The sequence below is a fragment of the Dethiosulfatarculus sandiegensis genome, from assembly GCF_000931935.2.
Lineage (GTDB): Bacteria > Desulfobacterota > Desulfarculia > Desulfarculales > Desulfarculaceae > Dethiosulfatarculus > Dethiosulfatarculus sandiegensis.
This window is the reverse complement of sequence record NZ_AZAC01000056.1, coordinates 230,687-288,357: the sequence shown is the minus strand read 5'-3', so window position 1 is coordinate 288,357 and position 57,671 is coordinate 230,687. Positions and strand designations below refer to the sequence as shown.

Annotated in this window: 45 protein-coding genes and 2 tRNA genes (1 of these 47 cut by a window edge); 10 read left to right on the top strand and 37 right to left on the bottom strand. The window is 54.9% G+C overall.

Annotation, left to right across the window (positions count from 1 at the left end):
* The 10 genes from rimP to hisS all read right to left on the bottom strand — a co-directional run bounded on the left by rimP (window position 1) and on the right by hisS (window position 11,457).
* Window positions 1-486, bottom strand: coding sequence for a ribosome maturation factor RimP (gene rimP, locus X474_RS22295; protein ID WP_044352078.1), 486 nt, complete (start codon window positions 484-486; stop codon window positions 1-3).
* A 268-nt stretch (window positions 487-754) separates the two neighbouring features.
* Window positions 755-830, bottom strand: a tRNA-Gly gene (locus X474_RS22290).
* Window positions 831-1,104: 274 nt separating this feature from the next.
* Complete coding sequence (locus X474_RS22285) at window positions 1,105-1,494, bottom strand: cobalamin B12-binding domain-containing protein (RefSeq protein WP_044352077.1); 390 nt, start codon at window positions 1,492-1,494, stop codon at window positions 1,105-1,107.
* Between the two features lie 52 nt (window positions 1,495-1,546).
* Window positions 1,547-3,211: an acyl-CoA mutase large subunit family protein gene (locus X474_RS22280; protein ID WP_044352075.1), complete on the bottom strand. Its 1,665-nt coding sequence runs from the start codon at window positions 3,209-3,211 to the stop codon at window positions 1,547-1,549.
* An 11-nt stretch (window positions 3,212-3,222) separates the two neighbouring features.
* Window positions 3,223-4,788 (bottom strand): acyl-CoA carboxylase subunit beta, encoded by a 1,566-nt coding sequence (locus tag X474_RS22275; protein ID WP_044352073.1) that lies wholly within the window; start codon window positions 4,786-4,788, stop codon window positions 3,223-3,225.
* A gap of 340 nt (window positions 4,789-5,128) precedes the next feature.
* Entirely contained in the window at window positions 5,129-5,341 is a 213-nt protein-coding gene (locus tag X474_RS22270) for an acyl-CoA carboxylase biotin carboxyl carrier protein subunit (RefSeq protein WP_044352071.1), read from the bottom strand.
* 167 nt (window positions 5,342-5,508) lie between these two features.
* Window positions 5,509-7,347: a triose-phosphate isomerase gene (locus tag X474_RS22265; RefSeq protein ID WP_082464571.1), complete on the bottom strand. Its 1,839-nt coding sequence runs from the start codon at window positions 7,345-7,347 to the stop codon at window positions 5,509-5,511.
* Between the two features lie 239 nt (window positions 7,348-7,586).
* Window positions 7,587-8,039 carry a LysM peptidoglycan-binding domain-containing protein gene (locus X474_RS22260; protein WP_052515514.1) on the bottom strand — a complete coding sequence of 151 codons (453 nt, stop codon included), beginning with the start codon at window positions 8,037-8,039 and terminating at the stop codon, window positions 7,587-7,589.
* A gap of 184 nt (window positions 8,040-8,223) precedes the next feature.
* Window positions 8,224-10,014 (bottom strand): aspartate--tRNA ligase, encoded by a 1,791-nt coding sequence (gene aspS / locus X474_RS22255; protein ID WP_044352070.1) that lies wholly within the window; start codon window positions 10,012-10,014, stop codon window positions 8,224-8,226.
* Between the two features lie 204 nt (window positions 10,015-10,218).
* Window positions 10,219-11,457, bottom strand: a complete 1,239-nt coding sequence (hisS, locus tag X474_RS22250) for a histidine--tRNA ligase (RefSeq protein ID WP_082464570.1) — start codon at window positions 11,455-11,457, stop codon at window positions 10,219-10,221.
* Between the two features lie 535 nt (window positions 11,458-11,992).
* Between hisS and X474_RS22240 the strand changes: the two genes are divergently transcribed.
* Both X474_RS22240 and X474_RS22235 read left to right on the top strand, forming a co-directional pair.
* A complete protein-coding gene (locus X474_RS22240; RefSeq protein ID WP_156360887.1) occupies window positions 11,993-13,210 on the top strand; it encodes an ammonium transporter in 1,218 nt (405 codons plus the stop codon).
* 35 nt (window positions 13,211-13,245) lie between these two features.
* On the top strand, window positions 13,246-13,626 hold the full coding sequence (locus X474_RS22235; protein WP_044352066.1) for a P-II family nitrogen regulator: 381 nt from the start codon (window positions 13,246-13,248) through the stop codon (window positions 13,624-13,626).
* A 173-nt stretch (window positions 13,627-13,799) separates the two neighbouring features.
* Here the strand turns inward: X474_RS22235 and X474_RS22230 are convergent, their stop codons facing one another.
* Together X474_RS22230 and X474_RS22225 are read right to left on the bottom strand one after the other, a co-directional pair.
* Complete coding sequence (locus tag X474_RS22230; RefSeq protein ID WP_044352065.1) at window positions 13,800-15,497, bottom strand: hypothetical protein; 1,698 nt, start codon at window positions 15,495-15,497, stop codon at window positions 13,800-13,802.
* Window positions 15,498-15,594: 97 nt separating this feature from the next.
* On the bottom strand, window positions 15,595-16,425 hold the full coding sequence (locus X474_RS22225; RefSeq protein WP_156360886.1) for an NUDIX hydrolase: 831 nt from the start codon (window positions 16,423-16,425) through the stop codon (window positions 15,595-15,597).
* A gap of 478 nt (window positions 16,426-16,903) precedes the next feature.
* Between X474_RS22225 and X474_RS22220 the strand changes: the two genes are divergently transcribed.
* Window positions 16,904-17,278, top strand: a complete 375-nt coding sequence (locus tag X474_RS22220; RefSeq protein ID WP_044352061.1) for a NifB/NifX family molybdenum-iron cluster-binding protein — start codon at window positions 16,904-16,906, stop codon at window positions 17,276-17,278.
* Window positions 17,279-17,620: 342 nt separating this feature from the next.
* Here X474_RS22220 and X474_RS22215 read toward each other — a convergent pair whose 3' ends face one another.
* Both X474_RS22215 and X474_RS22210 read right to left on the bottom strand, forming a co-directional pair.
* On the bottom strand, window positions 17,621-18,217 hold the full coding sequence (locus X474_RS22215) for a response regulator (protein WP_044352059.1): 597 nt from the start codon (window positions 18,215-18,217) through the stop codon (window positions 17,621-17,623).
* A gap of 103 nt (window positions 18,218-18,320) precedes the next feature.
* Complete coding sequence (locus X474_RS22210; RefSeq protein ID WP_044352058.1) at window positions 18,321-19,673, bottom strand: sigma-54-dependent transcriptional regulator; 1,353 nt, start codon at window positions 19,671-19,673, stop codon at window positions 18,321-18,323.
* A 503-nt stretch (window positions 19,674-20,176) separates the two neighbouring features.
* Between X474_RS22210 and X474_RS22205 the strand changes: the two genes are divergently transcribed.
* Window positions 20,177-21,526: a nicotinate phosphoribosyltransferase gene (locus X474_RS22205; RefSeq protein WP_044352056.1), complete on the top strand. Its 1,350-nt coding sequence runs from the start codon at window positions 20,177-20,179 to the stop codon at window positions 21,524-21,526.
* Between the two features lie 181 nt (window positions 21,527-21,707).
* The gene (locus tag X474_RS22200; protein ID WP_044352055.1) at window positions 21,708-22,526 is read left to right on the top strand and encodes a cytidylate kinase family protein; all 819 of its coding nucleotides are present in this window, start codon (window positions 21,708-21,710) and stop codon (window positions 22,524-22,526) included.
* Between the two features lie 85 nt (window positions 22,527-22,611).
* Here X474_RS22200 and X474_RS22195 read toward each other — a convergent pair whose 3' ends face one another.
* Window positions 22,612-26,361, bottom strand: a complete 3,750-nt coding sequence (locus tag X474_RS22195; RefSeq protein ID WP_044352054.1) for a translocation/assembly module TamB domain-containing protein — start codon at window positions 26,359-26,361, stop codon at window positions 22,612-22,614.
* The gene (locus X474_RS22190) at window positions 26,361-28,190 is read right to left on the bottom strand and encodes an autotransporter assembly complex protein TamA (protein WP_197282227.1); all 1,830 of its coding nucleotides are present in this window, start codon (window positions 28,188-28,190) and stop codon (window positions 26,361-26,363) included. Before X474_RS22190 ends, X474_RS22195 begins: the two co-directional genes overlap by 1 nt.
* Window positions 28,191-28,355: 165 nt before the next feature.
* Between X474_RS22190 and X474_RS22185 the strand changes: the two genes are divergently transcribed.
* From X474_RS22185 to X474_RS22170, 4 genes are read left to right on the top strand one after another with little or no spacing between them, the layout of a single operon-like run.
* A complete protein-coding gene (locus X474_RS22185; RefSeq protein WP_044352051.1) occupies window positions 28,356-29,960 on the top strand; it encodes a bifunctional aminoglycoside phosphotransferase/ATP-binding protein in 1,605 nt (534 codons plus the stop codon).
* A complete protein-coding gene (locus tag X474_RS22180; RefSeq protein ID WP_044352050.1) occupies window positions 29,950-30,297 on the top strand; it encodes a hypothetical protein in 348 nt (115 codons plus the stop codon). Before X474_RS22185 ends, X474_RS22180 begins: the two co-directional genes overlap by 11 nt.
* A gap of 2 nt (window positions 30,298-30,299) precedes the next feature.
* Window positions 30,300-32,018, top strand: a complete 1,719-nt coding sequence (ade, locus tag X474_RS22175; protein ID WP_044352048.1) for an adenine deaminase — start codon at window positions 30,300-30,302, stop codon at window positions 32,016-32,018.
* A gap of 43 nt (window positions 32,019-32,061) precedes the next feature.
* Window positions 32,062-33,525 (top strand): YhjD/YihY/BrkB family envelope integrity protein, encoded by a 1,464-nt coding sequence (locus tag X474_RS22170; RefSeq protein ID WP_052515513.1) that lies wholly within the window; start codon window positions 32,062-32,064, stop codon window positions 33,523-33,525.
* 1 nt (window position 33,526) lies between these two features.
* On the opposite strand, the gene X474_RS22165 is transcribed toward X474_RS22170, so the two are convergent.
* From X474_RS22165 to mutL, 12 genes are all read right to left on the bottom strand, one after another.
* Window positions 33,527-34,003: a hypothetical protein gene (locus X474_RS22165; RefSeq protein ID WP_044352046.1), complete on the bottom strand. Its 477-nt coding sequence runs from the start codon at window positions 34,001-34,003 to the stop codon at window positions 33,527-33,529.
* A gap of 142 nt (window positions 34,004-34,145) precedes the next feature.
* The gene (locus tag X474_RS22160) at window positions 34,146-34,523 is read right to left on the bottom strand and encodes a MerR family transcriptional regulator (protein WP_044352045.1); all 378 of its coding nucleotides are present in this window, start codon (window positions 34,521-34,523) and stop codon (window positions 34,146-34,148) included.
* Window positions 34,520-36,943 carry a phenylalanine--tRNA ligase subunit beta gene (gene pheT, locus X474_RS22155; RefSeq protein WP_044352044.1) on the bottom strand — a complete coding sequence of 808 codons (2,424 nt, stop codon included), beginning with the start codon at window positions 36,941-36,943 and terminating at the stop codon, window positions 34,520-34,522. The genes X474_RS22160 and pheT overlap by 4 nt, the downstream gene beginning before the upstream one ends.
* A 60-nt stretch (window positions 36,944-37,003) precedes the next feature.
* Window positions 37,004-38,014: a phenylalanine--tRNA ligase subunit alpha gene (gene pheS, locus X474_RS22150; RefSeq protein WP_044352042.1), complete on the bottom strand. Its 1,011-nt coding sequence runs from the start codon at window positions 38,012-38,014 to the stop codon at window positions 37,004-37,006.
* A 486-nt stretch (window positions 38,015-38,500) separates the two neighbouring features.
* Window positions 38,501-38,851: a 50S ribosomal protein L20 gene (gene rplT / locus X474_RS22140; RefSeq protein WP_044352040.1), complete on the bottom strand. Its 351-nt coding sequence runs from the start codon at window positions 38,849-38,851 to the stop codon at window positions 38,501-38,503.
* Window positions 38,852-38,879: 28 nt separating this feature from the next.
* Window positions 38,880-39,077: a 50S ribosomal protein L35 gene (gene rpmI, locus X474_RS22135; protein ID WP_044352038.1), complete on the bottom strand. Its 198-nt coding sequence runs from the start codon at window positions 39,075-39,077 to the stop codon at window positions 38,880-38,882.
* Between the two features lie 183 nt (window positions 39,078-39,260).
* Window positions 39,261-39,773 carry a translation initiation factor IF-3 gene (infC, locus tag X474_RS22130; protein WP_044352036.1) on the bottom strand — a complete coding sequence of 171 codons (513 nt, stop codon included), beginning with the start codon at window positions 39,771-39,773 and terminating at the stop codon, window positions 39,261-39,263.
* Window positions 39,774-39,875: 102 nt separating this feature from the next.
* Window positions 39,876-41,789, bottom strand: coding sequence for a threonine--tRNA ligase (gene thrS, locus X474_RS22125; protein ID WP_044352201.1), 1,914 nt, complete (start codon window positions 41,787-41,789; stop codon window positions 39,876-39,878).
* A gap of 141 nt (window positions 41,790-41,930) precedes the next feature.
* A tRNA-Val gene (locus X474_RS22120) sits at window positions 41,931-42,005 on the bottom strand.
* A gap of 51 nt (window positions 42,006-42,056) precedes the next feature.
* Window positions 42,057-43,217 carry a hypothetical protein gene (locus X474_RS22115; protein WP_044352034.1) on the bottom strand — a complete coding sequence of 387 codons (1,161 nt, stop codon included), beginning with the start codon at window positions 43,215-43,217 and terminating at the stop codon, window positions 42,057-42,059.
* A gap of 230 nt (window positions 43,218-43,447) precedes the next feature.
* Window positions 43,448-44,377, bottom strand: coding sequence for a tRNA (adenosine(37)-N6)-dimethylallyltransferase MiaA (gene miaA / locus X474_RS22110; protein WP_044352033.1), 930 nt, complete (start codon window positions 44,375-44,377; stop codon window positions 43,448-43,450).
* A complete protein-coding gene (gene mutL, locus X474_RS22105; RefSeq protein WP_044352031.1) occupies window positions 44,370-46,277 on the bottom strand; it encodes a DNA mismatch repair endonuclease MutL in 1,908 nt (635 codons plus the stop codon). Before mutL ends, miaA begins: the two co-directional genes overlap by 8 nt.
* A 269-nt stretch (window positions 46,278-46,546) precedes the next feature.
* Between mutL and X474_RS22100 the strand changes: the two genes are divergently transcribed.
* Window positions 46,547-46,741 carry a hypothetical protein gene (locus X474_RS22100; RefSeq protein ID WP_044352030.1) on the top strand — a complete coding sequence of 65 codons (195 nt, stop codon included), beginning with the start codon at window positions 46,547-46,549 and terminating at the stop codon, window positions 46,739-46,741.
* A 42-nt stretch (window positions 46,742-46,783) separates the two neighbouring features.
* On the opposite strand, the gene X474_RS22095 is transcribed toward X474_RS22100, so the two are convergent.
* The 9 genes from X474_RS22095 to hemC all read right to left on the bottom strand — a co-directional run.
* Window positions 46,784-47,515: a sugar phosphate nucleotidyltransferase gene (locus tag X474_RS22095; RefSeq protein WP_044352029.1), complete on the bottom strand. Its 732-nt coding sequence runs from the start codon at window positions 47,513-47,515 to the stop codon at window positions 46,784-46,786.
* Between the two features lie 33 nt (window positions 47,516-47,548).
* The gene (gene truA, locus X474_RS22090) at window positions 47,549-48,388 is read right to left on the bottom strand and encodes a tRNA pseudouridine(38-40) synthase TruA (RefSeq protein WP_052515512.1); all 840 of its coding nucleotides are present in this window, start codon (window positions 48,386-48,388) and stop codon (window positions 47,549-47,551) included.
* A gap of 33 nt (window positions 48,389-48,421) precedes the next feature.
* Window positions 48,422-49,459 (bottom strand): N-acetyl-gamma-glutamyl-phosphate reductase, encoded by a 1,038-nt coding sequence (gene argC, locus X474_RS22085; protein WP_082464566.1) that lies wholly within the window; start codon window positions 49,457-49,459, stop codon window positions 48,422-48,424.
* Window positions 49,460-49,543: 84 nt separating this feature from the next.
* Window positions 49,544-49,936 carry a 30S ribosomal protein S9 gene (gene rpsI / locus X474_RS22080; RefSeq protein ID WP_044352026.1) on the bottom strand — a complete coding sequence of 131 codons (393 nt, stop codon included), beginning with the start codon at window positions 49,934-49,936 and terminating at the stop codon, window positions 49,544-49,546.
* A gap of 3 nt (window positions 49,937-49,939) precedes the next feature.
* Window positions 49,940-50,377 (bottom strand): 50S ribosomal protein L13, encoded by a 438-nt coding sequence (gene rplM / locus X474_RS22075; protein WP_044352024.1) that lies wholly within the window; start codon window positions 50,375-50,377, stop codon window positions 49,940-49,942.
* Between the two features lie 225 nt (window positions 50,378-50,602).
* A complete protein-coding gene (locus tag X474_RS22070; protein WP_044352023.1) occupies window positions 50,603-52,852 on the bottom strand; it encodes an LPS-assembly protein LptD in 2,250 nt (749 codons plus the stop codon).
* Window positions 52,853-52,990: 138 nt separating this feature from the next.
* Window positions 52,991-54,268, bottom strand: coding sequence for a bifunctional folylpolyglutamate synthase/dihydrofolate synthase (locus X474_RS22065; RefSeq protein WP_044352199.1), 1,278 nt, complete (start codon window positions 54,266-54,268; stop codon window positions 52,991-52,993).
* Window positions 54,269-54,500: 232 nt separating this feature from the next.
* A complete protein-coding gene (locus tag X474_RS22060) occupies window positions 54,501-56,639 on the bottom strand; it encodes an ATP-dependent helicase (RefSeq protein WP_044352022.1) in 2,139 nt (712 codons plus the stop codon).
* Window positions 56,636-57,671 carry the final stretch of a hydroxymethylbilane synthase gene (gene hemC / locus X474_RS26970; RefSeq protein WP_231688369.1) on the bottom strand. The gene runs 1,430 nt beyond the window's last position, so only the last 1,036 of its 2,466 coding nucleotides appear in the window; the start codon falls outside the window, past its right edge; the stop codon is at window positions 56,636-56,638. The genes X474_RS22060 and hemC overlap by 4 nt, the downstream gene beginning before the upstream one ends.

Genomic DNA, 57,671 nt, shown 5'->3' with positions numbered 1-57,671 from the left:
TTAACCATTCAGGTCCAATTTTGCCTTGGCCACTTGTTCAATGGAAAAAGCGCGAATCTTCCCCTGAACCTCTATCAATACATCGCCTTCCTGCATCCCTTTGAGCACGCCCTTTACGGTCTTGGTGCGACCGTCGTCATCTCTGACTGTCATTTTGGCTGCTCTACCGGCGAAGACCTGAAACTCAACAGGTGTTTTAAGGGCGCGGGTCAGCCCCGGCGAGCTGACCTCAAGGCTGTATTTGCCGACTATGGGGTCTTCCACATCAAGCAGGTCTGAAATCTGACGGCTCAACAAAGCGCATTCGTCAATCGTGACACCACCTTCGGGGCGGTCGACAAACAACCTCAGAATCTGACCTTTTCCATCTCCGGAAAAGGCTAATTCCACTAAAACCAACCCCTCGGAACGGACCACCGGCTCCAACAGCGTAGTCAAACGCTGCTTAAGTCCGCCGTTCTCAAGTGGATTATCTCCAAATGTCAATATCAAAACTCCATAATGGTTATGGTGCCGACAAACACGTTTAGGCCCTTGGCCATCCATAAGGGGGCCGTGGACCGTTTACTTCCTATCCCGCGCTGGTCAGCGGCTAAACCAAGCCAGTCAGATTAGATCGGTCCACTAATCAAAGCAAGCTGCCAAAAACCGGAGGATGGTTTTAGACAACCCCCTCAAAAAGGGACTTATCCCGGCCAGCCCTTCTTTATCATCAAGACGGGCAGCCCGGACGGATTCGGTCAACAAGGAAGTATGGAGCGGGCAACGGGGTTCGAACCCGCGACTTCAAGCTTGGGAAGCTCGTACTCTACCAGCTGAGTTATGCCCGCTCACTTTCTCTGATCCAGATACAATCAACCAAAGGCTACCTGGGAAAAGTATCTTTAACAAGCCCCCAAGCAACTAAAACCCGGCAGTCGTCTCCAAATCCGAGAAAACTCTCCACCGGAGAGTTCGGAGCTTAAGTATAGAGCAAACCCAGGCATTAGCAAGCAAAAATTCCCCACCCTGACAATGGGGCCTTGCTTATTCAATTCAACCATAAACCCGGGGCCGGATGAATATTCCGGCCCCGGGTTTATACTCAGCTGTAAGCCTTTGAGGTTACTTTACTTTTTCCTGAATATACTCAACAATTTTACTGGTTGAAGTTCCGGGCCCGAATACAGCGGCGATTCCGCAGTCCAGCAAGCCGGGAATATCTTCATCTGGAATAATGCCGCCGCCGATCACCAGCACGTCTTCCATATTCTTTTCCCGAACCAGGTCCATGACCCTGGGGAAAAGGTAATCATGGGCGCCTGAGAGCACACTTAAGGCAATAACATCCACATCTTCCTCAAGAGCCGCAGTGACGATTTGCTCCGGAGTCTGCCTCAGACCAGTGTAGATAACCTCCATCCCGGCGTCACGCAAGGCGGCCGCTATGACCTTTATGCCCCGATCGTGTCCGTCCAAACCGGGTTTGGCGGCAAGAACCCTTATCTTTCGCATATTTTTCTCCACTTACGTGGGTAAAACCCAAAAAACGCTTAAACCTTTAGATCTAGATGGTTTTAGGCGCCTGATATTCTCCGTAAACATCGCGCAGTGTGTTGCAGATTTCTCCCAAGGTGGCGTAGACCCTGACCGAATCCAGGATATACGGCATCAGGTTGGAAGTTCCCTTGGCCGCTTCCCTTAATTCGGCCAATCTCTGATCCACAGCCTGATTATCCCTTTCGGAACGAAGTTTGGCCAGGGCCATGGCCTGGGCTTCGCCCACTTTGGGATCAACCTTAAGCAAATCAGCCGGCGGGGCCTCGTCGGAGACAAACTTGTTCACACCAACCACCACACGCTCACCGCTTTCCACGGCTTTCTGATAGGCGTAGGCCGCATCCTGAATCTCGCGCTGCACATAACCGCGCTCGATCGCCTCAACGCTGCCGCCCATTTCGTCGATCTGCTCTATGTACTCAAGCGCCTTCTTTTCGATCTCGTCGGTCAAATGCTCCACATAGTAGGAACCGGCCAGGGGATCGACGGTGTTGGCCACACCGGTTTCATAGGCGATGACCTGTTGGGTGCGCAGGGCAATAGTCACACTCTCGGTGGTCGGCAGGCTCAAAGCCTCGTCCATGGAGTTGGTGTGCAGGCTCTGGGTTCCGCCTAGCACTGCGCTCAAGGCCTGGTAGGCAACCCGCATGATGTTGTTTTTGGGCTGCTGGGCAGTCAAGCTGCAACCAGCCGTCTGGGTGTGGAACCTTATCATCATGCTCTTTTTGTTTTTGGCGCCGAAACGCTCTTTCATCAACCTGGCCCAGACTCGCCTGGCCGCCCGATACTTGGCGACTTCCTCAAGGAAGTCGGAATGGGCGTTAAAGAAAAAGCTCAAACGCGGGGCAAACTGATCCACATCCAAACCGGCGTCAACCGCTGCCTTTACATAGGCAAGGCCGTTGCTCAAGGTAAAGGCAACTTCCTGGATAGCCGTGGAACCGGCCTCGCGGATGTGATAACCGCTGATGCTGATGGTGTTCCAGTTCGGCACATCCGAGGCGCAGTAGCCAAAAATATCCGTAATTATGCGCATGGAAGGCCTTGGCGGGAAAATATAGGTTCCCCGGCTGGAATACTCCTTAAGAATATCGTTTTGAATGGTGCCCCTGAGCTGAGCGGGCTTGACCCCTTGTTTCTCACCCACTGCGATATACATGGCCAAAAGCACCGAAGCCGGGGCATTGATGGTCATGGAGGTGGAAACCTTGTCCAGGGGGATTTGGTCAAAGAGGATCTCCATATCGGCCAGTGAGCTCACACTGACTCCGACCTTGCCCACCTCGCCCATGGCCAGGGCATCGTCGGCGTCATAGCCGATCTGAGTCGGCAGGTCGAAGGCCACACTCAAGCCGGTTTGCCCCTGGTCCAAAAGATAGCGGTAACGGGTGTTGCTCTCCTTGGCCGTGGCAAAACCGGCGTACTGGCGCATGGTCCAGAAACGCCCCCGGTACATGGTGGGCTGGACTCCCCTGGTGTAGGGATATTCACCGGGAAGACCCAACTTGTGCATATAGTTTTCATCAACTTCTTCAGGTAGATATACCCTCTCAAGGGGCTGCCCGCTGATAGTTGCGAAACTTACCTGTCGCTCCGGACGCTTGGCAAGCATCTGATCCACTTTGGCTTGCCAAGCCTCCAGACTCTTTTTGATCTCTGGACTGGAACTCATAGCAAACTGCCTCACATGGGAACATTTCCGTGGCGTCGCACGGGGCGGAAGGTTTTTTTATTCCGAATAGCCAAAAGCGCGCTTATGATCTTGGTCCTGGTATCTTCGGGCCTGATGATCTCGTCAATGTAACCAAGTTCCGCAGCCCGGTAGGGGCTGGCTATACGGGAGCGGTATTCCTGCACCAGGTCGTCGTAGGCGGCCTTTTTATCCTCGGCCTCGGCCAACTCCTTGCGGAAGACGATATTAACCGCCCCCTCGGGGCCCATAACCGCAATTTCAGCGGTGGGGAAGGCAAAGTTGACATCCGCGCCGTGGTGTTTGGAGCCCATCACGTCATAAGCTCCGCCATAGGCCTTTCTGGTGATCACGGTGATCAGGGGCACTGTGGCTTCGCAATAGGCGTAGATAACCTTGGAGCCGTGGCAGATGATGCCGCCGTATTCCTGTTGCACGCCGGGCAGGAAGCCGGGCACATCCACAAAGGTTATGACCGGAATATTAAAGGAATCGCAGAAGCGCACAAACCTGGCGCATTTGCGAGAAGCGTCAATATCCAGGCAACCGGCCATGAACATTGGGTTATTGGCTACAACACCCACACTCATCCCCCTGAGGCGGGCAAAACCGGTGAGCATGTTTTTGGCAAAGTGGGGCTGCACCTCGAAAAAGCTGTCGGTGTCGACCACGCTTTTAACCAGTTTTTTCATATTGTAGGGGGATTTGGGATTATCGGGAATAATGGTTTTAAGTTCTTCGCAGATACGGTCCGGAGAGTCGGTGGAATGACTTTCCGGCGGCTTTTCCTCCCAACTCTGCGGGAGATAGGAGAGCAGCTTACGAATGTCGTCTAGGCACTCCTGGTCTGTCTTGGCCATAAACTGGGCCACGCCGCTGATTTTGTTGTGCACCGAGGCGCCGCCAAGACTCTCGCTGGTGACTTCTTCACCGGTGACGGTCTTGATCACCTGGGGACCGGTTATATGCATATAGCTGGTCTGGTCCACCATGAAGATAAAGTCGGTAATGGCCGGAGAATAAACCGCACCGCCGGCGCAGGGTCCCATGATGGCGCTGATCTGGGGAACCACTCCGGACGATTGCACATTACGCTTAAATATCTCTCCATATGACCCCAAGGAAACCACTCCCTCCTGGATGCGGGCTCCGCCCGAGTCATTCAGCCCGATGATGGGAGCGCCGGCCTTGACCGCCAGGTCCATGACCTTGCAGATTTTACGGCCGTAAGCCCCGGAGAGAGAGCCGCCGAAGACAGTGAAATCCTGGCTGAAAACAAAGACCGTACGACCGTCTATGGTGCCGTGGCCGGTGACCACGCCGTCGCCTTTGATCTTTTGCTTGTCCATGCCGAATTCAGTGCAGTCGTGAACCACAAAACGATCCAGCTCCTGAAAGGAACCTTTGTCCAACAAGGCTAGGATACGCTCTCTGGCGGTCATTTTGCCTTTAGCGTGTTGTTTATCGATACGGTCCTGGCCGCCGCCGAGTTTGGCTTCTTCGTTTCTGCGGTCCAGTTCTTCAAGTTTTGCGCTGGTCTTAGATGGTTGTGGGGTCATTTGTCATCCTTAGATCATTTGCGTTGCTTTGATTGTCAAAGATTCGAATATCAGTATTATGGGGATTTTACCTGGGCATGTGCCAGTATAAAATAGAAAAGTTGAATACTGAGTCGGCCGGTATTGACCAAAGGTGATCATAACATAGCGAAAAACAGGTATTAATTATCATTATGGAACTAAAACAGGTAGTTTCCCAAGCAGCGATCTCTTTTAAAAAACCAGACGCCTTCCCCTTGAGAAAGGATCGGCATAAAAAACGGCTTGTCCGGCCCCCTTTTTAACGGGAACCGGACAAGCCGGTAACTTACATTAGCCTGTTTACGCCAGAGACAAGGAACTAATTGAGGACGACCAATACCTGCTCTGCTTCGACAGCCTGGCCGGCTTCAACTTTGATCTCGGCCACGGTGCCTTCATCTTCGGAGAGAATGGGCATTTCCATTTTCATGGCTTCGAGCACTGCCACTTCGTCGTCTTCGGCAATCTTTGCGCCAACTTCGACGGAAACTTTAATTACCTTGCCGCCCATGGGAGCTTTGATTTCTGCCAAAATATTCCTCCTGTTTACGCCTTCCCCATGATTTGCTCGGTGCCTGAAAAAGGAAGGCAAACCCGAGAGGGGGGAGTTAATTGTAGACAATACCCAGTTACTTAAAACCAATTCAGCTTCGGAAGGATAGAACGCCGGGACAAGGTTGTCAAGTCTCTTCACCGGTTTCAGGAGTTCCCTCCATTGGCCTCCTTGGCCTCCATTTTCAGAAGCTCCTCAAGTCGAATATCGGCCCCCAGAATCCCCACGATTCTGTCGTCCGTATTACGCACCGGCCCGCTCACCGTGATGCATAGGGCATTGGTGAAACGGCTGGTATAGAAATCAGATACATATACCTTACCGTCTTTCATCGGTTGGATAAACCAGTCCCGGTCACTATAGTCCACATCCAGGCTGGCACGGCCGTATTTAGCCCGGTCCGTTATGTGAGTGATGTTTTTGGTCACCATGTAGCCCTGGTCATTGACCATGTACATAAACTGAATAAAGGGGTTGGCTTCCAGGTAATCCTCCAGAAGGGGCTCGACCATGGCAGGGGCCATTGTCTTGAGTTCTTCACGTTCAATGAGGTCTTTACCAATTGAATGGGCCAGGGCGATGGCATGCTTCTTCAGGCGGTCAAACTCGCTGACAAACATCTGCGGAAGATGTTTCCGAGACACCACTTCCATCTCGGCGTTTCCTATGGTGGTCAACCTGCCGTCTTCATATTGCTGTTTGACCCAGTTGTAGATTCGTTGAACTCCCGGGTGGCGCTTGTCCACCTTGGCATCGTCTTTCAGCTTGAGGCGCTGATTCAGCCAGTGCACGACTCCGGCCAGGCCGGATTTATCGGTTATGGCTATGCTATAGGGCCTGTCCAACACTGCCTCGGTGTCAAAAATGTTATAAATCTCCGGGTTCTTCATTAACCCGTCCGCGTGGATCCCCGCAGAGGTGGAGTTGAAATCGCGGCCTACAAACGGCGTTGCCGGAGGAATATGATAACCTATTGCATTCGTGAAATAATCGGCTATCTCAGTGATCACCTTGGGGTCCATACCGTCGTCTTTGCCCTTAAGGCTTATATATTCCATGACCAGGGCTTCCAGAGGCGTATTGCCGGTGCGCTCGCCAAAGCCCAAAAGGGTTCCGTTGGCAGCTCCGCAGCCATAGAGCCAGGCTGTGGTGGCATTGATCAGCACCTTGTAGAAATCATTGTGCCCGTGCCATTCCATAAGCATGCCCGGGCAAGAGGCATCTTCGATAATGGCCCTGACCAATTTGGGGACGCTCCTGGGCAAGGCGCTTCCGGGATAAGTGACCCCATAACCCATGGTGTCGCAAAGGCGAATTTTGATATCCACCCCTGATTCTTCACGCAATTTGGCCAATTCCCGGCCAAACGGCACCACAAAGCCGTAGATATCCGCCCTGGTTATATCCTCAAAATGGCACCTTGGCCGAATGCCCATATCCAGGGCGTCTTTAACCACGCCCAGATATTTATCCAAAGCTTTTTTCCGGTCCAGGCCCAATTTGAGAAATATATGGTAGTCGCTTACTGAGGTGAGAATCCCGGTTTCCTTGAGATTCAACTCCTTTACGACCTTAAGTTCATCTTTGTTAGCCCTGACCCACCCGGTTATCTCGGGAAAACGGTGCCCCAATTCCTGACATTTACGCACCGCCTCACGGTCTTTTTCGCTGTAAAGGAAAAACTCCGACTGGCGGATTATGCCTTTGGGGCCGGACAGGCGATGCATGAGATCGTAGATGGCTACGATCTGCTCCGCCTTGTAGGGCGGCCTGGCCTGTTGACCGTCTCGGAAGGTGGTGTCGGTGATCAGCATCTCGTCCGGCGGGTCCAGCGGTTGCACCTTATAGTCGAAATCAATGCGGCATACATCGGTGTAGGGAAACACCTCTCGCATTAAATTTGGCTCTTTAGTTTCAGTTAACTGCGTGACATGCACTCCATGAGTGTGATCTAAAAGCCTTCTGCGTGCATTCCACTTGGCCATGTGGAACCTCCAAACGGTGCTAAAAAATGTTTAAATACACGTTTCCGTTGCAAGCTGTTTGCAACGGAATCCGCCTTTCCCCGAAAAGGGATTTGATGCGCTAAATGAAGTCGATATAAAACTTCCTTGCCAATAAAAAAAAAGCAAGAAGGAGGCACCATATGGTGCCCCCTTCTTGCTGGCTGTCTAAGATCCGCCAGCCCCCGCCAATGACCGGGGGCCGGATCAGGCGGTCTAAACTACTTCGGCGGGCAGTAGCGCTTGGCTCCTGCCGGCGGGATGTATTTCGGGAACTTCTTGGCGCGATCACGGGCATCTGCCTTGGCTTGATCATCTACACCACGTTGGATGGTCAAGACGGTTCCCTCTTTGATCTTGTTGGGATCCTGAATTTTATCCTTGTTGGCGTCCCACAGAAGCGGCCACAGCCAAGGATCGTTATAGATCTGGGGTTTGGCGGAGATAGTGTACAGGTCGTCGCACTTCTCCACGGTGTAGGTGGTCGGCAAAGCCGGCGGAGGAGCAGGCTTGTCGGTCACCGGTGCAGGTTTGGCCTTCCACTGCTTGGGAGGAGGCGGCGGCGCCGGTGCGGGTTTTTCCTCATCCACACCGCAAATGGCGGCACATCCGCTCAGCATCCCCAGCGCGACCACTACCGCGATCCAGGGAAACATCTTCACCAGTTTCCTCATTCCCAAAATCCTCCTTCCCTCGCATGAAGCTGGGTCAAGGTTGTTCTTTGTAATCGTACGTCGGTACGGTTTTCAATATGCAGAGGTGGTAGCATCATAAGGGCAAAAAAAACCCCTCATGATGAAGTTATTCTAAACGTGTAATGTACAGGCTGTCAACAAGTTTAGCCGTTACAAAACGATCTCATTTCACTGAGTCCAGACGAAGCCCCAATTCCAGAAGTTGAGTCATATCAACTTTTGAGGGAGCCTGGGTCAGCGGGCAACCGCCCTTTTGGGTCTTGGGAAAAGCTATGACCTCCCTGATGGATTCAGCCCCTGCCAGGATCGCTACCAGGCGGTCAAATCCAAGGGCCACACCGCCGTGAGGCGGGGCTCCGTAGGTCAGGGCATCCATGAGGAAACTGAATTTTTCCTGGGCTTCTTCTTCGCCAATGCCCAAGGCATTGAATACCTTGGACTGCATGGCCGGCGTATTGATTCTGATGGAACCGCCGCCTACCTCGCTGCCGTTAAGAACAATGTCGTAGGCCCTGGCCTTCACCTTGGCCGGGTCGCTCTCCAGAAGTTCTACATCCTCGGCCTGAGGCGCGGTAAAGGGGTGGTGCATGGCGGTGAAACGTTTTTCCTCGGGGTTGTATTCAACCAGGGGGAAATCCGTGACCCAGCAGAAACAAAGTTCGTTGGGGTCGGCCAGTTCGAACCGTCTGGCCAGCTCCAGCCTGAGCCTGCCCATATATTCGCAGGCAACCTCTGCGGAATCGGCTCCGAAGAAAAGCACGTCCCCTTCTGCGGCATCAAGGGTTTCCGCGATCTTTGCCTTTTCGCCGTCACTGAAGAATTTGGCGATGGGAGACTGCCATTCGCCGCCGGGCTTGACCTTCACCCAGGCCAGGCCCTTGGCGCCGAAGTCGGCCACAAAGCTGGTGAGATCATCCAAGTCTTTTCTGCTGAGCTTGGCCATGGCCTTGCCGTTGATGGCCTTGACCTTGCCGCCGCTTTCCGCCACCTGCCGGAAGACCTTGAAGTCAACCTCCTTCATGATCTCGGTCAAGTCATTTATTTCAAGGCCAAAACGCATATCCGGGGCATCTAAGCCAAAGCGCTCCATGGCATCGGCATAGGTGAGCCTAGGCACGGGGCGTTTCATGGTTTTACCGACGGCGGTCTTTACGATCTCGGCCACCAGGCCCTCGGTAAGCTCCATGACGTCTTTTTCGGCCACAAAGCTCATCTCAATATCCACCTGGGTGAACTCGGGCTGACGGTCAGCGCGCAGGTCTTCGTCCCTGAAGCAACGTACGATCTGGTAGTAGCGTTCAATCCCGGCCACCATCAAAAGCTGCTTAAAAAGCTGGGGAGACTGAGGAAGGGCATAGAAGGCCTGGGGGTTCAGCCTGCTGGGAACCAAAAAGTCCCTGGCGCCTTCGGGGGTGGATTTGGTGAGCACGGGAGTCTCCACCTCCAGGAAACCCTTTTCATTGAGGTATGCCCTGACAGCCTGGGCGGACAGGTGACGCATCTTGAGATTCCTGAACATCTCGGGGCGCCTTAAGTCCAGAAAACGATGCCGCAGCCGCACCGCCTCGGAGACGTCCACCCACTCTTCCAGTATAAAAGGAGGAGTCTTGCTGGGGTTCAATATCTCAAACTGGTCCACATAGACTTCTATACCGCCGGTTTTCAGCTTGTCGTTAAGCATGCCTTCGGGCCGGGGGCGCACCAGGCCCTTGATCGCCAGGCAGAACTCGGAGCGGATCTGATGCGCCTCGCTGTGAGCTCCACCGCTCACCTCAGGGTTGAAGACCACTTGGGTCAGTCCTTCCCTGTCGCGCAAGTCCACAAAAATCAATCCGCCATGGTCCCGGCGCCTCTGGGCCCAGCCCATGAGCACAACCGTCTTGCCTTCGTCGGCCAGGGTCAACTCACCGCAGCTATGGGTCCGTTTAAGATCTGTAATGAACTTCTCGGACAATTGCTTTCAACTCCCCTAACGCCCTTTGCCGCCCGGCAAACCGAAAAGCCGGTTGCTCAATGCGTCTAAAGGTCCTTAGATGCCGACTGTCGTGAACAACAGTCGGCGAAATAACTTTATTTTCCCCAGATCAAGGGCAAGGCGCTTTTTGTCTCGCCAGCGGCCTGGTTATATGTAATATTCCCGCCGGGCTGATATTTTTGATCAGCCGATGGCTTCTTCCACTTCGGAAAAGGGCAAATTCTCTTGACTGCCGTCCTGCATATTTTTCAGCACGGCCTCGCCCTTCTCAAGCTCATTCTCTCCCAGGATAAGCACCTTGGCCGAATCCAGCTTACCGGCCCTGCGCATCTGAGCCTTGAGGCTCTTGTCCTGGCTGGTCATTTCGGCCCAAATACCCTTGCGCCTTAAATTCTGAACCAGTTTAAAGGCCTCTTCCCGGGGTTTTTCACCCAATGCAGCCACAAACAGAGCCGGACCGGGTCTTTCGGCCGGTTCAGGGGCCAGGAGGGCCAGCCGCTCCAAACCCGCGGCAAAGCCGATACCGCCCTGGGGAGGTCCGCCCAGAACCTCGATCAGTCCGTCATAGCGGCCGCCGCCGGCCACTGCGTTTTGGGCCCCCAGGTCACCTGTGACCACCTCAAAGGTGGTGCGCACGTAGTAGTCCAGCCCCCTGACCATGCGGGGATCAAGCTGGTAAGAAACCCCTGCGCTGTCCAGGCCCTTGCGCACCTGACTGAAATGTTCCGCGCATTCGTCGCAGATGTGATCCAGAATAACAGGAGCGCCCTCAGCCTGTTCCTTACAGCCTTCCACCTTGCAGTCCAACACCCGTAAGGGGTTCGCATTCAGCCTGCGCAGACAGTCTTCGCAAAGATTCTGCTTTTTGGGCTCAAAAAAGTCTATAAGCGCCTGGCGGTATTTTGGACGGCACTTGGAGCACCCCAGGGAATTGATATGCAAATCCACGTTGGTGAGCCCCAGGCTCTCCACCATGTGGACCAGCATGACCATCAGTTCCGCATCTAAAAGCGGACTTTCGTCACCCAGGATTTCGGCGTCTATCTGGTTAAACTGGCGCAGCCTGCCTTTTTGGGGCCTTTCATGCCTGAACATGGGACCGATGGCAAACAGCTTGTGCGGCCCGGGCTGGGCGTGGATCTTATGCTCCACATAGGCGCGCAACACTCCTGCGGTGGCCTCGGGACGCATGGTAAGCGAGTCACCTGAGCGGTCGCTGAAGGTATACATCTCTTTTTCCACGATATCCGTGGTCTCGCCTATGGAACGGGCAAAAAGCTCTGTACGCTCCAAAACCGGAATTTTAATCTCGGAAAAACCAAATGCGCGAAAAATCTCCCGCACGGTCTTTTCCATATTCTGCCACTTAAATACTTCGGGTGGCAGCACATCTTTCATGCCGCGAACCGCCTGAATACTCACGCCTTAAACCTCCAGATCCACCTGATCCAGTCCGAGGCGGCTTAAAAAGCACCCCAGGCCGATATCGACGCCTTGGCGGAAAAATTCTTGACCGGAACCTATTGCCCGAGGGGGAAGCCCTGGGAGGAACCAAAGGCCCACTGAAAGATTAGATTTTATACCCGCCTGTCTGGCGAGCGTCAAGAAAAGACCTGTCCGCGCCCTTTGCTTCACTAAACAGTCAACCTACCAAAAGGTATGATTTTAAAAAAATGTTACGCTTTGGAACCTTTTCACCTTTGAGAGATTTCATACATATTTACAATATCTTAATTCAACCCCCCATTTTGTCCCTTTCAAAAAGCATCCGCCAGGTCTGCGAGAATTGACGTTACAAGACCTGACGCCTTTTGGAATCTTAGTATTTTTTAAACCTTATTTCAATTAGTTATCTTTAAAAAATACAAATGGCCCGACTTGTGCAGGAAATATTTCTTTTTAAAAAGAGGGTGATTCCGCATCTTTTTATACAACGCACCAGAAGGAGAAAGCCAACATGACCCCGGAAATCAATCCCGGAGACACCGCCTGGATCATGATCAGCACAGCCCTGGTCCTTTTAATGACCCCTGCCCTGGCTTTTTTCTATGGAGGCATGGTGCGCAAAAAAAACATCCTTTCCACCCTGAACCTGAGTTTCATCATGATGGCCCTTATCGGGGTGCAGTGGGTTGTGATTGGCTACAGTCTGAGTTTCGGCGCAGACCACGCAGGCATCATCGGCGGCCTCGATTTTGTCGGCTTCAACCTGGTGGGTAAAACTCCCGGCCCTTATGCCGAGACCATTCCCCATCTGGCCTTTGCCTCCTTTCAGATGATGTTTGCCGTCATCACTCCGGCCTTGATAACCGGGGCCTTTGTGGAGCGGGTCCGCTTCAGCGCCTTTTTACTTTTCAGCCTTTTGTGGACAACCCTGGTCTACGACCCGTTGTGTCATTGGGTCTGGGGCAAGGGAGGCTGGATGGGAGCCATGGGAGCCCTGGATTTTGCAGGGGGCAATGTGGTGCATATAGCCGCCGGTTTCAGCGCCCTGGCCTTTGCCCTGGCCATAGGGCCCAGAAAAGGTTTCACCATAACCACCATGGAGCCCCACAACATACCCTTCACGGTCCTGGGAGCGGGGCTTTTATGGGTGGGCTGGTTCGGTTTCAATGCGGGCAGTTCACTGGCCGCAGACGGTCTGGCGGCAAACGCTTTAGTCACCACCAACACTGCGGCCGCCTCGGCGGCACTGGTCTGGGGCGTGCTGAGCTGGCGGGAAAACCGCCCCAGTGTCATGGGGATAGCCACCGGAGCAGTAGTGGGACTGGTGGCCATCACCCCGGGTGCGGGTTTTGTATCCCCTTTGGGCGCCCTGGTGATCGGAGCCCTGGCCGCACCGGTCAGCTATTATTCCATCCAGTTCCGACAATCCAAAAACCTAGATGAATCCCTGGACGTCTGGGCCTGCCACGGCATGGCCGGAGTTTGGGGGGCCTTGGCCACAGGCATCTTTGCAGACCCGGCAATCAACCAGGCAGCGGGTTTATTCTACGGCAATCCCACCCAGCTTCTGATCCAGGCCGTTTCGGTTGTAGTAACGATCGCCTATGTATCCACGATGACATTCATACTCGCCAGGATAATCGATGCCTGGTTGGGGCTCAGGGTCAGTGGCCTGGCCGAAGAGATAGGGCTTGATCTCAGTGAACATGGTGAAAGGGCCTATTCCTGAGAAGGCCCCCTATTTAAAAAAAGAAAGGCAATCAAATGCTTACCAAGATAGAGGCGATAATCCGCGAGGACAAGCTTAACGAAGTTAAGTCCGCCCTGACGGAAATCGGCATCATTGGATTCAACATCTACGAAATCCGGGGTCAGGGAAGGCAGGGGGGCATAAGCCTGGTGGGGCGTTCGGGCTCCTACCAGGTGGACCTTTTGCCGAAAATCCAGATAAACATCATTTTGAGTGAACACAACCTGGACAAAACAGTGGAGGCCATAACCCAGGCCGCCCGCACCGGCCGGGCCGGAGACGGCATGATCTTTATCTACCCGGTGAGTGAAGCGGTGCGCATCCGTACAGGCGAAAGGGGGCGCGAAGCTGTCATGTATCCCGGAGATATTGATCAAAAAAGAGAAGAGGCCTGATACCCCCATGATTGCAGATAATGCCCGGAATTTATAAGATGCCGCCCGGCAAAACCTGGAGTTTTGCCGGGCGGCCTGAATTTTTCACCTTGTAAAGGCCGCAATCCGGCGGCATCTTCGGGTTTCCCCAAACAGCCTGTTCATTAAAGGCTAAATATCGTCCTGATATTCCGCTAAAGCCATCTGATCAGCACAAGGGTGATCAAGATCAGTATTGCCAGGCAAAGCATCAAAGCCATTACTTCACTGTGGGACCAGGCGGCCTTTCGAAGCCTTTCGGGGGGCGGCAGGTGATTCTTTCCCAAAACAAGCATCAGCAAAAGACACACGGCAAACCACAACCCGCCCCACGCCAAAAGACGCCAAGGATCAATAAACGGCAAGGGCAGCACTCCGGACAAACCCGGACCAAGCCGGGTATTCAAGGCGGCCAGAACCGGGCTGCTTAAATCCGGGCCAATCTCCCACAGGGCGGGGGACATGGTCTTGAGCCAGGAAAAAGCCAGGGTGACAAAAGCGGCCATGCCCAAAACCAGCCTGAGCCAGGGACGGTTGAAACCCTGAAAGAAAAAGACCAGGCCCAATCCCAAAAGAGGAAGGCTCATGAGAAGCAACATGGGGCCTCTGCTTACTGCGCTCGCCCCTTGATCAACAGCCAGCCAGAACAGGCCCAAAAGAGCGGGGGTCAAGGCGTCGAGTCCCGCCCGGGGGTAGCTGCGCAAGGCCTGGGGCAGTCCGGCCAGGGCAAGGAGGAAAACCGGGGCGCAGAGCAGATAAATCGGGGTGCTGTGTAAAACCCGGTTTAAGACCGAATCCGTTCCCTGGGGCAACGGATGGTAGCCGCCGGTAAATATCAACAGAACGGCCAGGCAGGCCAGAGAGGCGAGAAGCCCGGCCAAGGAAGACCAGAAACGATGGAGCATTCGTTGTCGGAAAACCAGGGCCAGGCAGATCAAAAACAGGCTCAGCGCCTCTGGAGCCGCCTGCTGACTGATCCGTAAAACCGGGACGCTGAAAAATAAAATTCCCAGAGCCACCGGTGTCTCGGAAAGATCCAGACCCAGCCCGCAAAGCCACTTCCACAACAGAGTCACGGCCAGTGCGGCCCAAAAAGCGGAGAACAAAACCCCGCTTAAGCGCCCGCCCAGATTGCCGGAAAGGGAGAGCGCCCAGCCATACACCCCCCGCTTGAGGACCGCTCCCTGAGCTTCAGGCGGAGCGGCCGGGAAATCGCCTGCCACACCCCCTGCCGCGGCCAGCCTTTGGGCTTCCAGTCCGCTCGGTGGAGAGACCTCCTGGGACCAGGCTGCGGCCAGGCTAAGGCAGATGAGAGCCACCATGAAAAAAACCAACATTCTGGCCCGGTGGCTTGCTCCCGGTTCGGGAGCTTGGGGGACTAAAAAACCTTGCCAGGCGCTCCAGGCCAATATAGCCGACTTCACCGCCAAAAGCCCCATAAAAGCCAGGGCCAGGGCCAGAAAACCGTTGCCCAACTGTCTCCAGACCAGAGGGGTGAGCACAATTAGCGGTAAAGCCAAATAGGTGGCCGCATCCAGGGAAAGGGCCCGATTTACGGTCCTCAGCCCCCTTTCAGGGTTTGGGGGCCAATGCCAGCTCATTAAAACCATGGCAAGAGAAGGCAGCCAGGCCAGGGCGCAGAGATAAAACCCCATGAAGCGGTTAAGGTCTCCCCTATGCGGCCAGGCGCCGGGCCAACTCCAATTTGGGGGCGCACCGGCCAAGCCCTGGTGATTCCAAAAAAGGCTTAACATCAATCCGGCGGCCAGGGAGGCAACAAGCCCCAAGCAGGCCAATAACAACAACCGCCCGGGGTTAAGCTCTGCGCCTTTTTTCTGAGCTTGCACTTCCAATTACGTATCTGCTCCTTTCAGGAGCCTTAGCCTGAAAAAGCGTTTTTGCAGAAGACTTACTTTTACCATGCCCCTGGCAAACAGGGGCCGGAGTTTGTCAGGCAACCATTCTCAGGGGCTGCCAGCGTCCCTTGCTATGCAAAAGCCTGGTGGCCTGATCAGCAGGGCAACCAAGGCCAAGCCGGTCAAGATCCCCCGGCCGGGCCTTTTCATAATCCGGGTCCCAAGGCAGCAGAATGACCCTGGTCGATCCATCTGTCCACAAAAAGGGTAAAACCGGCTCCAGTTTACTTTCAACCGCCGGGATGTCCAGTTCAGTCAGTTCCTTGAACACACTCAATTCACCCAGGATGCGCACCTGAGGCGGAGCCAGGCTCACCTCGCCGCTTTCATTTTGCCGTAAGGCCTCCAAAGGACTGATCCAGATTCCCTCAGTGGTCTCCAGGTGATCGGAAACCGCTTTTTGGCCCTGGGGCATTTGGGCGGTATAAAAAAAGGTGTCATAACGTTGTTTGCGAGCCACCGGGGTTATCCAGCGGGCATAAGGCGTAAGGAAGCCGACCCCCGGGGCAAGCCCCAGCCTGTTCAGGGCGTCATCCAGGCTCGCCCCCCCCTTTTGCAGGCCGGACCTGACTTCACCCAGTTCAGTATCGGAAAGGCTGGTTACAGCCACCGGGTCTTTGGCCAGAATCACTCCGGCTTCTTCCCATAGTTCCCGGATTGCGCAACATAACAGGGTTTTTTCCGAAAAGGGATCGTCTCCGTCGTGGGGTTCCACCCTGCCGCCGGGAAAGACAAAACAATTCGGCATAAAGCGGCTTTTCCCTCTTCTTTTTAATAAAAATATTTCAAAAAGAGCCTCACCGGCAGGATCAGGACGCCAAAGTATCACAGAGGCCGAGGCCAACGGTTCCATGGGATCAGGCATAACATCCTTCCAACAGGCCGTTTTTTTTAAAAAAGGCCCTGCTTTGTGGAAAACCCGCGGTTCAAATCCCCCATTAACCAGGGGAGCAAAACTTACTATCAGACTCAGACATTCTAACAAATGCCTCCCCCATGCCACCACTTTTGCATATTCACCTTGTTTTTAATACGGTGAATCAACCGCGCCCGCATTTTGGCCGCACCTGCTCACCATAGGCTTTATTAAGGCAGGGTCCCCGTAAAAAGAAATACTATTTCAAATAGTTGACCCAATATTTAGGCGGAAGCCCAAGGCATCACCATTTTTTTCACCCACCATAATTCGGCTTTCCCATGCCCATGTGAAAAAGAAAAACAGGCCGTTTCCTTAAAATCTTTTTTCCTATTGACAGACGGGGATCAGGGACATATGTTTTGTGCAGTTGCACAAAACATCAACGGGTATTACCCGCTGGTCAGACGAAAAAGGAGACAAACTCATGAAGGTAGCAGTTCCCAGCATGGCGCCCGGTGGTGTCGAAGCCCAGCTTTCAGCCCATTTTGGTCATTGCGATTTCTTTACCCTGGCCGATGTGGAAGACGGCGAGATCAAAAACGTGGATATCCTGGCCAATGAAGGTCACGTACAGGGCGGCTGCATGGCCCCTGTCATGTTCCTGAAACAGGCTGGAGCCGAGGCCCTGATCGCGGGCGGCATGGGCGCCAGGCCTCTGGCCGGTTTCCAGCAGGTGGGCATCCAGGTTTTCTTTAACGAAGGCGCACCCACTGTGGGCGAGGCCCTTCGTCTTTATATAGAAGGCCAGACCCGCGTCTTTGGCCCTGCCCAGACCTGCGGCGGCGGAGGAGGCATGTAACCAAGGTTACACGCTTACTTTGCATTAAGAAAGCCACCGGTCAAACCGGTGGCTTTTAGTTTGCCGACCAAGTCTTCCCGGACTTTGTCAGAGGCCATTTAGCAAAAACTTGAATTTTGCCAAATGGCTCGAATCACGCGCCTCGAGAAGGGGGCATAATTCGGCGGACAGTCATCCAGGGGTGCGTCCTTGGCCCGCACTCGGGCTGATGACAAAGCCCTCCCGCACTATCATGATTACGATGAGTGTGCCGACATATTGCCTGCCGGCTGTTATCACGGGCTGAAACCTGCAACCCGGAAAATCGAATCCGGCCCGTTACGCTTCTGAAACCCGCTGAGCTCACATCTGATCCAAAAGTTTAAGCATACCCTGGTTATCGTCCATGGCCTTGCGCAGAAGGGTTAAGGAAGCCGGATGACCGGTCAGGTGCTGTTCCAATTCCTTTAGGCGCTCCTGTACGGCCAGGCTCCGCCCTCTCAGCTGTACGGCCAGGGGTTTGATCAGGGTTTCATCGGAAAGGCGGCAGGCCTTTATCTTGCGCTCCAGGGCCAGGCAACAGCGTTCTTTGGCCCTTGCGGCCATATTGCGGAGTTCTTCAGGAGTGCAGGGTTTGGTCAAAAACTCGTGCGCTCCCTGGCGCAGGGCATCCAGGGCCAAAGTCACGGTGGCCCGATCGGTCATGGCCACAAAAATCGCCTCGGGCTGGATTGCGATCATCTCTTCCAAAACCACCATACCCGGCTTTTTCGGTAAGCGCAGATCTAAAAAAACAATGTCAAACTGGTTTTGTCCAGCCAGTTTCAAGGCGGCTTTTCCCCCATCGGCCAGGCGCACATGGTATCCTTCCTGCTCCAGAATCCGGACGCAGTTTTCCCCCGGGCCTTTTTGGGAATCAACCACCAACACACATAATTGTTCACTAGAAAAACCCTTCATAACGACCTCACTCACCTGCGGTCTGTCGGGGCGGGAAAATCCCACCCGCCTACTTCTAATTTTGCAGGAGTAAGATGAAAGGGGTCAAGGGCAGGTAAGCGGCTCAGGCGTCAAGCCCGTATTTCCGCATCTTCTGGCGCAGGGTTTTTCTGTCTATTCCAAGCGCCTTGGCCGTAAGGGTGCGCTGGCCGCTCATCTTGCGCAGGGCCTTTTGGATATACATGCGTTCTACATCCACCAGTCTCATGAGCTCGCCACGTTCTTCGTCTTTTATGGTGGGCATGGCAAAACGGATATCAGCCTCTTCAATCTGTCTGTCGTCAGCCAGAATCACCAGGCGCTGCACCGTATTTTCCATCTCGCGGACATTGCCGGGCCAGGTGTGATGGCTCAAAAGTTCCAGCGCACCCTTGGTAAAGGTCTTACGCCTTTCCCTTCCCAGAGCCAGTCCAGCGAACTTTTCCAAGAAGTATTCCGCCAAAACCGGGATGTCTTCGGGCCGCTCTCTAAGGGGAGGCAGATTAACGGGCATTACATTTAATCGATAATAAAGGTCTTCCCGGAAGGTGCCCGCTTCCACGGCCTTGGAAAGGCTCCTGTTGGTGGCCGCAACCAGCCGGGTGTCCACCCTGATCTCCCGGTTGCTGCCGACTTTGAAAACGGTTCTCTCCTCCACTGCCCGCAACAATTTTGCCTGAATCTCAAGCGAGATATTGCTCACCTCGTCCAGAAACAAGGTGCCGCCGTTGGAGAGCTCGAATTTACCTATTTTACTTTTGCCGGCACCGGTAAAAGAGCCCTTGGCATGACCAAAGAGTTCAGATTCAAACAAGGTGGGCACCAGTGTGGAGCAGTCCACCGCCACAAAGGGATGATCCCTTCTGGGGCTTAACTGATGAATGTACTTGGCCAGCAGCCCCTTGCCGGTGCCGCTTTCCCCGGTGATCAGAACCGTGGTGTCTGTGGGCGCCACCCGGGTGATCACATTAAGGATTTTCTTCATTAAAGGTGAGCGGCTTACAATATCGGAGCCTTCGTTTTTGCGCTTGAGCTCCTCTTTGAGGTAGGCATTCTCCAGAACCAGGTCCCGCTGCTGATGGGCTTTTTCCACCGCCGCCCGCAGTTCCGCCGGGGTGAAAGGCTTGGGTACAAAGTCAAAAGCCCCGTTTTTCATGGCCGCCACAGCCACGTCAACCGAGCCGTATCCGCTGATGATTATCACCTCTGTGCCGGGGTCCTGCTCCCTGATCTGGCGCAGAAGCCCCATGCCGTCCACATCCGGCAGCCTTAAGTCAAGGAGAATCACATCATAGGTCGAGCGGCCCAAAAGCTCCATGCCCTCGGCTCCGTTCTCCACCATTTCCACCTCATGTTCAGTTCGGGCAAAGGCGCGGCGGCAGGATTCCCTGACTCCGTAATCATCATCAATAACTAATATTCTTAAATATTTAGACAAATTGGAACAACTCCGGGGTAATTTGTACCTTTTTTAACATGCTCAAATCCAACTGTCAACCAATCCCCGGTATAGTTCAGGTTTTTATATTTTTCACCTTGATTGCCCCAAAAGGCGCATGAATACGGCCTTGATCTATACTACTGGTAAAAAACAAAATAACCAACAGAACCGTTATCAAAAAAATAACTACCAACGTATAAAGGTTTCATAGCCTAAGGCAATAACAAACAGAAAAATACTGCCTTTGCACACCTGTTGATTGTCAATACCGCTTGAGTTTGACGCCTCCGCCTGTATGCTGAACAAGCTTCCGGTTTCTTTTGATCAGGTCAGACTTGCGGCGGGGTTTGGTAATGAAAGACAAAAAGTGCTTTCATAATTTTTTACGATAGAATAGAAACTTTAATTTATATTTGCGCGGCTTTCCCCAAACTCAGGAAGTGAAGGCCATTACGATACAGGTCTGCATAATAATGCGGTCAGCTGCGGGTAAGGTGAATATGAACTACCAATCATTGGCTTTACATACCGACTTCTATCAAATAACCATGGCGGCCTGCTACCATGCCAATTCCATGAACAAAATGTCCGGATTCAGCCTGTTTGCCCACAATCTCCCCGAAAAAAGGGGATACATGGTGGCCGCCGGTCTGGAGATTGCCCTTGACTACCTGGAAAATTTCCGTTTCTCAGACCAGGACATCCAATATCTTGATTCCCTGAACCGCTTTAAACCGGAATTTTTAGACTATCTTTCGGATGTTCGATTCACCGGCGATGTATGGGCCCTGCCCGAAGGAACCGTATGCCGGGCCGGTGAACCCCTTTTGGAGGTCACCGCCCCTTTGATCGAGGCCCAACTGGTGGAAACCTTTTTGGTGAACACCCTGAACCTGCACACAACCCTTACCAGCAAGGCGGCTCGCTGTGTTCGAGCGGCAAAAGGCCGCACCCTGCTTGATTTCGGCCTGCGCCGCACCCAGGGGCCGGACGCGGGCATGAGCGCCGCCAGATCCTCCGCCATAGCCGGGTTCGCAGGCACCAGCAATGTGGCCGCCGCCCAGGTGCTTGGCACCATGCCCGTGGGGACCATGGCCCACTCCTTTGTTGAAGCCTTTGGCGATGAAGAGAAGGCATTTAAAGCCTTTGTCGACATCTTTCCGAAGCAAGGCGTTTTTCTGGTCGACACCTATGACACGGTGGCCGGTTTGAAACACGCCATGGAATGCGCTCAACAGTTGGAAAAAAACGGCCAAAAACTCCTGGGGGTGAGGATTGACTCCGGCGATCTGGTAGCCGGGACCCGCCAGGCCAGGGAAATGCTGGACAAAGCCGGTTTTGAAGATGCTGCGGTTGTGGTCTCCGGCAGCCTGGATGAATTCCGCATTCAGGAACTCATCAGTCAAGGGGCTCAGATAGACATGATGGGAGTCGGCACCAAGATGGCCTGTTCGGCCGACGCTCCTTTCCTGGACCTGGTTTATAAGCTGGTTAAATACGACGACCGTCCCACCTTGAAGCTCTGCACCGGCAAGGAGACCTGGGTCGAAAACAAACAGATCTGGCGGCAAACCAATGACCAGGGAATCATCACCCATGACCTTTTGGGCTTAAGAACCGAAAACAATCCGGGACGGCCCATGCTGAACCAGGTGATGGTCCAAGGCAAGATCACCGAAAAAGAAGACTGGCGAGCGGCCCATGAAAGATTTGAAGAGGAAGTAAAAACCCTTCCCGCTCACTGCCTGGATATTACCCAGCCCGCTCCCTATGATATTAAGATAACACCAACTTTAATGAATCTTCAGCAAAAGACCAAGGACGAGGCCCTATCCCGCTGCCTGTCCTGATATTTGTCGGATAACCACCCGTGGAAACGCCGTTTTTCGGTGTTTTCCGCGGGCTTTTTCTTCTTATATACAAAAGCAATGACTTTTCAAACCGTTCGCTATGTTATCCTGAAGACAGCAGATGATCTCCACAGGCTGTCACCCATTGCACAGCCGGGGACCTCAACCGGGAGGTTGGATTATGAGTATAATCACTGTCAGTGGGGAGATGGGCTCTTATCGGGACGAGTTGGCCGAAGAGATCTGCCAGCGCGGCAATCTGGAATGTGTTGACCGCCGCACCCTGATGGACGCAGTTCACGGATTGGTGGACATTTCCAGAGATGAACACCAGCTTCTGGCCGAGCAAGGACCGGCCATGCTGGATATGGGCAGCAAAAGAAGACGGGTCTTTGCCGCCTTCCTGGAGCTGGTGGTCCTGCAGTACGCTCAACTCGGCGGGGCGGTCCTGGTGGGCAGAGGCGCAAACCTGCTTCTGCGTTATGTACCCGGAGTATTGAGGGTGCGCACCGTTGCCCCCCTGGAGCTAAGGGCCCAGCGCATATCAAACACCCAAGGCCTGGATCTTGACAGAGCGCGCCGCCTGGCCACGGCTGTGGACCAGCAGAGAAGGTCATATGTGGGGCATGTCTTTGGGGCGGACTGGGCCTCGGCCCTGAATTATGACCTGGTTCTGAACATGGGTCGCCTCTCCCTGGAGCAGGCAGCCATCACGGTTCTGGACCTGACCGCGCATGCGGAGTACCAGCCCTCGGCCGAGACCAAAAGGATATTGGACGGCATGGTTCTGGGCGGCAGGGTCAGGGCCAGGCTGGTGGAAGAACTCGATATTCACGCCCTTGAGGTGGAATGCCACCAAAAAGTTGTGCGGCTCGGCGGTTATGTGGCCACCCAGGATGATCAGACCCTGGCCGAAAAACTGGCCGGTGAAGTTGAGGGAGTGGAGATTGTGGAATCCAGCCTGGAGGTCAGCCCCTCTTTGATGAGGTTTTTACCCTGAACGGGGAAATTACCAATATTGAAGTTTACCGGGAGGCTTCACAGCCTCCCGACCTTTTTTCAGATAATTATCTTTAATTTACGACCTAAAAATCCCAGTTAAGGATGACATCCACACCGCTGTCCCTGGTGGTGCCGACCTGGCTTTCCAAAGAGAGCCAATGATTCAGGCGATACTCAATGCCCACGTTATCCCCGCCCTGTTGGCCCAGGTTATGGCGATAGCGCAGATAAAGATCGCTGCTAAGGTATTTCCCCGCCTCCAGTGAGGAGCCGCTCTGGGCCCCGTCATGCACTGTCACCACGTCCGGGGCAAACTGATCCCCCACCAGATCCTTTATCTCCTTGGCTCCCTGGGAGCCTAAAAGAGCCAGAGCCTGGGCGGTCAGCTCCCTGGATTCACCGCTGTTAAGCGAATTTGCCGGTCGCCCGAAAATAATGGTGCTCAAAATATCGGTCTCGCTCATGGGCGGCTGGGAGCTGAGCTGATATTGGGGATCGAGCATGGTCCCCAAAATGGTTATATAGATAAGCGTCTGGCCCACGGTGATCTTGGCCTGTCCTTCAAGGTTGGGATCGGGCTCGTTTTTCCCCGCGAAATTCAGTTCGGCCCGGTTCACCACAAACCTCTTTCCCTGTATGATGAATGCGCCTCTGGTGGCGCTGATTTTATCAAAGTAGCGCAAAGGTTTTCCGGGCTTCTTCTCCAGGCGCATCCCGCCCTTCAGCCTCACCCAACCCAGGTTTCCCAGGGTTATCTCGGGGATGTCCGGCGGTTTGACCCTAACGGAAAGAGACAACCCGCCCAAAAATCCCTTTGGATTCCAGACAAGGGAAGGATCCTTTGTCTGGATTGGCGGCGGTTTCTGTTGCGGTTTAAGCAAAACCACTTCCTTAAGGTCCGGCGGGGGGGCCATCCCCAGCCTAATATTGGCATTCAAGGGCATGACCTCACCGCTCACCTTGGGAGAATTCATGTCACCGGAAAGAGCCAGGTCCAAGTTTAGAAACACCTCGCCAACCGCCCCGAGCGAGGCCTTGAAGTCCCTGGCCTTTAAGTCGAGATCAAAACCCTCCGTTTTTTTTCCAGAAGGCAGATCCCAGGTTCCATTCAAGGTCAGCTCGCCTTTACTTTTGACCTTAAGCTTCTTAATCTTGAGGCGTCTGTTATAAAACTCAATGGAACCGGTTATATCTTCAAAATTCTGGCCGGTGGCCCTTATCATGACCCTTGCCTTTTCAAACTTTAAAGAGCCCTCGGCCAGGGGGCTGTGCCAAGGCCCGCTTGCCCTGAAATCCAAGTTCACATATCCGCCCAAGGCCACATATTCATCAACCAGGGGGTCCAAAAGGACCAAAGGCAAATTTTGGGCCGTGGCCCTGATATCCAGGGCCCCGTCTCCCGGATCCAGATCCAGGGGGTCGAGGCCAAGACCGGCATCCCAGGTTGCGCGCCAGGCAAAGGCCTTTTTATCACCCAAAAGAACCCTGCCCTTCAACCTGAACCCCTTTTGATCATAGCCCCCCTTGAACTCAAGAGTGGCCGGGTCCAAATCATCCCACTTAAGCCGGTCCAGCCGCCCGTTCAAATTAATAACGGGTTTGGCCAAAGTGCCCGCCAGGCCCACTTCCGTCCACAAACGGGCGGATTCGGGCAGGTGTCTTTGGGGAATCCAGGGAGTCGGCCTGAAATTCTTTATACTTAATTTTGCGTCAAGGCTTTTATCCGGCAGCAAAGTCCCGGAAAGGGTCAATGACTGTTCTCCCTGGCTAAGGCTAAAGTTCTTGAAGACGAGGCCGCTTGGTTGCCACCTGATCTCGGCCTCACCGGACTGATGCCAGGCATCAAGGGTGTGGGGTTTTATTGTCATCCGGCTGAGGCGGTAGGGTCGTTCTATCTTTAACGGCGTGGCAGATGAGATATCAAATGAAATTTCACCGACTTCGCAGACTCCCCTCAAATTGGCCGACCCGCCGTCAGGGGTAAAGTCGGCCTTGAGTTCAATGGAGTTCCAGAAAAGATCACCCTCAATGGTGTCTAAAAGAGTGATTTGCAGGTTGCCGGTGGGTCGGGGGCCCAACTTTTGGGCATCCAGGCGCAAAACTCCCCGAGTCACAAAACGATTGAACGCCTCCAGGTTGTCGACTTCGCCCGCGCAGCTTAAATCAGGCCCGGACCATGGGCCGGAAATCCGGCCTTTCAGTTTCATGTTCTGGGCCTGAACCTCGGGCGGTTCGATTCTGTAGGCCTTGAAAAAGGGTTCAAGGGTTCTGGTGCTGGGGATGGCAAGATCAAAATCCATCTCCGCCCCATTTTGGTTCAAACGCCCACTTGCCTTGACCTGGCCCCAATCACCCTGTACAGAGACCCTGTTCACCTGCCAGGCACCCTTGGCCACGGCGCCGCTTGCGATCAGTTCTCCAACCTCTACTCCCGGGCGGAAATGGGAAGGACCCAGCTTAAGGTCCCAGGCCAGGTTCTTCCAAGCGCCCTCCACCTGGGCGGAACCGTTTAAACGGGCCTGGCTCAGCCAATCCGGCAGATGTGAAGCCAAATTTTCCGGCGCAGTCAATTCAGTAAAATCAATCCTCAACCTTACTTCAGACAAGGGATCTTCTTTGCCCGCAACAGCCAATCCGGCCCGGCCCCGGGCAACGAGCTTGCCCCATTCTCCCTTGAGCATAAGCCGGGTCAGTTCCAGCTTAGCTTGGGAAAGCGAGGCCTCAAGCAAAACCGTGGTCTCCAGATAACCGGGGACTGAGAACCTACTCAACTCTGCGGAAAGACTAGATGAGGACCCCGGCTCAAGGGGCAGGCCGGAAAAAGAAAGATCAGTTTTCCCGGTCAAGGAAACCTGCCGGGGGCTGAACCCCCAGGACTTGAGATCCAAATCCTTTAATTCCGCCTTTAAGGAGCCTTTAAATCCTTCAAACCAAAGCTCTCCCTTAAGGCCCATCTCCTGACCCGGCCTGGTTATCTTGGCCACAGTCCGGCATTTTTCCGTATCACCGTCAAGATTGAAATCAAGCTGAAGGGGTGAATCCGGCAAAACGGGTCCAGGCCAGGTAAAGGGCAGGTCCTTTACCTGTTTTATCCAAGCCCTGGCCTTGGCTTGCCAGGCAAACTCCTTTTCCCAACCTAAAGAGCCGGCGCCCTTAATCCGATTTTCCCCTTTTTGCAGCTCAAATTGGTTTAGAACAACCTTTTCATCCTGCCATGTTCCCTTTATCTTTCCGCCAATCCAGCCCAGGCCCTGGTCCATCCTGGCCTGAAGCTCCAGGTCTTCCGCCTTTAACAAAGGCCCCCTGGCATCCAAGCGAAAAGAACCAACGGCATTCACAGACCGGGCTTCCAACAGGGGGCCCAGCCCCCCGGAAGTTAAAAAAGCGCCTCTTATCAGTTCAAAGCGCCTGATGCTGAGTCCCAGGGCAAAACCGCCGTCGCTTGTGTCGTCTTGTTTTGTCTCGGGAAAGGGCCAATGGACAACCGGCTCGGTTAAGCTGACCTCTTTTACGTAAATCCTGCCTCCAAGAAGCCTGATAAGGCTCAACTCCAGGCTAAGGTCTTTTGCGCTCAGCATCTCTTTTCCGGCAGGGCCTTTCAGGGAAAAACCATGGACCTTCAGTTCTCCGGCCAGGACGCCTTCTACAGAATCCACCCTAAGCTCAAACCCGGCCTCAGCCAGCCCGGTGCGGGCCTTGGTGAGCGCCCAGTCGCGCACAACCTCGCTGTGACTGGCCACCAGCACCAAAATGCATAACACAGCCCACAGAAGACCCAAACCTGCCAGAATCCAGGCCGCGCAGCCGGCACATTTCAAAAAAACCTTAGCCATCAAAAGGCCTGCCCAACACTGAGGTAAAACTGGTAACGGCTGATGGGGGAGTCTTCCGGAGGATTGAGCTGATATCCCACATCCATACGCAATGGCCCCACCGGGGTTTCGTAACGCAACCCGAATCCGGCGGTAAAACGCAAAGACCCGATCCCGGTGTCGACATTCTCCCAGGCATTGCCCGCATCCACAAAAAGCACCCCTCCCAGCTCCTTGTAAACCGGGAAACGCACCTCCCAGTTGGAGACAAACATGACCTCTCCGCCAAGGGGTTTACCTGCCGAATCCAAGGGTCCCAGGGACTGATAAGGGAAACCGCGCACACTGTTGGCTCCACCCGGAAAAAATCGCCTCACCAAAGGGATTCGCTCATCATCCAGCAGGGAAAAAACAGCTCCTGCCTGTATTCTGGTGGCCAGGGACCATCGCTTGGGGCGTTTAAGGGGATGAATATAACTGAACTCGGCTAAGGGGCGCACAAAGCCCAAATCCGAGTTAAGGGCCTTTAAGGCGGTTTCCACCTCCAGGCGCAGTAAAAATCCCTTGGTGGGGTTCAGAACGGAATCTCTGGCATCGTATTTGACCCCCAGGGGGATGGAGGCAATGTAAAAGGCCTGGTCCTCATAAACAGGATCGGGGACAGCCGCCTTAAGGTCCAGCATTCGATCTATTTCCGCATTGTATCCCAGAAAAAACGAATACCTTTCAGAAGGCTTATACTCCAAAACCGGGGAGATAAAATACCGGCGATGATTAAAGGCCTCATCGTCTTTTTGCTCCACACCGCCGGAAAGGCCAAAATGATAGTTCCAGCCCGATATATGAGGCACCTTCCAGCGGGCCACCGCACCCTCGTACAGGCTGCTGATCTTGGCCTCCAGGGAAAGGGTGTCGCCCAGGTCAAAGGGGTCCCGATTCATTTGGGAAAGGCGCACCCTGACACTCTCCTCGGTGCCCCAGCCCAGGCCAAACCGAAAACTGTGCGGCTTTCTCTCGTGCACCTCAAGCCAGATGGGGGCCTTCTCCCCTTTCATTTTCCTGTAACGCGGCTTTAAGCTAACCGAGTTAAAAAAGCCGGTATCCAAAAGCCTGCTTTGGCTCTTGCGCAAAAGGCTCAGGGAAAAGGGTTCACCCTCCTCATAAGCCAAGAGGCGTTTAATAATGCCTTCTCTTACATTTTGATTGCCTGTGACCCTGGTGGGGCCAAAATACACCTTGGGCCCCGGAGTAATGCGAAAAATTATATCCGCATGAAGCCGGTCGGGCTGAACCAGCACCTGCCCCTTAACCTTATTCATGGGGTGGGCTTCATCACTCATCACACTGGAAAGTTCATCTTTGCTCTTGCGGTAGTTATCCAGAACAAACCGCTTGCCCTTTTTTATAACCGCCTTGGCCAAAAGTTTTTCGCGCCATATTTTGGCCTGCTCCTCATTGGGAAATTCAAGCCTGATATTCCTGATGCGGGCGGGCTGGTTTTCATGAGACTCAAAGGTGACGGTGACCTTGCGGGTGGCCGGGTCCTTTTCCACCTTGGTGGTAAGCTTGACTTGAAAAAATCCATACTCCTGATACAGCTCCAGGAGGCGATCCTTATCCCTGTCCACGGCCAGGGGGTCAAAGACCTCCCCTTGGCGAAAGCCAAGACCGCCCGGAGCCTTGGTTTCCATCACCTCGGAGGCGCTGGAGGGGGAGATATTGTCAAATCCCTTAAAAACAACAGACTTCACCCGCCAGGGGTCATTGTCGGCCCATGAAACCGGGGAGTTGAGCAGCAGCAAAAAACAGACCGTGAAAACGGCTGAGAAAATGCGGTATCTTAATGACATGGCAGTTTCATTTGCAAAGTAGTCGTCCCAAAAAACCGTATCCTTGAACATTGGAGAAACACATAAAAAATGCGGGTCATAGATATTGCCTTAGGCTATTTTACTTGATCAGGCAAGTTTTCTCTCCAAATGAGGATAAAAGGGCCATCAGAACGGATCATTGTCATGGCTGAAAACCATAGAAAAATTATCCGGGCTTTTGGGGATCCGGCTTTTTATCCCCATAAGGTTCTGCAATTAGACCATTTACAGACCCATTTAAGCCACATTTTCCTTACCGGCGGCCTGGTCTACAAGATCAAAAAACCCCTTGACCTGGGTTTTGTCGATTTTTCCACTTTGGAAAACCGGATTCATTTCTGCCTTAAGGAGGTGGAGCTAAACCGCCGCCTTGCTCCGGAAATCTATCTGCAGGTCATGGCGGTTGCAAAATCCGAAAAGGGGCTCTCCCTTTTGCCGCTTGAAAAGGTGGACCGGCAAGATGTGCTGGAACCCTGTGTACAAATGAAGGAGATGGATCAATCAAGGCTCATGGACCGCCTTTTGGAAGCGGACCAGGTGACTGAGCAGGACATAATAAGCCTGGGCCAAAAAACAGCCAGGTTCCACTCTTCCCAGGGGCAGTCTTCCAAGGTTGATTTTTTCGGGCGTCTGGAACAGGTTCGGATCAATGTGGAGGAAAATTTTCGCCAGACCGAACCCCACCTGGGGGTGACGGCATCCCGCCCCAGATGGCAGGCAGTCAAGGATTACAGTTACGGATTTATGGAGCAGAACCAAGACCTGTTCAAGCAAAGGGTGGATAAGGGCCATATTGTAGACGGCCACGGGGACCTGCATTCAGGGAATATTGTCCTGCCCCCAGACCGGGACCCCATAATTTTTGACTGTATTGAATTTAATGAAAGGTTCCGCTACCAGGATGCGGCCTGCGACCTGGCCTTCCTGGCCATGGACCTGGACTTCCATCAAAAAGCCAACTTGACCCGCCTGTTGCTGAAGCATTACGTGAGAACCGGCGGTGATCGGGACCTACTTAAAATCATTAATTTTTACATGTGCTATCGGGCGGTTGTAAGAGCCAAGATTCATGGCTTCACTTTTGAAGACCAGGAGGTCCCACCGGAACAGAAGTTCACTGATCTGGCCAAGGCCAGGGCCTATTTTCGCCTGGCGGCCCAATACGCCCAAAACGAGCCGCCGTATTTCCTGGTATGCTTCATGGGGTTGATGGCTTCGGGTAAAAGTTATATGGCTAAACTCCTGGCCGGGCACCTGGGCTGGCCCCATGAAAACAGCGACCGGATGCGCAAAAAAACCGCTGGCATAGCGGTTGATGAAAGACATTACGACAACTGGGGCCGGGGACTTTACGATCCCCTGGCCACGGAAAAGACCTATCAGGCTCTGGCCCACTGGGCTGAACCTCACCTGGCCATGGGTCAAAGCGTTATACTGGACGCTTCTTTCAGCCGGGCCGGACACCGGGAGACCATGCTTGAGTTGGCCCGAAAAACAGGAGCCACTCCCCTTTTTGTGGAGGTATGGGCCCGGAGGCCGGTTCTGGAAAAACGCCTGGCCAAAAGACAGGCCAAGGCGCGCACTGTAAGCGACGGCAGGCTTGAATTACTTGACCGGCAGATAAGCTCCTTTGAGAAAACTTCGCACCTGCTTGAACAAAACCTGTTCAAACTGGATGGCGGCATGCCGGAACAGGAAAAGCTGAACCGAATGTTGGACAAACTCACGGAAATGGGCCATGGCCGTTGAATTTGAAGTTTCACCAAAGTTAAAATGCATAGATGCAATGCAGAGCCGGACCAAAGCCGGAATCATGGAACTCAACCTGGAGCAAAACCTCGGTTCGGCCATATTGCTGGCCGCTGTACAGGCATTCAGCGCCATAAGCCTCATCCCCGTCAGTGGCCCCCTTTGGGTCTCTCTGGGCAAAAGGGGCTGGGAGATACGCCTGGCCCTGGCTTTTGACACAAACCAGGCAAAGGCTCCCTTGGGCCTTGACCAGGCCCTTTTTTGTCCTCCGGCCAACCGGGCCGGCTATCATCATAAAAACCAACGCGGCATATGGGCCGCGTTTTGGGAGATTTAAAAATGCCCGCACCCTTGAGCCTTCAAGCCCTGACCGAAGCGGCCGCCGGGAAAAGACCCGCTGAACTGGTCCTGAAAAACGGAAACCTGGTTAACCTCTTCACCGACAGCCTGGAAAGGGCCGATCTGGCCCTGGAACAAGGGTTTATCGCCGGAATCGGCTCATATAAGGGAAAGCGTGAAATTAACCTAAACGGTCTTTTTGTCTGCCCCGGATTCATGGACGGCCACATGCATGTGGAATCAACCATGTTGAGCCCCGCCGAGCTGGCCAGGGCTGTCTGCCCCCATGGAACCTCCACTGTATTTGCCGATCCACATGAAATAGCAAATGTAATGGGATCCCGGGGGGTGGAGGCCATGATCATGGCGGCCAGGGGGTTGCCGGTTGAATTTCTTTTTGAGGCTCCATCCTGTGTTCCGGCCACTCATCTGGAGACTTCGGGAGCTGAACTCACGGCCGGGGATTTGGCTCGGTTGCGCCGTTTCCCGGAGATCATCGGCCTGGCCGAAATGATGAACTTCCCCGGAGTACTCAACACGGACCAGGGGGTTATGGATAAGCTGGCTGCCTTTGGTGACATGCCCATTGACGGACATGCGCCCTTTTTAAGCGGAGCGGACCTTAACGCCTATTGTGCGGCCGGTCCAGCCAGTGACCATGAATGCAGCACCATTGAGGAAGCCCGGGAAAAGCTCGCCCGGGGAATGTGGATCATGTTGCGCCAGGGCACGGGGGCCAAAAACCTGTTGGATCTCCTGCCCCTGGTCACTCCCCGCACCGAACGCCGCTGCCTTATGGTCACCGACGACCGTCACCCTGACGAACTGGCCCATGAAGGCCATATGGACGCCCTTTTGCGCCTGGCCGTATCCCACGGCCTGGACCCCATGACCGCACTCAGCATGGTGAGCTTTAATACGGCCCGCCGTTTCGGGCTGAAACGAAGGGGAGCCCTGGCCCCGGGCTATCAGGCCGACCTGGCCCTGGTGCATGACTTAAGCGGTTTCAAGGTTGAAATGGTCTTCAAAAAAGGCCGCATGGTGGCCAACTCCGGCGAGGCCCTTGAATTCAAGTCACCGGCTTTTGACGATGCCGCCAGGCAAACCGTTAATATCGGGAATCTGCAAAAGGAGTCCTTTACTCCCCTGGTGAAGGGAAACCGGGCCAGGGCCCTGGAATTGACACCCGGCCAGCTTCTGACCAGGGAGCTTATAGTCCCCGCTCCCCAGGCCCGGGGACGGCTGACGGCCGCCCCGGAGCAGGACTTGGCCCTGTTGGCTGTGGTGGAGAGGCACCAGGCCTCGGGCAGGGTCGGCAACGGCCTTATCAAGGGACTGGGCCTTAAAAAGGGCGCTCTGGCCGGTTCAGTGGCCCATGACAGCCACAACCTGATTGTGGCAGGGGCAGATGCTAAGTCCATGTTAACAGCCGCCCAAAGGGTTGCCCAAATGCAGGGCGGCCTGGTAGTGGCCCTTGGCGACAAGGTGCTGGCCGAGCTGCCCCTGTCCCTGGCCGGACTGATGAGCGACCAGCCCCTGGCAAGTGTTTTGGAGGCAATTGCAGCGTTAAGGCTGAGCGCCCGCCAAATCACCGACCTGGAAGAACCCTTTATGCTCCTTTCCTTTGTGGCCCTGCCGGTGATTCCTGACCTGCGCATCACAGACCAGGGTCTGGTGGATGTAAACGCCTTTAATCGGGTGGAGTTGTTTTGCAATTGATCACGGGTGAGGATTAACCCACACCATCAAGAGGTTCCAAGCCATGAATCAAAAAACTCGCCCCCAGAACCAGGTTCAAGAGGAACAGAAGCTGGAAAATGATGGCCTGGCCTGCCGGATTGAAAACGGGAAGCTGCCCAACGAAAAAGAAAAAGACTGGCTGGCAGACCTGGACTGCCGTTTGCTGAACTGGCTCTGGCAGCCCTCGGCCTTTATCAAGGGGCCCAAGGGATGGGGCTTTTTCGTGCTGAGGGTGGTGCATCTTTCGGTGCGCAACGCCTTTAAGGAAAGGCTGCCCTTTTCAGCCAACGCCCTCACCTTTATCACCCTTTTGGGCCTGGTTCCGGCGCTGGCCATCTCCTTTGCCCTGGCCAAGGGCCTGGGGTTTGCCAATCCCTTGCGCAAGCTTCTTTTGGAAAACGAGCTTCTTTTCTCCCAAAAGGATATCCTGGAACAGATAATAGGCTATGTGGAGCGCACCCAGGTGGGCACCCTGGGAGTGATGGGGCTCATTTTTCTGGTCGTCACCATGATCCTGATCATCTCCAGTGTGGAGCAGGTATTCAATAATATCTGGGAAGCGCCTAACCAGCGCTCTTGGGTGCGCAAATTCACCGACTACTTTTCGGTAATGGTGATTTTTCCGCTCCTGGTCCTGGCGGCCACAGGCGCCTGGGCGGCCCTTTCCACTCATCAAGTGGTGCAATGGCTGTTGGATATGGCCGTGGTGGGAGAGGTGGCCCGCACCGGCATGGGTTTGGGGCCGTTTTTCATGCTGGCCGCAGCCTTTGCCTTTATCTACCTTTTTTTGCCGAACACCAGAGTATCCTTTACCTCGGCCCTGGTGGCCGGACTGACCACGGCCTTTTTCTGGTGGACGGTGCAGAGCATTTATATCTTCTTCCAGATCGGGGTCTCCCGCTACAACGCCATATACGGCGGTTTTGCCACCCTGCCCCTTTTCATGGTCTGGGTGCAGGTTAGCTGGACCGTGGTTCTCTTTGGCGGACAGGTGGCCCACGCCCATCAGGTATGCCTGCACGGCCCCATGCCCCGCTTTGTTTACGCACCCCTGTCCCCGGCCCAAAGGGAAAACCTGGGCATGCAGATCATGCACCGCCTGGCCATGTCATTTCACAACGGATTTGGACCGGTGCCTCTTAATGACCTGGCGCGGGGCCTGGGTATGCCTTTGGGGGAGGTGCAGGGCCTGGTCCGCACCCTGGCCGAAAACAACCTGCTTACAATTGTGGAGCCCAACGGCTCCCTGCAGCCCGCCCGCAGCCTGGAAACCATAACTCTGGGGGATCTCCGCCGGATTTTAAGGGGACCTGTCTCTCCGCACGACGGGCCTTCCACCAGCGCCTATTCCCCTTTGCCGGAAGGGCTCCTGGCCAAGGCGGAAGAACTCTCTTTAAGAAACCTGGATCAAATCAACCTTCTGGACCTGGTTCAGACCACAGAGGGGGAGCAGATCGACAAGGGGGGAAACAACCACAAACAATAGGCTACTGTTTAATGGACCTTTTAATGGTGACGGTCTGCCCGGTTTTTAAATCAAGGGAAAAATCTTCCTGCAAAAAAGCGACGTTTTGGGGATAGGAATTCCGGCTGATCTTGACCCCGATATAGCCTTCCACCAAAAGGCGCACTTTTCTCTGTCCAGGCGGAGCCAGAAAGACCGTATCCCTTTTCAGTATTTTATCGTTAAGGGCATGCAGCCTTTCGCCTGACTCTGGTTTAAGGGGTGTTAAACCGTCTCCCTGCCCCACCAAAAACAGCCCCCACTGCCACTGCAAAGGGATAATACCGTTATTATCATCCGGAATCGGGTAATCGCCCGCATCTGCCGCCAGCTGGACCCTTATCCTGGCCGGATTTTCTCCGGGGTTTGCGAACCCACCTGCGCAGGCTGCCAAAAAACAGCACAGAGCCAATAAAAAAGCCCAACTGGTCCTGGTTTTTAAAAGTGGCATACCAGGCATGAAAAACCATCCTTACTGAAAAAATTACCGAAAGTTCCGAACTCCTCTTTCTTAGATTTCAGGATAGTTTTCAAATTGTGTCAAGCTATATAAACAACCAGAACATATTTGGAAAAGATTACAGGTGACGGCCGGGGCGGTTTCAGTCATCCAAAAGGGTGAGGATTTCTTTTAATTCCAGCAAAAGCGCCTTGCTGTCTTGACGTTCGGAAGGTGTTTCCGGTTCCTTGGCAGGTATGTTGTCCAGGGAATAGTGTTCCAAAAGGCGTTTGACCCCGGCCAGGGTGTAACCCTGGCCGTGGAGCAGTTCTTGAATTTTCTGAAGTTGCCGTACATCCTCAGGTTGATATACGCGATGCCCGGAAGGAGCGCGGCGAGGCTTGAGTTGGGGGAATTCGCTTTCCCAGTAACGAATGACATGAGTGTCCACCCCCAAAAGCCGCGCCACCTCTCCAATCCGGTAGTAGGGGCGGTCCGGGAACAGCTTTCCATCTGTTAAAGCGTCCCGGACGTCTTTCATTGCCTTATCACACCTCCGTGGGCGGCCAGGAGTTTTTCCACCAGGTCATCATGAACCTTTATAACCTCTTTTTCAGTCAAGGTTCGGTTCGCATCCCGGTAAGTAAAGCGCAACCCTAGGGATTTCTGGCCTTTTTGCAAGGGCTTTCCTCTATAAATGTCAAAGAGTTCGACCTTGCGCAACCATTTTTTCGCCTTGCCCTTGGCCAAATCCTCGGCAGAAGCCAGGATGTCGCCCGCGCCAACGGCCTCATCCACCACCACGGCCAGGTCCCTGACAATCTCAGGATAACGGGGCAGATGATGGAATTCTTTGGCTTCACTGGCTTTTTCCACCAGCAGGTCAAAATCCAGGTCAAAGAAATAAGCCGGTTGGTCAATATCAAAACCGGCCAGGGTCTTGTCGTCAAAGCGGGCCAGATCACCGAAGTATTCGCCGTCTAAAAGCGCCCGGCACCAGTCACCGCCCTGAACATAGGGCTGGGGGCCACCTTCGGTGTCAAAAGAGAGCCCTTTTATTCCAAGGCCTTGAACCAGGAACTCCACCGCGCCCTTGGCATGGGCCAACTCCACCTTGGTCTCACCGGTCCACCAGTTGGCGGGCTGGGCCAGGCCGCAGAAGACGCCGCTCAAGCGGGAAGGCTCGGTGGGCTGTTTTTCCCCGAAATCCCAAAAGACCTTGCCCACCTCGAACATGGCCACGTCCCGGGCCTTGTGCCCCAGGTTGCGCCTTAAGGCCAGGAGCAGGCCCGGCAACAGGCTGGTGCGCAATACGGAAAGCTCCTCTGAAAGTGGGTTCATCAAAGAAACCACCCGTGAACGGGAATCTTCTTCGGCAAAACCCATCTTCCGGACCGAATCGGGCAGGTCAAAGGAATAGGTGATCGCCTCATCCATACCCATGGCAGTGAGAAGGTCTTTGGCGTTTTCACGCACCCTCTGGTTCCAGGCCCTGGGCTTGGCCATCAAGGGGGCCAGAGGCATATGGTCGTCTATACGGTTGAAGCCGCCCAGCCGGGCGATTTCTTCGGTAAGATCCACCGGACGCTCCAGGTCGGTTCGCCAGGCGGGAGGCTCGGCAATGATGATGTCTTCATCCGGGCCGTCGCCCACCTTGACTCCCAGCCTTACCAAAGGCGTGGTCACCGCCTCCTTGTCCAGCTCCATGCCGAGGAAGCGGGAGGTGTCTTTTACCGAGAGTTCCAGTTTGGGGGCCTGGTAGGGCCTGGGGTACTCATCGATCATGCCCTTGGCAACCTGGCCGTCGGCAAAGTCCGCCATGAGCTGGGCAGCCCTTTCGGCGGCCCGGGAGCAGCCTTCGAGGTCAATACCACGCTCAAAACGATAAGCGCTCTCAGTGCTTAAGTTAAGGCGTTTGCTGGTCCTTCTGGTGATCAGGGGATCAAAAAAGGCGCTCTCGATCAATACGGTCTCTGTGTCGTCAGCAATCTCACTGTTTAAGCCGCCCATAACCCCGGCCAGGGCCACCGGTCCGTCACCGTCGCAGATAAGGGCCATACCCTTTTGCAGCTTGCGCTCCTGATTATCCAGAGTGGTGAAAACCTCGCCCTCATCGGCCAGACGGACGCTGATCTGTCCCTTGGCCACCTGGCGGAAATCGAAACCGTGCAGGGGCTGACCCATTTCCATCATCACATAGTTGGTGATATCAACCACATTGCTGATGGGGCGCATGCCAATGGCGCTGATACGGTCGGCCATCCAGATCGGCGAAGGGGCGATCTTCACATTTTGGACCAGCCTGGCGGCGTAACGGTGGCAGGCCTCGGGGGCCTTGATCGAAACCGAGGCGTAGTCGTTAATATCCTGATCACTTTCCTCAAAGGAAATCTCGGGCATCTTGACCGGAAGCCCCTCTATGGCGGCCAGATCCCTGGCCACACCCAGTATGCTCAAGGAATCACCCCGGTTGGGGGTGATGGAGATCTCGAGCACCTCAGTCTCCAGGTTGAGGGCGTCCAATATGGGGGTGCCCGGAGCAAGACCGCGGGGGAGATCAACTATTCCGGAGTGGTCGGCGCTGATCCCCATTTCACTCAAGGAGCAGAGCATGCCCACGCTCTCCACCCCGCGGATCTTGGTCTTTTTGACCTTCATGCCCTCAGCCAGGACAGCCCCGGGCAAGGCAAGGGCGCTCACCATTCCCTTTTCCAGGTTGGGCGCGCCACAGACAATGGTCAACTTTTCACTGCCTGTATCAACATCGGCCAGGCGCAAACGGTCTGCGCCGGGATGAGGCGACACATCGAGGACCTTTGCGCAGATTACTTTATCTAGGCCTTGGTGGCGTTCAATTACACCGTCCACCTCCAGGCCGGACATGGTTAAGGCATCCGCCATCTCAGATGCGGACAGCCTGCTATCTACAAACTCACGAAGCCATTTGACGGGAACCAGCATGATAGTGCCTTGCCCTTTTCCATATGTGAAAACGAATCCAGTATACCTAAGCGCCTATGATCAGAACTGGCGCAGGAACCTGAGATCGTTATCGTAGAACATGCGAAGATCGTCTATACCCCAAAGCAACATGGCAATGCGCTCTATACCCATGCCAAAGGCAAAGCCGCTCACCTCTTTGGGATCGTAGTTCACATTGGCAAAGACATTGGGATCGACCATTCCGGAGCCCAGAATTTCCAGCCAGCCTGTGTGGCTGCAAACCCGGCAGCCCTTGCCCTTGCAATTCGCGCAGCCGATATCGAGTTCGGCGCTGGGCTCGGTAAAGGGAAAGAAGCTGGGGCGGAAGCGCACCGGAGTATCTGAGCCGAAGATCTGACGGACAAAGGTGGTGAGAACGCCTTTTAAATCGGCAAAAGAAATGCCTTTATCCACCATGAGGCCTTCAACCTGGTGAAACATGGGGGTGTGGGTTGCGTCTGAATCCCGGCGGAAAGCCTTGCCCGGGCAGACAATGCGCACTGGCGGCTTATGGGCCTCCATGGTCCTGATCTGAACCGGGCTGGTGTGGGTGCGCAAGACCACGTCGGGAGCAACGTAAAAGGTGTCCTGCATGTCCCTGGCCGGATGGTCGGGAGGCATGTTCAGTGCCTCGAAGCAATACCAGTCCAGTTCCACTTCAGGACTTTCGGCCACGTCAAAACCCATTTGGGTGAAGACGCTTAATATCAACCGCTCAGCCTGGGTCACCGGGTGTAGTCTGCCCCTCTTGGGCCTGATGCCGGGCAGAGTGACGTCTTCAGTGCCTTCGGCCCGACCCTTTTGAGCCTGTTCGAGTTCCTCGGCCTTCTGGTCCAGGGCCTCTTGCACCTTTTGCTTTACTTGGTTGGCGGTTTGGCCGAATAAGGGCCTTTGATCAGCGGGCAAAGAGCCGGTTTTGCGTAAGAGCTGGGTCAGTTCACCCTTGCGCCCCAAAAATCTGGTTTTCAGCGCATCCAGCTCAGCAGGGTTTTGGGCCCCACTAATGGCTGCAAGGGCGTTGTCCCTGATAGATTCAAGTTGGTCGAGCATTTAGCCCCCTCGTTCGCCGGGTTTTATTCAGGCGACCTAAGAGCCTGTCTGCTAAAGGCTCCCGAAGCGGGCCAAGGGCGGGCTTCGAAAAACGAAGCCTTTCGGAAACCCGTGGGGTGAAGGCCCGCGCACGCCACTTAGCTTTAAAAGTTACGTGGCGTAGGGAAGTTACCAATAAAAAATTAATGATAACTCCTGAGGAAAAATCCTGGGTCGGATTTTCCGACACGCTCTTAGTTTCGCTTGGCGGTTTTATATTGCCTTGGGCTTGTTTAATCAGCAGTGCCCGTTCGCCGGGTTTGATTAAAATCCTTTGGCAGGCCTTTAACAGCGGCTCCAATGGGAGGCCATTTTTCAGAAGCCTTATGCCAAGGCTCATGAACCGATCGGTTCATGAGCCTCAGTGCGGGTAGCCAAGCATTTTTCCGGTTGCCCTTTTGGCGAAAAAGACCACCCTCTTGGGAAGCCCTTGCGGCGCTGTCTGGCTTAAGCCTCTTTGGCCAGGACGGCTACGGCAGCGAATCCGGCGGGGTCACTGACAGCCAGGTCGGCCAAGATTTTCCGATCCAATTCGACATTGGCCTTTTTAAGGCCGCCGATAAATCGGGAATAGCTCAGATCGTGCTCGCGCACGGCAGCGTTGATCCGGACAATCCAAAGACGCCTGAAATCGCGTTTTTTGACTTTCCGGTCGCGGTAGGCAAAGGACATGGCCCGGTCCACGCTCTCGGTGGCGATACGGAAGAGCCTTCCCCTGGCGCCACGGAACCCGCGGGCCTGTTTCAGAACTTTATTGCGGCGCCTTCTGGCCTTGAAACCGCGTTTTGCTCTGGGCATTGTCTATATCTCCTAAACTCGCAAAAATCTACAGATTGGGCAGCAGTCTGCGCAATCCCTTGGAATTAGTGGCGTCCACGATGGCGCTTTTGCGCAGGTTGCGTTTTTGCTTGGGGCTTTTGCAGTTGAGCAGGTGGCTGGCATAGGCCTTGTTCCTTTTCAACTTGCCTTTTCCCGTAACCTTGAAGCGCTTGGCCGCTGCACGATTGGTTTTAATCTTGGGCATTTTAAACTCCGTTATAAAGGGCCGCAGCTAACTAAAGAAGGGACCATAGTAGTATGCGCCGGGTGCAATCACCGCACAAAAGACACACCACCCTTATCGCTGGGCAAGGGTTGCATTATACGGCACCGGGCTAAAGCTTGCCAGCAATTGAGAAAAAACCACCGTTTTTTTTCGGCAAAAAACCTATCTGGGTGCCAGCACCATGGTCATAAAGCGACCTTCCATCTTGGGCATCGCCACCACCACGGCAAGATCCTCGGCTTCCTGGGCGACTCTTTCCAATAGCTGCCTGCCGGAGTCCTTGTAGGCGATTTCCCTGCCCCTGAACTGCACCGAGACCTTGACTCGGTTGTGTTCCTCCAGGAAGGTGAGCACCTTACGCATTTTGAAGTTGAAGTCATGGTCTGCAATTTTAGGCCTGAACTTCATCTCCTTGACCTGAGTCTGCGCCTGTTTCTTTTTCCCCTCTTGCGCCTTTTTAGCCTGCTGGTACTTATACTTACCGTAGTCCATTACACGGCAGACCGGCGGGTCGGCGTTGGGAGCAACCTCCACAAGGTCCAGACCGGCATCGTGAGCCAATCTGTTGGCATCCTCAATGGAAACGATGCCTGCCTGTTCACCCTCGGCGTTAATCAGGCGCACCATGGGCGACTTGATCATGTTATTCACCCTAACGCGCTGTTGCTTGGCTATGGCCCTTTCCTCCTTATCCTAGGTTTAAATAATAAAACACACCACAAGCTTGATAATTTTTGCTGTAACGGCAAAAATTATCAAGCCCTGGATTTAATTATATCATGCATTATTTCCAGAGGGTTTGGAATCCCTTTGTGCAGCTTTGGCTCTCATCTGGTCAAAGGGAGCTGATACTTCCTCTTTAAAGAGTGCAATCAGCTCGTCAAGCGACATGGCTTCCAGATTTTTACCGCTCTTCAACCTGGGAGTGACTTTTCTGTCTTTAGCTTCATTGTCTCCCAGGATGATCATGTAGGGAATCTTCTCTACCTGAGCCTCGCGGACCTTGGCCCCCAATTTTTCATTTCTGAGGTCGGCCTCGGCCCTGAAACCGGCAGCCTGGAGACCAGCCTTGACCTCTTTGGCCCATTCGTCGGCTCTTTCGGTAACAGTCAAGATCCTAACCTGTTCGGGAGCCAGCCACAAGGGGAAGGCGCCGGCATAGTGCTCAATCAAAATCCCGATGAAGCGCTCCAAAGAGCCTAAGATGGTTCGATGCAGCATCACAGGACGCTGAGCGCTGCCGTCAGGAGCAGTATAGGTGAGATCAAAACGCTCGGGCAGGGTGAAGTCGCACTGGATGGTGGCGCACTGCCAACGCCTTTTCAAGGCGTCGGTGAGCTGCACATCGATTTTGGGCCCGTAAAAGGCGCCGTCGCCCTCGTTGAGCTCCCACTCGCGTCCGCTGGCCTTAAGGGCCTTTCGCAGGGCCTCTGTGGCCCTTTCCCAGTCTTCATCGGTTCCAATGGATTTTTCCGGCCTGGTGCTGAGCTCCATGGAGTACTCAAAACCAAAGAGATCCATCATATCCGTGACCAGGTTCATGATTCCCAGAATCTCGTCCTGAAGCTGCTCCGGAGTACAGAGCAGATGGGCGTCATCCTGGGTGAAGGCGCGCACCCTGGTAAGGCCGTGCATAACGCCTGATTTTTCATGACGGTGCACCAGGCCCAGCTCGAACATGCGCATGGGAAGATCGCGATAGCTGCGTCGCCTGGATTTGTAGATCAGCATATGGGACAGACAGTTCATGGGCTTGATGCCGTACTGGATTTCGTCAACCTCGGTGAAATACATATTCTCCCGATAGTTGTCAAAATGCCCGGAACGCTCCCACAATTCCCTTTTGAGGATGAGAGGCCCCTGAACCATGTCGTAGCCCCGGCGCAAGTGCTCCTGGCGCTCGAACTCCTCAATGAGGTAACGAAGCATAGCGCCCTTCGGGTGCCATATGGCCAACCCTGCGCCGACTTCGTCATTAAAGGAGAACAGATCCAGCTGACGCCCCAAAACGCGATGGTCGCGCTTCTTGGCCTCTTCCAAAAGGGCCAGGTGGTGCTTCAGCTCTTTTCTATCCCAAAAAGCCGTGCCGTAAATACGGCTCAGCATCTTATTTTTTTCATTCCCCCGCCAATAGGCTCCGGCTACGCTCAGGAGCTTGAAGGCTCCGATCCTGCCGGTTGCGGGCAGATGGGGGCCGCGACACAGGTCTGTAAAGCCGCCCTGGTCATAGAGGCTGATCTGGCCGTCTTCCAGGTCCTCAATCAGCTCGACCTTGTAGTCCTCGCCCTGTGAACTGAACAGGGAAAGGGCCTCGGCCTTGGGAATCATGCGTCTTTTGAACGGGGTGTTGGCCTTGATGAGCTCCGCCATTTTATTCTCAATGGCAGGCAGATCCTCCAGAGTAAAGGGCCTTTCATACTCAAAGTCGTAGTAAAAGCCGTCTTCGATGGAGGGGCCGATGGCCACTTTCACGCCGGGGAAAAGTTCCTGCACCGCCTCGGCCATGACGTGGGCCGTGGAGTGACGCAGGACATCAAGGGCTTCGGCCTCACCCGGCAGAACAGGGGTCAAAGCAGCATCGGGCCCAACCAAGGCGGTCAAATCAAGCAGACCTCCCTCCGTAGTTCGGGCGGCCACAGCCTTTTTGGCGGCCTTTTTATCTAACTGCTCCAGACATTCCCTTGCTGTCATCTGCTCGGCGGACACTATTCACACGCCCCTAAAATAAAAAAAACCCTGATCCCCGGACCGACCCTATGTCAGTCGTTGCCCTCCGCGCTTAGCGAAAAGGCCTCGTCGGCTTTGTTCGCCGAACCGTGGAGAGGGTGAATTTGGTAGGCGCGCCGGGATTTGAACCCGGGACCTCTACCGTGTCAGGGTAGCGCTCTCCCCCTGAGCTACGCGCCTTTGCACTAGAGCCAAGTTTCTACCAGCGGCCCTGCGTTATGTCAAGAAACTTCAACGAGGAATCAGCACAACTTTCATCATTTCCGGCTCTATTTCCACTACATTAACCAGAAACTCTTTAAATTGCTGCAAAAGAAGCAAGTCAGCCAATTCGGACGGCGGGGCTTTTATTTTCAAAGTCAAAGTGGCCTCGCCTGCTCCCAAGGAATTTCTACGCACAGAGGCAACCATGGAACTAAGAGAAGCCAGCACTTTTTCAAACCGGTAAAGCTGCCCCAGATTGCGCACACCGGTCACCACCATGGTCAACTCGCCGCTCTTGCCCTCGCCGGTCTCCTTCTCCGCTCCGGTAACCTTTTCCAAAAGCCTGCGAACAGCCCCCTGCACCGCCTTGGCCACCTCCTGGGAGGCCTCCGGGCCCGGAGTGCCGCGGTAAATCGGCCCCTCCACTTCATCGGTGCCGAGAACCCTTCCCTCCTTGACATCCAAAAGCTCAAGCTGGGCCACCGGCTGGGGTGACTGGCCTTCCGGAGTAATCAGGGGATATGTCCTGACCCTGCCCAACAAAACCAGGCCCGCACCGGCCAACTTTCCCAGATCCAGAGCCTGTTCCTCGGTGAGTACATCGGTCTTGGCCGAAGACGGCACTTGCCCCACCAGAGGAGAGACCTCGCTTATCTTCACTCCCAAAGATCTCAGGGTTCTGGCCACCAGGGGCGGAGCAGGCGGAGCGCCGGGCGCACCGGACCACCAGAAAAAAGCCGGCCTGCCCGGCGAGGATTCCTCGGCCACCAGAACCAGGGCCTCGGCCAGCCGGGCTGCGGGCAAGCGCAGTCCCTTGGCGGCGAGGGCCTGATCAAGGGCCACCCGATTCACCTCAATGGAAGTGAGGACCAAGACGTCGCCGCCTTCCACACTGTCGGCCAGGGGAGTGAAGGTATCCACGAAACGTCCCGGATCAGTGAGAATGGCCTGGTCCAACTCCCTGAGCTTGGTGCGCAGGGTGGCCGGATCGACCATTTCAATGGCAATCCTGGCCACAGCCGACTTAAGGGCCTGTCGTATGGCCTGTTCCCGGCCCTGAGCCGCATTTTCATTAGCCGGGGCGCGCCCCAGGGTTACCAGGGTAGTCGTTTTGCCGCCCATCATTGCCATGGCTGGCAAGGAAGTGAAGCTCACAATCAAAACCATAGCCCACAAAAGGCGTTTCATTGTCTTCTCCTGCCTTGTTAAGCATAAATGACTCGCCCCTGATCAATGGGTGCGAACATTTTTACGGAATCTTTCAACTTGCGGTTGGTCTGGGTATACAGTTTTTTTGGGGCCGTCCTGTAATTTTGCAGATGCCAAGGCCCCAGGGCCTTTTACAAGAATATTGCCGAATTTTCCCGGCCCGAATCAACGGCTTACTCCACACCGCCGGTAAATTTACCAGTTTTACCCTAAACCTGTATGGGCCATATTTCGGAGGCTTTATCGGCTATGGCCTCAAGATCGTCAGGGGCATGCCAATGTATGTTTTTCATCCCCTTGAACCAGGTCAACTGCCTTTTGGCATAGGCCCTGGTGTCGCGTATGGTCTGCTCCAGGGCCTCATCACTGCCGATTTGCCCCGTCAGCATGGCCACCACCTGCCGATACCCCAGGGTTTTAAGAGACTTGGCGTCCGGCGGGACCCCGGAATCCAAAAGCCCCCTGACCTCCTCCACAAAACCATTCTCCCACATCAGGCGCGAGCGCTCGGCTATTCTTTGAAAAAGTTCTTCCCTGGGCCGGATAAGGCCCACCATAAGGTGTTTATACCGGTCTTTTTGAAAGCCATGACCGGTCTGACGTTCGCTAAAGGGCCTGCCGGTCTGGATACACACCTCAAGCGCCCTCAGGACCCTCTGGCGGTCGTTTTTATGGATACGCTCCCCTGCCCCTGGGTCCAGGCGGCAAAGCTTCCCATGCATGAAATCAAGGCCTTTATCCTCCCATTCACGCCTGAGCTCAGCCCGTAGAGCCGGATCAACCTCCGGCGCCGGAACCAGGCCGTGTAAAAGCGCCTTGATATAAAGCCCGGTCCCCCCGGCCACCAGGGCGCGCCTCCCTCTTTGGTGCAGATCAGCGATGACCCGGTCTGCCATCTCCACATAGCGGGCCGCGTCAAAGGGTTCGTCCGGGTCCACCACGTCCACCATGTGATGGGGAGCCAGGGCCTGTTCAGCCAAGGTGGGCTTGGCGCTGCCGATATCCAGCCTCCGGTAGATCTGCACACTGTCCGCGCCCACCACTTCGGCCCCAAAGGACCGGCAGAGTTTTACGCAGGCAGAGGTCTTGCCCACCGCAGTGGGTCCCACCAGCACCATTAGGGCGTTTTGGTCAGTCATCTTCCTTGGTCTCGCTTCGCTTGAACAACCGTCCCAGCTCATAAGCCGAAACGGCCAGCATAACCGGCCTGCCGTGAGGGCAGGTAACCGGCGGCGGCAGTGAGGCCACCTTTGCCGCCAGGTCATTCAATTCGGCATGGCTTAAATGCTGGCCCTGTTTAATGGCCGAACGGCAGGCCAGAGAACGCAGGCTCACCTCGGCAAACTCCGGGGTGGAGGCGCTTACTCCGGACTGGGCCAGTTCAGCCAGAAGATCCCGCACCACCGGGGCCGGGTCCTTGCCCATCAAAAACTGAGGTATGGCGGTTATGGCCCAGGTCAGGCCGCCAAAAGGCTCCAAGACCAGGCCCAGGCGGGACCAGTCTTCCGCCTGACGAGCGGCCCAATCCGCCTCGACCGGGGTCAGCTCCATGGTTACCGGCGACAACAGCCCCTGCCTGGGGCAGTGCCCCTGTTCAAGCCCCCGGCGCATGCGGTCATAGGCCAAACGCTCATGGGCTGCGTGCTGGTCTATGATCAGAAGCCCCTTGGGCCAGGCGCAGACAATATACAGGTTGTGAAGTTGCCCCAAAACCGTCACGTCACCGGCCGGTTCAAATAATGGGCGGGGTTTGAAACCCGGCGTCTTTCCCGGTTCAACAGAAGACTCCGGGGGAGTGCTTGCAAAGGAATCCAAGGCCGGTGTGGATATGGTGTTCAGCTGTTCCGTCCGGCCTGGGCGGTAGTTGATCCCGGATGAGAAATCATCTTTCAACCAGGATTTACGCCCTTGTTCAGGCTCTGGCAATCCGGGCTCGGCCACCCTGGGCAGGGGGTTCACAGGCGCAGTCTCCGGCTGATATGGCCGGGAAAAGGTCCTGGCCGTGGTTGCGGGCCCGGCAGGCTCTTTTTCCTGCGACTGGGCCAACCCCCTTCTGATCCCCTGTACAAAAGCATCGTGCACAAGGTTGGCCTCCCTGAACCTGACCTCTGTTTTGGCGGGGTGCACGTTCACATCCACCAAGGCGGGGTCCAGTCTGACATGCACAACCATGACAGGCCTTCTACGCTCCGCAAAAAGCCCCAGATAAGCCTGGCCCACCGCGTGTATCAAAACCTTGTCCCGCACATAGCGGCCATTGACAAAGGTGTACACCTGGTCATACCCGGTGCGGCTGAGGCTCGGCAGACCGGCCAGGCCGGTTATGAACAAAGGCCCGGACTCCTCATAAAGGGGCACCATCCGGGCGGCCGTATCCCGCCCCAAAAGCGCGGCCACCCTGCCTTTGAGATCGTCTGTGGCGGGCAGGTCGAAAACCTGTCTGGAGCCGCTTTTAAACCGAAAAGCCACTTTGGGATTGGCCAGGGCCAGGCGAAACATGGTTTGGGTGAGATGGCTGTTCTCGGTGGTCGCGCTCTTTAAAAATTTGCGGCGGGCCGGAGTGTTGTGAAACAGATCCTTCACCTCGATCAGGGTGCCGACCGGGCAGCCGGTTTCCTTGACTTCGCGAATGGAGCCGCCCACCACCTTCAGCTCCGAGCCCACCTCGTTTTGGGCCGTGCGCGACCTCATCAAGAGCTTGCTCACCGCAGCCACACTCGGAAGGGCCTCGCCCCTGAATCCCAGGGTGGAGACGCTAACCAAATCCTCCGCCCTGAGCACCTTGCTGGTGGCGTGGCGCTCCAGGGCCAGGAGCATGTCATCGGGCTCCATGCCGTGTCCGTTGTCCACCACCCTGATCAAACGGCGGCCTCCGCCCTGAACCTCCACCCCTATGCGGGTGGACCCGGCGTCCAGGGAGTTTTCCACCAGTTCCTTAAGCACACTGGCCGGACGCTCCACCACCTCGCCCGCGGCGATCTGGTTGGCCACGGCCTCGGGCAGAACCCTGACTCTGTTGTTTTTTATCTGCTTGTCCATACTCTAGACATATAGCACACGGCACGCAATCCGGCCAAAACAGGTTTTCCGTTTGAAGGCCCGCTTGCGCGGCAATCATGGTTTTGCTAAGTTTGGCAGGGTCGGGGATGTGCTTAAGGGTTCATTCTTGGGTCGGGCGGCCCCGCCGGGATGTGTTAGAATGTGCCTTCTTCCATCCGGCGGGCAACCACCGGCTTTGGCCGAGAGCCTTTTTACCCAACCGATCCACCCGGCCTTCAACCCTATGCTAAAAAACCAAGGAGCCGTAAATGGCCGCACAGAACAATCAGACTCCCACCCCGGGCAAGCTTGACCAGGATCAAGAGGCCTATCTGCGGGCCAGCAAGGAAATTGCCGTTAAATTCATTGAAACCGGCCGACTCAGCCTGGGTTCTTTTAACGCGGCCTTCAGGCAGATCTACACCACCATAAAAGATACAGTGGAAGAAAAAAAAGAAGCCTGACTCCGGCCCAATAGGCGCAGTCAGGCTTCTTTTGATCAACCGCTACAGGTTGTTGGCGCCGGTCCGGGCCACCAGGTTGCTGACCTTGAGCAGGCTGTCAAAGGTGCCCGCATCCGCCCACCAGCCGTCGAGCACATCATAGGTCAGGTCTCCGCGCTCAAGGTAGGCGTTGTTCACATCGGTTATCTCCAGCTCCCCCCGGCCGCTGGGTTTCAGGGTATTTATAATCTCAAAGACATCGGCGTCATACATGTAAATTCCGGTCACCGCATAGGGGCTCTTGGGATCGGCGGGCTTTTCCTCAACTCTTATGACGCGGTTGTTCTCATCAAAAACAGGCACCCCGAACCTCTGGGGATCGGGCACCTCTTTTAAAAGAATCTTTCCGCCGCTGGGCTGGGCCTTATAGGCATCCACCGCGCCTTTTATTGATTTTTCAATAATATTGTCACCCAACACCACGCAGATGCGGTGGCCTTCGACAAAGGGTTCGGCAACTTTCAAGGCTGCGGCAATACCACCCTCGCCTTCCTGGTAGCCGTAGTTCAGATGCCTAAGCCCAAAATCAGCCCCATTGGCCAAAAGGCGTAAAAAGTCACCGGCATTGTTGCCGCCGGTCACTACCATGATGTCTTTGATTCCGGCGTTTACCAAAGCTTGGATGGGGTAAAACACCATGGGCTTGTCATAGACGGGCAGGAGGTGTTTGTTGGTTATTCTGGTCAGCGGGTGCAGCCTGGTGCCCAACCCGCCAGCTAAAACGATACCCTTCATTTATCTCTAGCCTCCTAACATAAGACTCATTTTTTAAAGAACTTGCGTGTTCAGATGCAAGGGATGATCATAATACACCCGATTAAGGTAAAGCCCTCCGGCAGGCGCCTTGGGACCAGGGTGAAATCTATTTCCAGCCTCTAGCATATCAAAAAGCGCCTCGGGCGGCAGCTTGCCCCAGCCTATTTGGGCCAGGGTGCCGACCAGGTTGCGAACCACATGACGCAAAAAGCCGGTTGCCGTCAGGCTGATGCGCCAAGGACCGCCGGGTTCCTGGGCCAGCTCGGCGGCGAGCACCCTGCGCACAGTGGAACCCTTGACCTCCACTCCCTGGCTTGCCATGGCCCTTAAATCCCGGTCTCCCGGCAACCCGGCCAAAGCTTCCTTGATTCTCCCGGCATTTAGATCACGGTCAAGATCCCATACCCGATTTTGCAAAAAAAGGCGTCCTTTTTTCCCGGGCCAAATAAAATAGTCATAGGTCTTGGCCTTGGCGTCATAACGTGCGTGAAAACCGGGACGCACCTGTCCCAGGCCGCGTAGACAGACCTCAGGCGGCAACATGGCCTTAAGGCCCTTTTCCATGCGTTCAAGGCTTAAATTACTGTTTGTGGTGAAACTGGCCACCTGGCCCCAGGCATGAACTCCGGCATCTGTCCTGCCGCTGGCCGCCACCCGAATGGGTTCGTTGCAGAGCCTGGTCAAACAGGACTCCAAAGCTCCCTGAACTGTGGAGCCCTTGGGTTGAACCTGCCAACCTAAAAAGGCATCGCCGCAATAGGCCAGCACCAAGGCCAGAGTCCTCTGATCCTCCGGCCCCGGATCTTCCGTTGATTGGTCAAGAGCGTCAAAGGGCGGGTAGCAGCCCGCCATTCTTTGCCAAAATGTTTCCAATTCAGATCGTTTCTACGGGGTCTGCCCCAAACCGGTCAATCCAAGCCCCTCATCCATCCCCAGCATCAAATTGGCGTTCTGAAGGGCCTGTCCGGAGGCTCCCTTGGTAATGTTATCCAAAGTTGAAAAAATCTTCATAAGGCCGCTTCTGGGGTCCTTGGCAAGGCCGATCTGCACCCGGTTGGTTCCCCTAACCTCTTTGGTGGCCGGAAGCCGCCCTTCGGGAAGAATGCGAACAAAAGGTTCATTTGAGAAGGCTTTTTCCCAAGAGACGTATATTTCCTTTTCGCTCACCTTGTCTGCGGGCTTGGCATAAATGGTGGAGAGGATTCCCCGATCCATCGGCAAAAGATGGGGTGTAAAAGTCAGACGGACCTCTCCGCCCGCGGCCAGGGAAAGTTCCTGTTCCATCTCGGGGGTGTGTCTGTGTCCGGCCACGGCATAGGGTTTGAAATTCTCATGCACCTCGCCGTGAATCAGGTTCAGGGAGGCCTTGCGCCCGGCGCCGGATACGCCAGAAGCGCTGTTGGCTATAATGCCCTCTCTCTGAAGAAGGCCGTCACGCAGCAGGGGAATCAAAGGCATTATCACACTGGTTACATAACAGCCCGGATTGGCTGTGAGCCTGGCCTTTTTTATCAGCTCTCTGTTAAACTCGGGCAGACCATAGGCCGCTTCGGCCAGAAACTCCGGGCAGGTGTGCGGCACATACCACTTTTCATAAAGCGAAGCGTCTTTGATGCGGAAATCAGCAGAAAGGTCAACAACCTTTACCCCGGCCGCCATAAGATCGGGCACGGCGTTCATTGCCGCCTGATGAGGCACGGCTAAAAATACCAGATCAATATCCTTGACCAGGCTTTCATGGTCCGGCTCCACAAAAGAAAGCGTGACTTCACCTCCAAGCGCTCCGAAAACCTGTTCCACCGGCTGGCCGCAAAACTGTCTGGAACTCACCGCCTTAAGGTCAAGATCAGGATGAGCTGAGATCAGCCGCATCAACTCCGCACCAGTATATCCACTTGCTCCGATGATTGAGACGTTAGCCACTTTGACCCTCCCCTTACACGCGCAAAAAAGAAGGGAAGGCCCACTCTTGCGGACCTTCCCCAGTAATTCCGAGAATAACAGGATCTAGCGTTTGGAGTACTGGAACCTGGCCCTTGCGCCACGCTGACCGTACTTCTTTCGCTCTTTCTTTCGGGGATCGCGGGTAAGGAACCCGGCTTTTTTCAAGACCCCGCGCAACTCAGGGTTGTACTCCAGAAGAGCCCTGGCGATGCCGTGCCTGATGGCGCCGGCCTGACCGGAGTCACCACCGCCGCGCACGTTGACCATGACGTCGAACTGGCCCAGAGTTTCGGTGAGGTTCAAGGGCTGACGCAGCACAAAGCCGTCCACCTCGCGATGGAAGTACTTGTCGGCGGGCCGCTTGTTCACGGTGATATTGCCTTCGCCGGGCAGTAGCCAACAGCGGGCAATCGAAGTTTTTCTCTTACCTGTGGCGTAGTAGCGTTGTTCGCTCATTCTTTAACCTTTGATCTCCCAAGTCTGAGGTTTCTGCGCGGCATGGGGATGATCAGGGCCGGCGTAGACCTTCAATTTTTTGATAAGCTTGCGGCCCAGGCTATTTTTGGGCAGCATGCCGCGGACTGCGTGTTTCAACAGTTCTTCGGGCTTGGTTTCCAACAATTTGGCGGCGTTCACAGTCTTCATGCCACCCAGGTAGCCACTGTGATGGTGGTACTTTTTCTGCTCCCACTTGCGGCCGGTGAGCCTTACCTTTTCGGCATTGACCACCACCACAAAATCGCCTGTATCCTGGTGAGGAGAGAAAGAAGGTTTATGCTTGCCGCGCAACCGCATAGCCACTTGGGAGGCCAAGCGTCCCAGAATCAGGTCCTTAGCATCCACCACGAGCCAGTCGCGGGAAATATCATCTTGTTTAGCCACGTATGTCTTCTGCATTTTTTAAGCCGGGCCTCTATCAGTTATTTTTTAATGGATTTTAGTATGGCCTGTTCACGCCTACAAAAGCTGTATTTATAGGCGAAAAAAACCCATCTGTCAAGAGGGTAGCCCACTAAAATTGCTCGGGAAGGAATAATACCAAACCCGGGGGCATCTGGCCATGATTAATCGCCCAACCCGGAAAAAACCGGGTCGGGCCGCCATTTTTCCTTAAAATATTACTCAGTTAGTACTGCTGTTCATCTGGCCGTAGCCAAAGATATCGCCGAATCCGCCGAGGCTGAAGACCAGCCAGAAACCGGAATCCCGGAAATGGGAATCCGTAACCATGGCCTTTATGCCCCAGCACTGTCCCTCGTAAGCCACTTCATAGGTTTCTTCAAAGTCAAACTCTTCCTTGAAGTCCTTGTGGTTGATGTAGCTCACGGACCATTCCTGATTGATGGCGACCTTAAGTTCCGCGCGCAGCTGGTTCACCCTGTCATAGGTGTTGCGATAGTCCAGGGTTATGGAGTCGCCGCGTTTATCCTCCAGGGAGACTTCTGCGTTTATCCTGGTGAACCGGTTGTCATAAAGGTTCCAGGAGGTGTCTGCCTCCACATAGATATAGTCCGAAGGCTCGAACTCCAAGCGGCCGGTGACTGCGCCCCAATAGCGGTTGCGGTCGTAAACCGGGTCATTGCCGCCCCTGTAACGGGCAAGGTCAAAGCTGTGATTTATAGCTATGCGCAAAAATTCTTGATAAATCGGTTCAATGTCGCCTGTTGTCTCGTTTTTACCCATCACCTTGCTGGTGAAGGTGTTGTTTATACCATAGGCGACCTGATTCGTCAGGGTGATGTTGCGCCTGGCCAGTGTGGCCATGTCTTCTTCTTCATCCTCCTGGTTGGGGCGGAAGGTATAGGTGACATTGGGCCGCATGGCGTGCTTGATCTTAAAGGGATCCTCGGCCGAGCCGAAATCAAAGACCCTGAACAGATAGGTCGAGGCCAGGGTTTGAAACTTCCAGTCCTGGCTGATGCCGGTCTTGTTATGGTCCGGATCCTCGGTAATTTTTTTAATAGCGCCGCTTGAAAGCTCCCGGTCCCAATCGTCAGCGGTCACGGCATAGAGCCTGGGACTATAGGTGAACCGCGGCTCCAATGTAAGGTAGTCGTTAAAGTTAAGCGGCAGGGAGACCGAGGGGCTCAAGTCGGCCACGTTTCCGGTGGCTCCGTTTTCCCGGTAGTAATACCGGTAATATGATTTCATCCAGAAATAGAGCCCCGTTTCACCCAGGGCCTGCCTGGTGGCGGTGTAGGACAAATAGGGCAGCTCCTGTAAGGTGCGCTTATTGTCGGTCAAGAGGTTATCGTAATAATAAAAAGTGCCGTTAAAAGAGGTGTTGGTCCAGGAGCGGGCAAAGTTTACCTTGCTGGTCCTGATGGTCGAGGTCCTGGGATCCAGATCCCTGCCGAACCACTCGGAAAAACGATTCAGAGAAGAAGAATATCCGCTGTGCCCCTGGTTGAATTCCTTAAGGAAATCAACATCGCTTACCAGGTCGATGTCGGTCTTGACTGTAATCAGGTCATCGAACATGGTGCCGTCTGATTTCATGCGGAACCAGTAGCGGGTGTTGTAAGGGCTTTCGATCTCGCCCTTCTCGTGCAGCTCGGAGGCCATGCCGTCTTCGGGCATGAAGTCGAACATAACCATGCCCTTGGATTCTTCCCTGCGGTTATAGCGATATTCCAGGCCCAGGTCCACCCCGCGCTTGGTCATCATGTTCAGGGTGATAGTGGCGTCCTGGTCTTCGCCAAGGGTCAGGAAGTAAGGTTGGTTGTAGACAAAGCCGTCCCTGTCCGACATTCCCATCATGGGGGCCAACAGGCCGGATTGGCGTTTGAATTTGGCCGGGAATATCACCTTGGGCAGCCAGATCAGGGGAACATCCATGAAGCGAAAGGTGGAGTCTTCGGCCCTGCCGTATCCGTCCAGGGTGACATCCAGCTCCTTGCCGGTGAATTTCCAGTCAGGGTCGGAGCCGTCGCAGGTGGTGAAAAAGCCGTTGCGCAACTTAAAGGTGTCGCGCCCGGTTTTCTCGATCTCTTCACCATTTAAGTAGTAGTGATTGGCCTTGACAAAGACAATGCCGTTGTAGATCTTGCCTGTGCTTGCCTGCAGGTCAATGGCCATGCGGTCGCCTGTCATCACATGTTCGACCGTGACCATGCGCACCCTGCCTTCGGCCTCTGCCACCAGGGTCTGGCTGTCCAGGCGTACTTTATCCGCATAAATACTGACGGCGCCCCGCTTAATCTCGACCTCGCCTCTGGCAGAGTAGGCCAAGGTCCGCTCATCGTATTCCACATAGTCCGCCCTGATATCCACCGGGCCCTGGGCATTCACCCTGATAAGTTCGCTCTGGGCCCATGCCTGGGTCTCAACACCCGCAAACACAGCCGTCAGGCAAAGAACCAAGATCGCCAATCGCGCTAAGCGCCCGCTTCCAAACACTATCGCCTCCTCACCCCTTACTTGGGGGCATATGACATATCCGCTGTCGCAGCCTAGCAAATGACCGGATGCAAGGCAAGTCGCTTTGACAATACCCGCATTTTATTAGTGTCAATCGGTCTCCAAAAAGGACAGGGCCTCCCCTACTGTAAACAGAGAACCGGTTATCAAGACGGCTCCATCCGGACCGGCCAGGCGGACGGCCCTTTTGACAGCCTCTTTGAGATCCTTTTCCGTTTCGTAGTCCAGGCCCCTGGGCGCCGCCTCGGCCAGCACCTGGGGATCCGCCGCCCTTTTGTAGTGTGGGCGGCTGAAGATCACCTTGTCTGCGGCCGGAGTCAAAAGCCCCAGAATGTGCCGAAGGTCTTTATCGGCCATGACTCCCAGAACCATAATCAGCCGGGAGCTCGCGCCCCTGACCTCGTCCAGGCTCTCGACCAGGGCCTTGGCCGCGGGCACGTTATGGGCCCCGTCCAGCCAGATGGCGGGCTCCCCCTCTTTGTGACTCACTTTATCCAAACGCCCGGGCCAGCGCACCCCGGCCAGTCCCCGGCGTATATGCTCTTCATTTATCTCGTATCCGTGGAAGGAAAGCTCTTCCAGCACCCCCAGGGCCAAACAGGCGTTTGAAGGTTGGTGTCTGCCGGCCAGGCTGGTCCTGAGCCCTTTTAAGTCCCACTTTCTTCCTTTCAGATTAAATGATCCATCCTTTAATCTGCGGAAAAAAATATCTCTTCCCCTGGCCACCACGGGAGATTCCAGGGAACGGGCCGTATCTTCTATCACCTTTTTGGCGCTTTTTTGCAAAACTCCGTGTACACAAGGCACTTTCGGTTTTATTATACCCGCCTTTTCCCTGGCGATGTGGGCCAGAGTCGGCCCCAGGTATTCCTGATGCTCAAGGCCAAGAGTGGTGATAACCGAAACCAGGGGCGAACAGATATTGGTGGCGTCTAGGCGTCCGCCCATCCCGGTTTCCAGAAGCACCGGGTCCGCCTTTTTCTCGGCAAACCAGACAAAGGCCATGGCGGTTACAAATTCAAAAAATGTGGGGGGCTCCCTTTCATCCACCACCTGCCAAACCTTCCGGCTTATTCTTAGTACATCCTCTTTTTCAATTTCCCGGCCGCCCACCTTGAAACGCTCGGTAAATCTGACCAGGTGAGGAGAAACATACATGCCGGTTTCATAGCCCGCTTCGCGCAGGGTCGCGTCAACCATCGCAGCCACCGACCCCTTGCCGTTGGTTCCGGCCAGGTGCACGCATTTGAGCGATTTATGGGGATTTCCCAAACGGGAAAGCAGGTTTTCCGTGGAGCTCAGCCCCAGTTTGATGCCGAATTTCTGCAGCTCGTAGATTTTTTTCAGGTTTTCTTGGTATTGTTCCATGGTCTCCACCACAGGTGCGCGCCTTTGCTCATATTAAAGATCACTCCAAGATATTCCAAAAACACATTTCAGCCCAGAGGAAAATTGACCCTGCAAACACGCACCTGACTTCTATTAACCGCTTTAAAGGCCAAGGCCTGCCGTATTTTTGTAATCCGGCCAGAAGACGAAGCTTGAGCCGGACTTTTTACAGAACTTAAATTCTTGGCATCCGGCCTTTTTTCACGGCTTCCTAAACGGAAGAAAGATTGGCGAGGCGCAACATGAGCGTCTTCAGGCCATGGGAGCCGAAATGGACCAGAATTTTATCATTCCCCTTGTAGCCCATGACCTTGCCCTGGCCAAAAGCCTGGTGACTGACCTTGGCCCCCACCTTGTAAGGCCTGGCCTGGCTCATACTGCCCCGGGATTCCGGAGAGCTGGGCTCGGGAACTGGGAAGATCGGTCCCTTTTGCGGTTTTTTCAGCATTTCAGGGGGCAAATCATCCAAAAAGCGGCTCACATCCAGCCTTCTGAAGCCGGTCCCCTCAAAATACTGTTCCTGGGGAGAAAAAATGGTCAGGCTCTTGGCCGCCCTGGTGCAGGCAACATACATGAGCCTGCGCTCTTCCTCCACGGCCTGGGGATCATCCATGGCCGCAAAGGCCGGGAAACGCCCCTCAGAGGCCCAAATTACAAACAAATGCGGCCATTCCTTGCCCTTGGCCGAATGGGCCGTGCTCAAGGTGAGGGGGTCCGCCGGGACCTCGCCCGGCTCCCCGGCCGGAGGATCCAGGACTGTATCGGCCAAAAACTCCCACAGAGTCGAACTCTGGCTCGCCAGTCCGGGGAGTTCTTTCAAGTCCTTGAGCCTTCTGGGATAATCCTCATAGGCATCCACGCAGATGGGCTCGTAATACTCCAGGACTTCCTCCATCAGCCGAATGGGTTCGGCATTGGGGCGGGCCAGGCTGACAAATAATTCCGAGAGGTTTTTAAGCCCCGGATACTTGGTTGCCTGGGGCAAAGAAGCCAACTTGGGCCCGTATTCCTCAGGCGAATTCAAGTCAACCAGATAGGCTATGATCTGCTGAGCGGTTTTGGGCCCCACCTTGGGCAAAAGCATCAAAAGCCTTTGCCAGGAAAGAAAATCCAGGGGATTGGCCAGAACCCTCAAATGGGCCATGACGTCTTTTACATGGGACAGGGCCACAAAATTGATCCCGCCGTATTTTACAAAAGGCAGCCTCTCGGCCCTCAGGGCGGATTCCAGGTCAAAGGAATCCCTTCCGGCCCGGAAGATAACCGCTATTTCCTTGGGCCTCACCCCTTGGTCCAAAAGTTCGCGAATGCGTTCCATAACCTGGCGTGACTGGGCCTTCTGCTCCCTGGGGCGCAGCAACTCAGGCCTGACTCCGCCGGTCTTTTCGGTATAGAGGTTTTTGGCAAAGCCCTCCTCTGCCCGGGAGATCACCTCGTTGGTCAGGTCCAAAATGGGCTGGGTGGAGCGGTAGTTGCGCTCCAGCTTCACCACCTTGGTATTGATAAAGCGCTTGGGGAACTCAAGGATGTTCTCCACCCTGGCTCCCCTGAAGGCGTAGATGGACTGGGCATCGTCACCCACCACCATGACGTTCTGGTGCTCTGTGGTGAGCCACTCCAAAAGCCTGGCCTGCACCGCGTTGGTGTCCTGATACTCGTCCACCAGAATATAACGCCACCTGTGTCCGAGTTCCTTGCGCACATGGGGCTGGGTCTTTAACAGCTCCTCGGTCAGGAACAAAAGGTCGTCATAATCCACCAGGGCCTGATCCCTTTTGGCTTGGGTAAAGGCCTTGGCCACCCTTTCCAGCCGGTCCAGATAACCCGCCAACTGCTCGGCATGCCTGAAGACCGTTTCTTCCAGACTCAGCTCAAGGTTGCGGGACTTGCTGATCAGGTCGGCTATGGTGCGGTTTCTGGGAAACTTGCGGTCGCCCTTTTGCTTCACCCCCAGCTCCGCCACCACTCCCTTTATGATCTGCTGCACATCAGCCGGATCTATAATGGTGAAACTTCTGGGAAGTTCTATGGACTCGCCATAGGTCCGCAAAAGCCTGTGGGCCACGGAATGAAAGGTGCCGCCCTGAACATCGGCGCAGGCCGGGTTAAGCTCCCTGGCCCGGGTAAGCATTTCGCTGGCCGCGGCCCTGGTAAAGGTGAGCAGAAGAATGCTGTTTGCATCCACGCCCTGCTCAACCAGGTGGGCCACCCTGTGCACCAGGGTGCGGGTCTTGCCCGTGCCCGCTCCGGCTATTACCAACATGGGGCCCTTGCCCTGGGTCACGGCATAGGTCTGGGCCTCGTTCAACCCGTCCAGGATCGATTTCCGGTGCTGATCAGTTAAGCTCATTTTTCGCTGAAGCCGTCTTTAACGGCCTTGACCAGGTCGTCTATGGTGTAGGCCTGGGGCATGAAGTGCACCTTAAGGCCATATTCTTCGGCTGTTCCGGCGGTAATCGGCCCAATGGCCGCCACCTTCAGTTTGTCTTCACGGGTAAGGGAGGCGAAACGCTCCTTTTCCTGATCCGACAAAAGCTTCATCAGGTTTGAAACCGTGGAGCTGGCGGTAAAGGTCACCGCGTCCAGTCCCTGGTCCAGGGCCTGGATCACCTCTTCCCTGACGCCTTCGGGGGCCACGGTTTCATAGGCGCAGACCACATCCACATGGGCCCCTTGGGAGCGCAGGGTCTCGGGTAAAAGCTCCCTGGCCTTAAGCGCCCTGGGCAAAAGGACCCTGGCATCCTGAAGGTCATACTCGCTCATGGACTCCAAAAGGCCCTCGGCCACAAAGGTCTTGGCCACCAGATCCGGTTTAACGCCGATCACTGAAAGGGCCTTGCCCGTGGCGGGGCCTATGGTGGCCAGCTTAAGCCCGGCCAGATCGCGGGCGTCCTTGCCTGAAGCGGCAAGGGCGTGGGCAAAGGCGGTCACCCCGTTGGGGCTGGTGAAAACCAGCCAGTCGTATTTATGCAACTGCAAAACCGCATGGCGCAAGGGTCGGGGATCAGAAGGCGGCTTAATGGCAATAGTGGGGGTTTCGAGAATCTCCGCGCCCAGCTTGCCCAGGGCCTTTGTCAGCTTGCTGGCCTGTCCCCTGGCCCTGGTAACCATGATCCTGCGGCCAAAGAGCGGCAGTTTTTCATACCACAAAAGCTCGTCCCGCAGCCCGGCCACATCGCCCACAATGGTCACCGCAGGCGGTCTGAGCCCTGCCTTTTGCACCTTTTCCGGCAGGTCGGCCAAGGTGCCGGTCAAGGTCACCTGTTTGGGCGTGGTTCCCCAGCGCACAATGGCGCAAGGGGTGTTTGCCGGTTTGCCGTTTTCCATCAGGCGGTCGCAGATCATGGGCAGATTCTTGACTCCCATGAGAAAGACCAGGGTG

Bases quoted from the DNA above. Each gene is read 5' to 3' on its own strand.
- ade (WP_044352048.1), top strand. From the start codon at position 30,300: ATGCCCGCACCCTTGAGCCTTCAAGCCCTGACCGAAGCGGCCGCCGGG.
- X474_RS22205 (WP_044352056.1), top strand. From the start codon at position 20,177: ATGAACTACCAATCATTGGCTTTACATACCGACTTCTATCAAATAACC.
- pheS (WP_044352042.1), bottom strand. From the start codon at position 38,014: ATGCTCGACCAACTTGAATCTATCAGGGACAACGCCCTTGCAGCCATT.
- X474_RS22180 (WP_044352050.1), top strand. From the start codon at position 29,950: ATGGCCGTTGAATTTGAAGTTTCACCAAAGTTAAAATGCATAGATGCA.
- X474_RS22225 (WP_156360886.1), bottom strand. From the start codon at position 16,425: ATGCCTGATCCCATGGAACCGTTGGCCTCGGCCTCTGTGATACTTTGG.
- X474_RS22260 (WP_052515514.1), bottom strand. From the start codon at position 8,039: ATGAGGAAACTGGTGAAGATGTTTCCCTGGATCGCGGTAGTGGTCGCG.
- X474_RS22185 (WP_044352051.1), top strand. From the start codon at position 28,356: ATGGCTGAAAACCATAGAAAAATTATCCGGGCTTTTGGGGATCCGGCT.
- X474_RS22220 (WP_044352061.1), top strand. From the start codon at position 16,904: ATGAAGGTAGCAGTTCCCAGCATGGCGCCCGGTGGTGTCGAAGCCCAG.
- X474_RS22215 (WP_044352059.1), bottom strand. From the start codon at position 18,217: ATGAAGGGTTTTTCTAGTGAACAATTATGTGTGTTGGTGGTTGATTCC.
- X474_RS22165 (WP_044352046.1), bottom strand. From the start codon at position 34,003: ATGCCTGGTATGCCACTTTTAAAAACCAGGACCAGTTGGGCTTTTTTA.
- rplM (WP_044352024.1), bottom strand. From the start codon at position 50,377: ATGCAGAAGACATACGTGGCTAAACAAGATGATATTTCCCGCGACTGG.
- rplT (WP_044352040.1), bottom strand. From the start codon at position 38,851: ATGCCCAGAGCAAAACGCGGTTTCAAGGCCAGAAGGCGCCGCAATAAA.
- X474_RS22100 (WP_044352030.1), top strand. From the start codon at position 46,547: ATGGCCGCACAGAACAATCAGACTCCCACCCCGGGCAAGCTTGACCAG.
- truA (WP_052515512.1), bottom strand. From the start codon at position 48,388: ATGGCGGGCTGCTACCCGCCCTTTGACGCTCTTGACCAATCAACGGAA.
- X474_RS22265 (WP_082464571.1), bottom strand. From the start codon at position 7,347: ATGGCCAAGTGGAATGCACGCAGAAGGCTTTTAGATCACACTCATGGA.
- X474_RS22200 (WP_044352055.1), top strand. From the start codon at position 21,708: ATGAGTATAATCACTGTCAGTGGGGAGATGGGCTCTTATCGGGACGAG.
- X474_RS22160 (WP_044352045.1), bottom strand. From the start codon at position 34,523: ATGAAAGACGTCCGGGACGCTTTAACAGATGGAAAGCTGTTCCCGGAC.
- X474_RS22060 (WP_044352022.1), bottom strand. From the start codon at position 56,639: ATGAGCTTAACTGATCAGCACCGGAAATCGATCCTGGACGGGTTGAAC.
- rpsI (WP_044352026.1), bottom strand. From the start codon at position 49,936: ATGAGCGAACAACGCTACTACGCCACAGGTAAGAGAAAAACTTCGATT.
- X474_RS22235 (WP_044352066.1), top strand. From the start codon at position 13,246: ATGCTTACCAAGATAGAGGCGATAATCCGCGAGGACAAGCTTAACGAA.
- X474_RS22285 (WP_044352077.1), bottom strand. From the start codon at position 1,494: ATGCGAAAGATAAGGGTTCTTGCCGCCAAACCCGGTTTGGACGGACAC.
- X474_RS22195 (WP_044352054.1), bottom strand. From the start codon at position 26,361: ATGGCTAAGGTTTTTTTGAAATGTGCCGGCTGCGCGGCCTGGATTCTG.
- thrS (WP_044352201.1), bottom strand. From the start codon at position 41,789: ATGACAGCAAGGGAATGTCTGGAGCAGTTAGATAAAAAGGCCGCCAAA.
- X474_RS22280 (WP_044352075.1), bottom strand. From the start codon at position 3,211: ATGAGTTCCAGTCCAGAGATCAAAAAGAGTCTGGAGGCTTGGCAAGCC.
- X474_RS22190 (WP_197282227.1), bottom strand. From the start codon at position 28,190: ATGTCATTAAGATACCGCATTTTCTCAGCCGTTTTCACGGTCTGTTTT.
- X474_RS22170 (WP_052515513.1), top strand. From the start codon at position 32,062: ATGAATCAAAAAACTCGCCCCCAGAACCAGGTTCAAGAGGAACAGAAG.
- X474_RS22095 (WP_044352029.1), bottom strand. From the start codon at position 47,515: ATGAAGGGTATCGTTTTAGCTGGCGGGTTGGGCACCAGGCTGCACCCG.
- rpmI (WP_044352038.1), bottom strand. From the start codon at position 39,077: ATGCCCAAGATTAAAACCAATCGTGCAGCGGCCAAGCGCTTCAAGGTT.
- X474_RS22115 (WP_044352034.1), bottom strand. From the start codon at position 43,217: ATGAAACGCCTTTTGTGGGCTATGGTTTTGATTGTGAGCTTCACTTCC.
- miaA (WP_044352033.1), bottom strand. From the start codon at position 44,377: ATGACTGACCAAAACGCCCTAATGGTGCTGGTGGGACCCACTGCGGTG.
- X474_RS22065 (WP_044352199.1), bottom strand. From the start codon at position 54,268: ATGGAACAATACCAAGAAAACCTGAAAAAAATCTACGAGCTGCAGAAA.
- pheT (WP_044352044.1), bottom strand. From the start codon at position 36,943: ATGCTGGTTCCCGTCAAATGGCTTCGTGAGTTTGTAGATAGCAGGCTG.
- X474_RS22275 (WP_044352073.1), bottom strand. From the start codon at position 4,788: ATGACCCCACAACCATCTAAGACCAGCGCAAAACTTGAAGAACTGGAC.
- X474_RS22240 (WP_156360887.1), top strand. From the start codon at position 11,993: ATGACCCCGGAAATCAATCCCGGAGACACCGCCTGGATCATGATCAGC.
- mutL (WP_044352031.1), bottom strand. From the start codon at position 46,277: ATGGACAAGCAGATAAAAAACAACAGAGTCAGGGTTCTGCCCGAGGCC.